The sequence below is a fragment of the Streptomyces sp. SN-593 genome, from assembly GCF_016756395.1.
GTDB lineage: Bacteria > Actinomycetota > Actinomycetes > Streptomycetales > Streptomycetaceae > Actinacidiphila > Actinacidiphila reveromycinica.
The window spans coordinates 1-55477 of sequence record NZ_AP018366.1 but is presented as its reverse complement, the minus strand read 5'-3'; the positions used below and the strand labels follow the sequence as shown (position 1 = coordinate 55477).

General features: G+C 71.1%; 57 protein-coding genes (1 of these 57 cut by a window edge). 19 read left to right on the top strand and 38 right to left on the bottom strand.

What is annotated here, in order from left to right; genetic code table 11:
- The 11 genes from RVR_RS36710 to RVR_RS36660 form a co-directional block, all read right to left on the bottom strand.
- Positions 1-91 carry the 5' portion of a hypothetical protein gene (locus RVR_RS36710; RefSeq protein ID WP_202239832.1) on the bottom strand. The gene continues 146 nt to the left of window position 1, outside the view, so the window shows 91 of its 237 coding nt (coding positions 1-91); it begins with the start codon at positions 89-91; the stop codon falls past the left edge of the window.
- A gap of 170 nt (positions 92-261) precedes the next feature.
- Positions 262-705, bottom strand: a complete 444-nt coding sequence (locus RVR_RS36705) for a hypothetical protein (RefSeq protein WP_202239829.1) — start codon at positions 703-705, stop codon at positions 262-264.
- Between the two features lie 95 nt (positions 706-800).
- Positions 801-1607, bottom strand: a complete 807-nt coding sequence (locus RVR_RS36700) for a DUF4097 family beta strand repeat-containing protein (protein ID WP_202239827.1) — start codon at positions 1605-1607, stop codon at positions 801-803.
- A gap of 89 nt (positions 1608-1696) precedes the next feature.
- Positions 1697-2242 (bottom strand): hypothetical protein, encoded by a 546-nt coding sequence (locus RVR_RS36695; RefSeq protein WP_202239824.1) that lies wholly within the window; start codon positions 2240-2242, stop codon positions 1697-1699.
- A 50-nt stretch (positions 2243-2292) separates the two neighbouring features.
- Positions 2293-2655 carry a hypothetical protein gene (locus tag RVR_RS36690; RefSeq protein WP_202239822.1) on the bottom strand — a complete coding sequence of 121 codons (363 nt, stop codon included), beginning with the start codon at positions 2653-2655 and terminating at the stop codon, positions 2293-2295.
- A gap of 243 nt (positions 2656-2898) precedes the next feature.
- Positions 2899-4089, bottom strand: coding sequence for a hypothetical protein (locus tag RVR_RS36685; RefSeq protein ID WP_202239820.1), 1191 nt, complete (start codon positions 4087-4089; stop codon positions 2899-2901).
- Between the two features lie 195 nt (positions 4090-4284).
- Positions 4285-6894: a DNA translocase FtsK gene (locus tag RVR_RS36680; protein ID WP_202239818.1), complete on the bottom strand. Its 2610-nt coding sequence runs from the start codon at positions 6892-6894 to the stop codon at positions 4285-4287.
- A 92-nt stretch (positions 6895-6986) separates the two neighbouring features.
- The gene (locus RVR_RS36675; RefSeq protein ID WP_202239816.1) at positions 6987-7364 is read right to left on the bottom strand and encodes an RRQRL motif-containing zinc-binding protein; all 378 of its coding nucleotides are present in this window, start codon (positions 7362-7364) and stop codon (positions 6987-6989) included.
- Positions 7364-8971: a DUF2637 domain-containing protein gene (locus tag RVR_RS36670; RefSeq protein ID WP_202239814.1), complete on the bottom strand. Its 1608-nt coding sequence runs from the start codon at positions 8969-8971 to the stop codon at positions 7364-7366. Before RVR_RS36670 ends, RVR_RS36675 begins: the two co-directional genes overlap by 1 nt.
- Complete coding sequence (locus RVR_RS36665; protein WP_202239812.1) at positions 8968-9372, bottom strand: hypothetical protein; 405 nt, start codon at positions 9370-9372, stop codon at positions 8968-8970. The genes RVR_RS36670 and RVR_RS36665 overlap by 4 nt, the downstream gene beginning before the upstream one ends.
- Positions 9369-9821: an RNA polymerase sigma factor gene (locus RVR_RS36660; RefSeq protein WP_202239810.1), complete on the bottom strand. Its 453-nt coding sequence runs from the start codon at positions 9819-9821 to the stop codon at positions 9369-9371. Before RVR_RS36660 ends, RVR_RS36665 begins: the two co-directional genes overlap by 4 nt.
- A 233-nt stretch (positions 9822-10054) precedes the next feature.
- Between RVR_RS36660 and RVR_RS39025 the strand changes: the two genes are divergently transcribed.
- The 9 genes from RVR_RS39025 (at position 10055) to RVR_RS36620 (ending at position 19984) form a co-directional block, all read left to right on the top strand.
- Positions 10055-11377 (top strand): GNAT family N-acetyltransferase, encoded by a 1323-nt coding sequence (locus tag RVR_RS39025; protein WP_202239808.1) that lies wholly within the window; start codon positions 10055-10057, stop codon positions 11375-11377.
- A 490-nt stretch (positions 11378-11867) separates the two neighbouring features.
- Entirely contained in the window at positions 11868-13085 is a 1218-nt protein-coding gene (locus tag RVR_RS38455) for a hypothetical protein (RefSeq protein WP_237405493.1), read from the top strand.
- Complete coding sequence (dnaB, locus tag RVR_RS36650) at positions 13082-14437, top strand: replicative DNA helicase (RefSeq protein WP_237405492.1); 1356 nt, start codon at positions 13082-13084, stop codon at positions 14435-14437. Before RVR_RS38455 ends, dnaB begins: the two co-directional genes overlap by 4 nt.
- A gap of 76 nt (positions 14438-14513) precedes the next feature.
- Complete coding sequence (locus RVR_RS36645; RefSeq protein WP_202239804.1) at positions 14514-15047, top strand: hypothetical protein; 534 nt, start codon at positions 14514-14516, stop codon at positions 15045-15047.
- Positions 15047-17128: a hypothetical protein gene (locus tag RVR_RS36640; RefSeq protein ID WP_202239802.1), complete on the top strand. Its 2082-nt coding sequence runs from the start codon at positions 15047-15049 to the stop codon at positions 17126-17128. Before RVR_RS36645 ends, RVR_RS36640 begins: the two co-directional genes overlap by 1 nt.
- Positions 17125-17373, top strand: coding sequence for a hypothetical protein (locus RVR_RS36635; protein ID WP_202239800.1), 249 nt, complete (start codon positions 17125-17127; stop codon positions 17371-17373). The genes RVR_RS36640 and RVR_RS36635 overlap by 4 nt, the downstream gene beginning before the upstream one ends.
- Positions 17370-17693 carry a hypothetical protein gene (locus tag RVR_RS36630; protein WP_202239798.1) on the top strand — a complete coding sequence of 108 codons (324 nt, stop codon included), beginning with the start codon at positions 17370-17372 and terminating at the stop codon, positions 17691-17693. The genes RVR_RS36635 and RVR_RS36630 overlap by 4 nt, the downstream gene beginning before the upstream one ends.
- Positions 17690-18403, top strand: coding sequence for a hypothetical protein (locus tag RVR_RS36625; protein ID WP_237405491.1), 714 nt, complete (start codon positions 17690-17692; stop codon positions 18401-18403). The genes RVR_RS36630 and RVR_RS36625 overlap by 4 nt, the downstream gene beginning before the upstream one ends.
- A gap of 162 nt (positions 18404-18565) precedes the next feature.
- On the top strand, positions 18566-19984 hold the full coding sequence (locus RVR_RS36620; RefSeq protein ID WP_202239796.1) for a DUF2637 domain-containing protein: 1419 nt from the start codon (positions 18566-18568) through the stop codon (positions 19982-19984).
- Positions 19985-20277: 293 nt separating this feature from the next.
- On the opposite strand, the gene RVR_RS38450 is transcribed toward RVR_RS36620, so the two are convergent.
- From RVR_RS38450 to RVR_RS36545, 15 genes are all read right to left on the bottom strand, one after another.
- Entirely contained in the window at positions 20278-20613 is a 336-nt protein-coding gene (locus tag RVR_RS38450) for a hypothetical protein (protein WP_237405490.1), read from the bottom strand.
- Positions 20614-20698: 85 nt separating this feature from the next.
- Entirely contained in the window at positions 20699-20977 is a 279-nt protein-coding gene (locus tag RVR_RS36610; RefSeq protein ID WP_202239794.1) for a hypothetical protein, read from the bottom strand.
- A gap of 156 nt (positions 20978-21133) precedes the next feature.
- Complete coding sequence (locus tag RVR_RS36605) at positions 21134-24439, bottom strand: LysM peptidoglycan-binding domain-containing protein (RefSeq protein ID WP_202239792.1); 3306 nt, start codon at positions 24437-24439, stop codon at positions 21134-21136.
- 31 nt (positions 24440-24470) lie between these two features.
- Positions 24471-24920: a TadE/TadG family type IV pilus assembly protein gene (locus tag RVR_RS36600; protein WP_237405489.1), complete on the bottom strand. Its 450-nt coding sequence runs from the start codon at positions 24918-24920 to the stop codon at positions 24471-24473.
- Positions 24917-25369 (bottom strand): TadE/TadG family type IV pilus assembly protein, encoded by a 453-nt coding sequence (locus tag RVR_RS36595; RefSeq protein WP_202239790.1) that lies wholly within the window; start codon positions 25367-25369, stop codon positions 24917-24919. Before RVR_RS36595 ends, RVR_RS36600 begins: the two co-directional genes overlap by 4 nt.
- On the bottom strand, positions 25366-25785 hold the full coding sequence (locus RVR_RS36590; RefSeq protein ID WP_237405488.1) for a TadE family protein: 420 nt from the start codon (positions 25783-25785) through the stop codon (positions 25366-25368). The genes RVR_RS36595 and RVR_RS36590 overlap by 4 nt, the downstream gene beginning before the upstream one ends.
- A 2-nt stretch (positions 25786-25787) precedes the next feature.
- Complete coding sequence (locus tag RVR_RS36585; protein ID WP_202239788.1) at positions 25788-25994, bottom strand: hypothetical protein; 207 nt, start codon at positions 25992-25994, stop codon at positions 25788-25790.
- Positions 25995-26016: 22 nt separating this feature from the next.
- The gene (locus tag RVR_RS36580; RefSeq protein WP_430393260.1) at positions 26017-26898 is read right to left on the bottom strand and encodes a type II secretion system F family protein; all 882 of its coding nucleotides are present in this window, start codon (positions 26896-26898) and stop codon (positions 26017-26019) included.
- Entirely contained in the window at positions 26895-27842 is a 948-nt protein-coding gene (locus RVR_RS36575) for a type II secretion system F family protein (RefSeq protein ID WP_202239786.1), read from the bottom strand. Before RVR_RS36575 ends, RVR_RS36580 begins: the two co-directional genes overlap by 4 nt.
- Entirely contained in the window at positions 27842-29314 is a 1473-nt protein-coding gene (locus tag RVR_RS36570) for a TadA family conjugal transfer-associated ATPase (RefSeq protein ID WP_202239928.1), read from the bottom strand. The genes RVR_RS36575 and RVR_RS36570 overlap by 1 nt, the downstream gene beginning before the upstream one ends.
- 31 nt (positions 29315-29345) lie before the next feature.
- Positions 29346-30119, bottom strand: coding sequence for a CpaE/TadZ family protein (locus tag RVR_RS36565; RefSeq protein ID WP_346731514.1), 774 nt, complete (start codon positions 30117-30119; stop codon positions 29346-29348).
- Positions 30120-30160: 41 nt separating this feature from the next.
- Entirely contained in the window at positions 30161-30889 is a 729-nt protein-coding gene (locus RVR_RS36560; protein ID WP_237405486.1) for an SAF domain-containing protein, read from the bottom strand.
- 30 nt (positions 30890-30919) lie between these two features.
- Positions 30920-31582, bottom strand: coding sequence for an ATP/GTP-binding protein (locus tag RVR_RS36555; protein ID WP_202239782.1), 663 nt, complete (start codon positions 31580-31582; stop codon positions 30920-30922).
- Between the two features lie 299 nt (positions 31583-31881).
- The gene (locus tag RVR_RS36550) at positions 31882-32277 is read right to left on the bottom strand and encodes a hypothetical protein (protein WP_202239780.1); all 396 of its coding nucleotides are present in this window, start codon (positions 32275-32277) and stop codon (positions 31882-31884) included.
- An 803-nt stretch (positions 32278-33080) separates the two neighbouring features.
- On the bottom strand, positions 33081-33497 hold the full coding sequence (locus RVR_RS36545) for a DUF6415 family natural product biosynthesis protein (protein ID WP_202239778.1): 417 nt from the start codon (positions 33495-33497) through the stop codon (positions 33081-33083).
- A gap of 195 nt (positions 33498-33692) precedes the next feature.
- On the opposite strand from RVR_RS36545, the gene RVR_RS36540 reads away from it, so the two are divergent.
- The 4 genes from RVR_RS36540 to RVR_RS36525 all read left to right on the top strand — a co-directional run bounded on the left by RVR_RS36540 (position 33693) and on the right by RVR_RS36525 (position 36845).
- Positions 33693-34988 (top strand): NsdA family TPR-like regulatory protein, encoded by a 1296-nt coding sequence (locus tag RVR_RS36540; protein ID WP_202239776.1) that lies wholly within the window; start codon positions 33693-33695, stop codon positions 34986-34988.
- A 10-nt stretch (positions 34989-34998) separates the two neighbouring features.
- Positions 34999-35559 (top strand): GNAT family N-acetyltransferase, encoded by a 561-nt coding sequence (locus tag RVR_RS36535; RefSeq protein WP_202239774.1) that lies wholly within the window; start codon positions 34999-35001, stop codon positions 35557-35559.
- 207 nt (positions 35560-35766) lie between these two features.
- Complete coding sequence (locus RVR_RS36530; RefSeq protein ID WP_202239772.1) at positions 35767-36159, top strand: hypothetical protein; 393 nt, start codon at positions 35767-35769, stop codon at positions 36157-36159.
- Between the two features lie 47 nt (positions 36160-36206).
- Positions 36207-36845 (top strand): hypothetical protein, encoded by a 639-nt coding sequence (locus tag RVR_RS36525; protein WP_202239770.1) that lies wholly within the window; start codon positions 36207-36209, stop codon positions 36843-36845.
- Positions 36846-37107: 262 nt separating this feature from the next.
- On the opposite strand, the gene RVR_RS36520 is transcribed toward RVR_RS36525, so the two are convergent.
- The 12 genes from RVR_RS36520 to RVR_RS36465 all read right to left on the bottom strand — a co-directional run bounded on the left by RVR_RS36520 (position 37108) and on the right by RVR_RS36465 (position 50409).
- Complete coding sequence (locus RVR_RS36520; RefSeq protein WP_202239768.1) at positions 37108-38052, bottom strand: replication-relaxation family protein; 945 nt, start codon at positions 38050-38052, stop codon at positions 37108-37110.
- Position 38053: 1 nt separating this feature from the next.
- A complete protein-coding gene (locus tag RVR_RS36515) occupies positions 38054-40312 on the bottom strand; it encodes a type IV secretory system conjugative DNA transfer family protein (protein WP_202239766.1) in 2259 nt (752 codons plus the stop codon).
- Positions 40312-40803, bottom strand: a complete 492-nt coding sequence (locus RVR_RS36510; RefSeq protein ID WP_202239764.1) for a hypothetical protein — start codon at positions 40801-40803, stop codon at positions 40312-40314. The genes RVR_RS36515 and RVR_RS36510 overlap by 1 nt, the downstream gene beginning before the upstream one ends.
- Positions 40804-40995: 192 nt before the next feature.
- Complete coding sequence (locus RVR_RS36505) at positions 40996-42096, bottom strand: C40 family peptidase (RefSeq protein ID WP_202239762.1); 1101 nt, start codon at positions 42094-42096, stop codon at positions 40996-40998.
- Positions 42093-44297 carry a hypothetical protein gene (locus RVR_RS36500; protein ID WP_202239760.1) on the bottom strand — a complete coding sequence of 735 codons (2205 nt, stop codon included), beginning with the start codon at positions 44295-44297 and terminating at the stop codon, positions 42093-42095. The genes RVR_RS36505 and RVR_RS36500 overlap by 4 nt, the downstream gene beginning before the upstream one ends.
- Positions 44298-44344: 47 nt before the next feature.
- A complete protein-coding gene (locus RVR_RS36495) occupies positions 44345-46906 on the bottom strand; it encodes an ATP-binding protein (protein ID WP_202239758.1) in 2562 nt (853 codons plus the stop codon).
- Complete coding sequence (locus tag RVR_RS36490; protein ID WP_202239756.1) at positions 46903-47490, bottom strand: hypothetical protein; 588 nt, start codon at positions 47488-47490, stop codon at positions 46903-46905. Before RVR_RS36490 ends, RVR_RS36495 begins: the two co-directional genes overlap by 4 nt.
- The gene (locus RVR_RS36485) at positions 47487-47726 is read right to left on the bottom strand and encodes a hypothetical protein (protein WP_202239754.1); all 240 of its coding nucleotides are present in this window, start codon (positions 47724-47726) and stop codon (positions 47487-47489) included. Before RVR_RS36485 ends, RVR_RS36490 begins: the two co-directional genes overlap by 4 nt.
- Positions 47723-48031, bottom strand: coding sequence for a hypothetical protein (locus tag RVR_RS36480; protein ID WP_202239752.1), 309 nt, complete (start codon positions 48029-48031; stop codon positions 47723-47725). The genes RVR_RS36485 and RVR_RS36480 overlap by 4 nt, the downstream gene beginning before the upstream one ends.
- Before the next feature lie 19 nt (positions 48032-48050).
- Positions 48051-49187 carry a conjugal transfer protein gene (locus RVR_RS36475; protein ID WP_202239750.1) on the bottom strand — a complete coding sequence of 379 codons (1137 nt, stop codon included), beginning with the start codon at positions 49185-49187 and terminating at the stop codon, positions 48051-48053.
- Positions 49184-49546, bottom strand: a complete 363-nt coding sequence (locus RVR_RS36470) for a hypothetical protein (protein ID WP_202239748.1) — start codon at positions 49544-49546, stop codon at positions 49184-49186. Before RVR_RS36470 ends, RVR_RS36475 begins: the two co-directional genes overlap by 4 nt.
- Positions 49543-50409, bottom strand: coding sequence for a hypothetical protein (locus tag RVR_RS36465; RefSeq protein ID WP_202239746.1), 867 nt, complete (start codon positions 50407-50409; stop codon positions 49543-49545). The genes RVR_RS36470 and RVR_RS36465 overlap by 4 nt, the downstream gene beginning before the upstream one ends.
- 777 nt (positions 50410-51186) lie before the next feature.
- On the opposite strand from RVR_RS36465, the gene RVR_RS36460 reads away from it, so the two are divergent.
- The 6 genes from RVR_RS36460 (at position 51187) to RVR_RS36435 (ending at position 55359) form a co-directional block, all read left to right on the top strand.
- Positions 51187-51696, top strand: coding sequence for a hypothetical protein (locus RVR_RS36460; RefSeq protein WP_202239744.1), 510 nt, complete (start codon positions 51187-51189; stop codon positions 51694-51696).
- Positions 51697-51782: 86 nt separating this feature from the next.
- The gene (locus tag RVR_RS36455; RefSeq protein ID WP_202239742.1) at positions 51783-53033 is read left to right on the top strand and encodes a DNA polymerase III subunit beta; all 1251 of its coding nucleotides are present in this window, start codon (positions 51783-51785) and stop codon (positions 53031-53033) included.
- A 150-nt stretch (positions 53034-53183) separates the two neighbouring features.
- Positions 53184-53492, top strand: a complete 309-nt coding sequence (locus RVR_RS36450) for a hypothetical protein (RefSeq protein WP_202239740.1) — start codon at positions 53184-53186, stop codon at positions 53490-53492.
- Between the two features lie 334 nt (positions 53493-53826).
- Positions 53827-54306, top strand: a complete 480-nt coding sequence (locus tag RVR_RS36445; protein ID WP_202239738.1) for a hypothetical protein — start codon at positions 53827-53829, stop codon at positions 54304-54306.
- 207 nt (positions 54307-54513) lie between these two features.
- The gene (locus tag RVR_RS36440; protein WP_202239736.1) at positions 54514-54882 is read left to right on the top strand and encodes a DUF3846 domain-containing protein; all 369 of its coding nucleotides are present in this window, start codon (positions 54514-54516) and stop codon (positions 54880-54882) included.
- Between the two features lie 93 nt (positions 54883-54975).
- On the top strand, positions 54976-55359 hold the full coding sequence (locus RVR_RS36435; RefSeq protein ID WP_202239735.1) for a hypothetical protein: 384 nt from the start codon (positions 54976-54978) through the stop codon (positions 55357-55359).
- Positions 55360-55477: the final 118 nt, after the last annotated feature.

Below are 55477 nucleotides of genomic sequence, written 5' to 3'. Positions count from 1 at the left end.
GCGAAGTCGGCGCTCCCAGCGGGAACGGGTTGGTGTCGCCCTGGGTGAAGGTCGTGCCGTCGATGGTCGCGAGCTGGAAGTTCGGGTTCATGTTGATCCTCTTGGGGGTTGGTGGTGCATTCCGGGCGGTCCGGAGTGCCCCGGGCCCGATTCGCTCGGGCGCCCTCACGGCTGGATGCCGGGGCCAGTAGTGCGAGGTGAAGCGGTTGACGGGTGGCAGTCGGTTCCCTGGCCGGGATGGCGACCGGCTCCGGGGTGGTCTCAGTTGCGGCTCGGGGCGGCGCCGTACGCCGCGCGGCACAGGGCGGCGTGCGCGTTGGTCAGGGAGTAGGCCAGCTTGTCGCTGTGGCCCCTGGCGTTCATGAGGGACTCGGCGGCCTTGTCGGGCCGGTCGATGGCCCTTACCGCGTTGAACAGCCGGGGCAGGGTCTGGACGATGTCCAGCACGGCCGCGAGCACCTCGCACGCCTCGGCCTCGTCGGCGGGGGTGGCGGCGGTCCGCAGCAGGGTGGCCGCCTCCCGCGCGGCCTCGGCGGCGGGGACGCGGGCCGGCTGCCCGGCCTGCGCGGCGAGCTGGGCGTAGAGCCCGCCCAGCTCGACCTTGGCGCGGGCCTGGGAGTAGTCGGTGTCGCTCCGGTTGAGCAGCGTGCGGGCCTGCTGGGCGAGGTCGGCCGCCCGCTCGAGGTAGTCGGTGTTCTCGGTCATGGTGTGAGCCCTTCTCGGTCGTGCGGCGCTGGCGGGTCGGGAGGCCTGGGGCGGCCGGTTTTCCTTGGCCGGGATGGCGGCCGCCCCGGGGGAGATCACTTGCTGATGTGGCCGTTGTGGGTGTGGGTGACGACGTCCAGGTGCGCGCGGCCGGAGACGCCGCGCAGCCGGATGCTGCCGTTGTGGGAGCGGGCCTCGATGCGGCCGCTGGCGATGGGCGTGGCGGACAGTTCAACGTTGCCGTTGTGGCCGGTGAACTTGGCCGCGCCGCCGCTGTAGGCGCCGATGTAGGTGTTGCCGTTGTGGGTTTCGACGTCCACCCACTCGGTCACCGCGTCGACCTCGTTGGTGCCGTTGTGTCCGTGGACCTTGAGGCGGCCGACGATGCCGGCGCGCAGGGTGCCGTTGTGGGTGTCCAGGTCGAGCGCGGCCAGCGGGCCGGTGACGGTGAGGTCGGCGTTGTAGCCGCGCATCTGCACGCCGGACCCGGCGGGCAGGGTGACCAGGACCTCGATCGGGCTGACGGCCGTCATGCCGCCGCCGGAGATCCCGCCGTTGATGACCCGCCCGTTGACGATGCTCACTCCGGTCACGGTCTGGCCGAAGCTGATGGAGCGGCTGCTCTGGAAGACCGTGGTGCGGCCGCTGACGTTGGTGACGACCTGGTTGAAGCCTCCGCCCGGCATCTCGGGCACGGTGACCGTCAGCCGGTTGCCGTCCTGGCTGACCCGGGAGTCGCGGACGGCGTCCGCCGCGGGGCCGGTGGCGTCGGCGGTCCTGACGACGGCACGGGCGATGGTGGCGGCGGGGTCGACGGTGACGTTCACCTTGCCCATCGGCAAGGTGATGGTGGCGAGCACGGGGCCGACGGCGGCGGGGGCGGGGAAGTTCTTCTCGGACACGGTTTCTCCTGGTCGGGGTTGTCTGTGCGGGTCCGGGCCCGGGGCGGCCGGTTTTCCTTGGCCGGGATGGCGGCCGCCCCGGGGCGGGGTCAGGCGTGGTGGTCGCCGAGGGTGCGGGACGCGCTGCGGATACTCGCGGCGGCTTCGCGCATGGCGTCGGCGTCGTCGTCTTCGTCGTCGTCGGCGAAGGCGGCGGCCAGGTCGTCCAGCAGGGCGTACAGCCGGGGCAGGGTGTGGCTCGTCTGCAGGTTGCTCATGACCTCGTAGGGGAGGGCGCCGCCGCGGACGTCGATGCCCAGCTCCTTGAGGAGGTGGCTGACCGCCCAGAACGCGTCGCCGTCCTCGATGTCGGGGTCGATCTGGTTGGCGGCCAAGAAGGCCGTGCGGCGGGTGAGGTCGGCGACGCCCGCGAGGGCGAGGACGACCAGCACGCCCTGGGTGCCGGTGTGCTCCAGCCACGACGGGCCGACGTGGAACTCCACCTTCATCACGATCGCGAGGCCGGCCAGCAGGGCGAGGTGCTCGGCGTGGTTGGCGAACGAGCGCAGGGCGCGGGTGGTGGCCCGGAGCGGCTTGACGCCGCGGCGGCGGCGCAGGTTCATCGTGGTGACGGTGGTGGTGGCGGTCTCGGTCACGTGGGGCTCGTTTCTGTGTCGGTGGCAGGGGCGGGGGCAGGGCGGTGTGCTCACCAGTCGCCGAAGGTGCAGACGGGGCCGCAGGTGGCGGTCGAGTGCGGGCCGTTGGGAGCGAAGTGCTCGCGGATCGCGGCGGCACGGAGGGCGTCGTCCTGCTGCTCGCGTTCGCGGCGGGAGGGCGCCCAGCGGACCGGCTCGGCGCCGGCGGTGAGTTCGGCGCAGCGCGGGCAGCCGTCGATTCGGCGGCCGAAGACGACCTGGTGGTTGTGCTTGGTGGTCGTGGCCGTCGGGGTCTCCGGTGCGGGCCGGGAGCCCCAGGCGATGGGCTCGGCGCCGGCCACCAACTCGGTGCAGCGCGGGCAGTCGGCCACCTGGCGGCCGAAGTTCGGCCGGTGTGTGTGCTGAGTGGCCATCAGGAGTCCCTTCTCTGCGGTCCGTTGCGGTGGGCGGTGCCGCCCGCGCATCCCATGATGCCTACTTTTTGTAGGCATGTCTATGGTGTGCCTACAAAAAGTGGGCACTAGTTTTCTTGTGGTGTCGCCCAGCGGAAACTGGTCGGGTTGAGCCGTGCGGTCAGGGCTCGGACCTGGTCACCGGTGAGGCTGCCGTGGCTGGCCAGGAGGCGCGCGACGGTGGTGACGGCGGGGATTCCCTTCTCAGGTCGTGGGCTCGGGGGAGGTGGTGCTGGTGACGTCGCCGCTGATGCGGCCGGTGTTGGCCACGCCGGTGTTGACGTAGATCGAGTTGCCGTTCGCGTCGGTGCTGTGGCCTTCGGGGGCCTGCCGGCCGTTGACGGTCACGGTGGAGCGGCTGCCGCCGGCGCCGGCCGCCTTGGCCCGCCGGGTCGCGCCGCCGACAGCCTTCGCCGCATCGGCCTTGGCCTTCTTCACGCGGGGGTCGTTGATGCTGACCGGCTGGCCGTCGATGACGGCCTGGTTGCCGCTGATCTGCACCGAGTGGGCGCTGACGCCGGCGACTTGGACGCTGCCGTTGACGGTTCCGGTGTTGACCAGGCCCGGGCCGGTGGTGGTCGCGGGGGAGGGCCGGGTGCGGCGGCGGTCCTTGCCCTGGCGGGCGCGTTCGGCGCGCCTCTCCGCGGCGGCCATCGCGGCAGCGGCCGGGCCGGCGCACTCGGTGCAGGGGATCGAGATGCCCGGGGCGGTGATGCGGCCGGTGTCTTGGCAGACCAGGCACTTCGGGCCGCGCTTGGGGGCGTCGACACCGAGCGCCTTGCGGTACGCCGACACCGGCGGCGTCTTCGGCGGTTTCGGTGCCGGCCGCGGGCGAGGGGGCGGGGTGGGGGTCGGTCCGGCCTGCCAGCCCCACGCGGTGCGCAGGACCGCCGCGACCGGCGCATATGCCGCATTGCGGGCGGCCTTGGCTGCTGTGCGGCGGCGGGACCGGATCGCGCCCTTCACCTCCGCCTTGACCGCCCTGCCGCCCTTCTTCGCGGCGTAGCCCCACCCGGCGATCAGGTCGTGCGCGATGTCGGGCGGCGGCGGGGGTTCCTCGCCGAACCCGGCGTCGATGATCCACAGCAGGTCCGGGTTGGGGTCGGCGTAGCCGCGCAGCCGGGAGTAGGTGATGAAGTGCTGCCGGTCGATGCGCAGGTCCGCGAGCGGGTCGCAGCCGAGCGGGCACAGGACCAGCACGTGGGAGTGGAGGGTCTCATCGAGGATGAGCACCAGGCCGGTGTCGGTGCCGCAGAACTGGCAGCAGGCGTCGACCGTGGCCCACTTGGTGGTGAACGCGCCCTGCTCCAGCTCCAGGTAGCGGAAGTGGCGCTCGGTGGCGATCCGGTGGTACCCGTGGGCCGGTTCGGAAGGCCGACCAGGCTCTAAGGTCATAACGGACTCCTGTGGATCTTTCGGGCGGGGAACGGGCGGGGAACTGGACGGAACCGCAGGTCAGGGGCGTGATCACGGGCGGAACCCGGGTCGGGCGACCGGAACCAGTTCCGGTGCCGGCGGGGGGTTCCCGGCCGGTTCCGGGCCGGTTCCGCCACGCTGACCTGCGGTTCCGTCCCGGTTCCGGCGTCGGGGTCAGGACTTGGGGGAGTCCTCACCGGTGATCGTTTTGAGGTCGCGGAGGCGGTACCCGCGGGGCAGGGCCTTGCTGTACTTCTCCAGCGCCCACGTCTGGCCGGTGGGGGCCAGGACCGCGTCGATCGCTGCCCGGACCGCGGCGACCCGCGCCTCGGTCTGCTCCGCCTCGTCGTCGCCGTCGAACTCCTCCAGCGACCACCGGGCGGGCTCGGCCTGGCCGAGCGCGTCGGCCAGCTCCTCCCGGGACAGGCCGGCCGGGTCGCCCGCGTCGGCGAAAATCTGCCGGATGGTGGTGATCAGCGCGGACTGCGCGCCGGCGGCGACCTGGACGTCGGAGTCGGCCATCAGGCTCGACAGGCTGATCGAGCTGAGCTTCGCCGACTCCGCGTCGATGTCGACCAGGCCCGCCCGGCCGCGCTCGATGCCGCGGCGCAGCAGCTCCTCATCCGACTCGATGCACGCCCGGTACGGGATGGGCTCGCAATACTGCGCGCCTGCCATCACGTACGCCACGGAGGCGTCGTTGACCTGCTCTGCCATGGCCGGCAGCAGCCGGTCCGGGCGCCAACCCTGCGCCATGGCGCCGCCGCCGAGGATCTGCACGACGTCGTCCACGTCGCACGCGGCCAGGACCTGCACCTGCAGCTCGGTCAGCCACGTGTTGTCCTTGATCTTCTCCTTGGTGACACCCTGGCCTGCGATGACCATCGTGACGTCGGACTTGAGGCTGGTGATGGCGAGTTCGGCGAGCATGGTGTCCAGCTCCCACGGCACGTTCCGCTTGGCCTCCTCGTCGTAGTAGCCCTTGCGGCTCACGCGGACCAGCGCCGGGAACTCATCCACGATGATCTTGATGCCGGGGCGCTTGTGGGAGGTCTGCCAGTTCTGGCCCATGTTGAGCTGGTCGAACAGGGCGGGGCGGCCCTTGCCGATGTCCAGCGCCCACTGCAGGGCGCGCTGCGCGTCCTCGGGGTTGGTGATCACCGCGTGCATGGCGGGCCGCAGCCCGCCGAATCCGCTGCCAGCACTGCCGAGGTCGATGCCGATGATGATCTGGTCGTCGGTTGCGGTGACCGCGTCCAGGATCGCCCGCAGGATCGTGGACTTGCCCGAGCGGGACTTGCCGACGATGTCGATGTTCGTGCGGGACATCGGCAGCGCGAGCGGCTTGGTGGCCATGTCCGCGCCGATCTGCGCCGTGTGCAGATCGGCCGTGGTCAGCGAATGCGGCGCCCGGTACGGGAGCGGGGGCACGAATCGCCACGGATCGTTTCCGGGAAAGCGGATTACGCATTCGTTGCGGGCCTGCGCCGACTGCTGAAGGAGAATCGAGCCGGTCCGGGCGCTGAGGCATCCCTCCAGCAGGTCGAGCTGGGAGGAGATTTTCTCCGGCGTCATCCGGTCCAGCCAGACGTACACCATGAATCCCCACTCGTGGGGCTCCACACGGATCTGCGCGACGGACACCTTCAGGGACTCGGTCAGCGCTTCCTTGACCATGCGCTCGAACATCTTCGGCGTCATGCCGACCTCCATGCGCTGCGGGACACCGGCCTCGGCCGCCTCGAGCGCGGCGAGCTGGTCCTCGGTCAGTTCCACGTCGCGGCCCAGGAAGGACGCCCCGATGATGTTCGCGGCCGCCGCGGCGAGCAGCCCCCAGAAACCGCCGGCCTCCACGACCATGAGCCCGTCGACCAGCGCGACCGGCCCGTACGCCGCCGCGGCGCGGGTGAGCACGATGTTCCGGGCCCGGCTCCGCGCGGACTGCGCCACGATCACCGCCTGCGATGCCTCCATCTGGGCCGTCCTAGCCGTGGCCAGCTTGGCCCGGCGGTCGCGGATCGCGATCGAAGCGCTGCGGGCCTCCCGGCGCGCGGCGTCCACGGAACCGTGGGCGAGCGCCAGGTCGGCGCGCGCCTTCGCGCCCTCCATGCCGATCACCCAGCGGCGTACTCGTCGCTGTCCGCGGACCGCGCGGGGAAGCACGCCGTGTGCGGTCCGCTGGCGGGACACCCAGCGGCGGGCCCGGCGGCGGCTCTGCCGCGCCAGGTAGTCCGCCCGGGCACGCCGGCCTTCCTTGGTCCGCAGCGAGGGGTTGATCCAGGGCGCGTCCCCCTCCGGGTCGTCCGGCAGGCGCTGGCCCGTGTTGACGACCGTGCCCTCCACCGGCGCGGACGCCGCGGGCGCGGCCGGCTTGGTCACGTCGACCTTGGCCATGCCGACCGGCGCCGGCGCCGGGGTGTCCTGGCGGGGCGCCGGCGGGAGGACAGTGGCCTCCGGGGCGGCGGGGTGCAGCACGCTGGGCAGGGTGCGGACGTTGCCGGCCGACTCGGCCAGTTCCTCCACGCCGATCCGGACGAAGATCGGAGCCAGGCCGTCGGTGTGCCGGATACGGACCTCCCTGGCCCGGCCGCCGTTGTCCGGGCCGACCACCTCCAGGTCCTCCAGGTCGTTCATCACCGCGGTGGCCTCGGAGAAGTTGAGCCGCATCTTGCGCTGCAGCATCGAGGTGGAGCCGAACTGGGAGGAGACAACAAGCTCGGCCGCGACCCGCAGGTCATCCCAACGGGTGGGGGCGGCTGTTCCTTCCTGGTAGGTCTCGGTCATTCTGTTCACGCCTCCTGTGAGGTGGCGGGGCCGGGCTTTGCTGGCAGGCGGGCCGGCCCCGTGCAGATTCGGGGGACTTGCGGGCGGTGCGGTCAGGCTGCTGCGGCGTACTCCGGGGGCATGCACTCGTTGCAGGCCTTGTACTTCGTGCTGATCGTGTAGTGCTTCTCCACACCGCACTCCGGGCAGATCCGCCGGGCGCGCAGCGCCTTGCCCACGGCCTCCCACTTCGCCGGCGTCATCGGCTGCTTGGGCAGGGCCAGGTCGGTCTCGTACAGCCAGGCGTGCCGGTAGTTCCCGTGGCGCTTCTTCGACCGCCACTTGATCTGGGCGACGATGGGACCGCCGGGCCTCAGTCCGCGGCTCTTGAGCTGGTCCTTGGTCGACAGTCCGTCCGGGGCGGTCTTCCACGTGTACGTCGGGAAGCCGTCGGCGTGCTTGCGGTCAACGAGTCGGGGGCGACGGGTCATCACGCGCTCGCCTTCTGGTCAGAGGTGACGTCGATGCGGATGCCGGTGGACTTCTGAGCGGCGGCGATCCGGGCGTAGCACCAGGAGCGGCTCGGGTCCTGGGTGCCCTTGATCCCGGCCTCCTCACGGAGTGCCAGCGTCTTGTCCCGGACGTCCTGCCAGGTGTGTCCGCGACCGTCCCTGAACTCGTCCGCGAGCCAGGCGTCCAGGGTTACCCGCTCCTCCGGCGAGGACGTCCGCGCGGTGTGCGCCGCCGCCTTCCGCGCGCCGGACGACAGCGTCCGCGCGGGCTTCTTCGCGCGCGCCTTACGCGCGGGGGCGGGCGTGGTACCGCGCGTCCGCGCGGGCGCGGTTTCAGACGTGTGTGCGGACGGGGGGATAGACGGGTTGATCTGCGGAGATACCGTCTGATACAGGGGCCTCCCGAGGCTGTCCAGGAGGCCCGTCTGGACCCTTCGCGCGACCGGCGTAGGGGGGGTTGCGGACCCCTTCGCGGCCCCGTTCACGGACCCCTCGGAGTCCTTCTTGAACAGTCCGGCGGACGCCTCAAGACGCCGTCCACGCGCCGCGCTCAGGTCGGCCAGAACCAGCGCCAGACGGTCCTCCGCATCGGCCCGAAGACCGATCAGTTCGGTGGACAGCAGCACCAGCAGCTTGGGGTCGAGCACGTCGTCGCCGGCACCCTCGTGCACCGCGTAGGCGGCGTGCCAGGCATCCTCGTCCGTCAGATTGTGATGCCCGGCGATCGCGCGCAGTTGGACCGCCGTCGCCCACACCTCGGGCAGTTCCTTCTGGCGGGCCTCACGCGTCGCCTTGACATCCCGGTCGTGCTGCCGGGCCCGACGCATCTCGTCCTTGAACTCCCGGTGCCGGCCGACCTGGACGAGCTGCCAGACCGCGATCGGCACGACGGACGACGCGGCCAGCACACTGCCGAGCAGCGTCCCGTACTGGTCGCCACCGACGTTCTGACCGTGCTGCCAGTTGATCCACGCCGCGAGCGACGCGAACACGTAGACGGCAATCCGGTACGGCCACGGCGAACGGCGGGACTTCATCGCCTTGGCCTCGCCGGCCGTCGCCGCCCAAGCGCTGCACTCAAGCATCACTGGCAGCAGGGCGACCAGGAGACCGCCGGCCCAGCCCATGGACGACGTGATCCCGGTGTCCGACAGGGACGCGGCCTGGGAGATCAGGGCGGGGATGATGCTGCACCCCATGACCACCAGCGCGGCCGCCAGGTCCAGGTGCTCCGCCAGCCAGGCCGGCACCGCCTTGACCGCCGCCGCCCGGCGCTCGCGGCGCTCGGCGCGGGCCTTCGCCTTCGCTTTGGCCCTCTCCTTGTCGGCCGCCAGTTTCGCCAGACGCTGCTGCTCGCGGCGCTCGGTGTCCTGGCGGGCCTTCAGCTCCTCCGCCGCCCGTGCGGCCTCGGCCCGAGCGGCCGCGTCCAGACGGTCGGCCTCGCGCCGCTTCGCCTCGGCCTCAATGTCCAGACGCCGCAGGTCCGCCTCGGCCTCGGCCCGCACTCTCGCGTCCTCGCGGGCCTGCTCACGCTCGGCCGCACGGTCCGCGCGCTGCTGCTCGCGGTACGACATGGTCGTGCTCATCGCTTTCCCTCCGTCCGGGCCGGGGCCGACGGCGAGAGCCGGTACACGGCCACCACCCCGGCGATCACAACGGCCAGCAGGATTCGGCTCAGCACCGGGGTGTTGAGCCCCAGGAGCCAGGCACCGCCGGCCACCGACATCGGGATCTGCAGCCAGCCCAGACTCGACAGGCACCGCGCCAGTTCGATGCGCACATCGAGCACCGGCGCCACGTCGATCTCGTCCAGCACGGCGAGACCCGCGACCAGGAGCGCCAGGAGCAGGCGCTTCCACCATTCCGTCTCAAGGCCCAGGGCCCACGCGGTGCCGGACACCGCCAGCCCCGAGCACGTCCACGTCGTCACCAGAGCCCGGCGACGCATCTGCGTCACCCCCGGCGACGTCGCACCCACCGCGCTCATGCGACCTGCACCTCGTCCAGCTCGGGACGCAGAGCCGAGGCGAGGTTCGTGCCCATGCCCGTCCGCGTCGCGCCGGTGAAGAGCCGGTCGGTGTACAGGTACTCGGTCTGGGCCAGGGCCTGACCCGTGTGGGCGGCCTCCAGCTCCGGCTCGTCACCGGTGAAGCCGACCAGCATCTCCAGGCCGTCCGCCGCGCTGTTCGTCACGACCGAACGGGCGATCATCTGGAGCCAGGACAGCTCCAGCACCCGCTCGTCCACGCGGTCCAGGTTCTCCGTCACCCGCAGCCAGACGTCCGCGGCCAGGTCCTCGCCCTGGTCCCCCGCGCCGGCCAGCAGGTCGTTGCTGATGTAGCTGATCAGGGCGTTCGCGTGACGCTCGTACGCCGCAGCCAGCAGCGCCGACCGCTGCTGCGCGGTGCGCCGGGGGGCTGCAAAGATGGTGTTCACGGGTCGTTCTCCCATCAGATTGGACGGCCTGTGCGCGGCTCCCCGGGGCATCCGCCAAGACTTCCCGGGGGGCCGTTTGCCATGGATTCAGGCATAGTTCGACTACTTGGACTTCATTGACTACTCAATGCGGTTCCGAGACCGATGCTGCACCCGCAGCCACCCCAAGGTCAAGCCCCGCCGAATAGATCGGCTATATTGACTACTCATTGCGAGGAAGGTACACAGATCACATGTCAGTTAGCAGCAGGCCGCGGGCGCTCTACCTTCGGATCGCCGACCAGATTCGTGCGCAGATCAGTGATGGCTCGTTGCGCGAGGGCGACCGACTTCCGACGGAAGCGGAGATCGCGGCTAGCTGGGACACGACTCGCACGACGGCGGTCAAGGGTCTGGGCGTGCTGATCAACGAGGGGCTGATCGTCTCGCAGCGACCGCGCGGGCACTTCGTGCGCGCCAGGAGGCCGATGGTCTATCGCCCGCAAGCGGAGTTCAGGCGGCGACCCCTAACATCCGAGATGGACGCTTTTGTCGCACAGTTGAGCGACGAAGGGCGCGTGGCGACCCAGAAGATCGAAGTGTCGATCATCAAGCCCACCACCGAGGTCCGGGATCGGCTCCGCCTGGCGGAGGGGGAGTTGACAGCAGTTCGTCGGCGCGTCAGGTACATCGACGGAGTGCCTTACAACACCAACGACAGCTACTTCCCGCTCGACCTGGTCCAGGGCAGCGAGATCATGGATCCGGCAGACATCACACGCGGAGCCAACACTGTGCTGGCCGAGCTGGGATACCCGCAGGTGAGGGCCATCGATGAGATCCACGTGCGTATGCCGACTCCGGAGGAAGTCGAGAGACTCCACCTTGGCCCCGGCACGGCCGTGGCCTCGCATGTGACGACCGGTTACACGGCAAGCGGCAGACCTGTGCGGACGGTCATCAACTGCCTCCCTGGCGACCGCCATGTGATCACGTACGAGCGGGCCAAACCTCCTATAAGCGGACAGCTCGTCATCCGACCTGCCAGCGAGGCAGACCTCGACACGGTGACCTCGCTTTGGACTGGCGCCGCCTCTTGGCTCGGCAAGCGCGGGATCGATCAGTGGCAGTACGCGCCGCGGTTGGAACGCATCGTGCAGAACATCGAGGCGGGCGAGTGCTTCCTGGTCGAGGACCAGGGTGTGCCGGTCGCCACCATCACGGTGGATGACCATCCGGACCCGGACTTCTGGACGAGCGAAGAGGCAGAGGAGCCGGCCGTGTACGTACACCGGATGGTCGTCCGCCGGGACAGCAGCGGGCACGAGCTGGGTGGCGCCATGTTGGACTGGGCGAGTCAGATGGCGGCCGACCAAGGGGCCCGCTGGGTGCGCTTGGACGCATGGCGCGAGAACCAGCAGCTCCAAGAGTTCTACGCGAGCAGGGGCTTTGAGCACCTCAGAACCGTCACGGTCGAAGGGCGCGGAAGCGGCGCTCTCTTCCAACGACGCGCTGGTGACGTGCGGGGAGCCGGACCGCAACTGATCACACTGTCCCCCGACCAAGGCACCGACTGATGCGCGTCACCCGCCATCCGCCACCGTCTCCTGGAGGAGAATGCCCGCCATGAACTTCGACCTAGCCCCCTGAAACGAGTGATGGCCGCCCCTGCGTCAACAGGAACGGCCATCGAAGCGACTCCCCGCCGGCAAGCTGTCGGAGTCGTAGATCAGCGCGGTGACCGCGCCGGGTGCCTCGGACACAGGGCCCGTGTGGTCACCTACCCAAAATATAGACGTGATCCGCAGTCGATGCCCAGCCGCAACGGGCTCGGGTGGTTGGCGTCACGTTGATTAGCTGATCGACGGCTCCCCTCATCGAGGGACCGTACGTGCCAAATCTGTACAACCCACCTGGTCAGGCTCCGGCCCGGCCGCGCCAACTTTTTTTGATCTTTTTGAGTCTCCTCGTCACATCGAGGCCTCGAACCGCGCTTGCAGCGGTTATGAAGCACATCGCCATCATCCGAACGGGAGCTGCCCACGCGCGCGCGGCGGGGGTGGGCCGGTGATGGAGGAAACGGCCACCTTCGGCCGCGGCGCAGAGCCTGCACCGGCGACGACGGTGATGCGGCACATGGTCTACGGCTCCGGCCTCACCCACGCCCTGGACTACGTCGTCCTGTTGCACCTGCTGTTCATGCTGGAGGAGGACCGGCCGGTCACAGTGAAGGACCTGTGGGAGGCCTTGCAGGTCGAGGGCATCCGGTCGGCGAAGAACGCGAAGGAGCTGGTGGGCCGGGATGCGGTCTACCAGTCGGTGACCCGCCTCATCGAGGCGCGGTTCGTCCACCGGGTGGAGGAAGGCAGCGCGCCGGGCCGCTTCGGCTCGGTGCGCTACCTGGTCTACCGCCAGCCGGCTTATCACCCCGAGTTCACGCAGCCGAGCGACCCGTGGACCCCCCAGGACCACCCCGATTTCCCGCACGCAAAGCCGCAGGTCACACCGCTTCCCGGAACGCCGGAAGCGGGAACGCCCGAACCTCCAAGGCAAGGTAAAACCGCAGGTCGGACCGCTTCCCGGAACGCCGTATCCGGGAACGCCGGACACGGCGTTCCGGGAAGCGGTAACCCCCGCATTCCCGCAGGTCGGACCGCTTCCGGCGTTCCGGGAAGCGGGACCGTCTCCCCCCCACACCCCCCCTCCGGAGGAGGAGGAACCTCCTCCCCCCTACCCCCCGTCGACGGCGCAGGGTCGACGGGCGGCCCGGCTGCGCCGGGGGAGGAGGAGGCGGTGTGCTTCGCACCGGAAGACCTCGCGGAGGCGAAGCGATTCCTGATGCTGCTGCCCGCCCCGTGGGCGTGCGGCCGGAAGGACGCCGAGCGGATCGCCCCGCGGCTTCTCGAGGAAGTGGCTGCCCAGGGCTGGCAGCTCGATGACGACCTGGCCCGCCAGCTCACGCTGAACCCGGGCGGAGTGAAGAACTACCCGGTGACCCTGGAGCGCAAGCGGGTGCCGAACCTGCCGCTGCGTGAAGCCGTTCAGCGGCGGCTGCCAGCCCCGGCCGCGCCGGACCAGACCGGCAAGTGCGTCAAGCCAGGCCACGGCGGAGGCACGTTCACGCTGGACGAATGCCCCGAGTGCAGGCTGCAGCGCCGGGCCGACCAGACCAGGCAGGGGCGGCCCGACCCGGCGACAGAGTTCCGGCGGTTGGGTCGGGACGGGTTCCTCGCCTCGCTGCGTGCGGACGTCGACCGTGTGACCAGCCGAGGGGGGGACGCGTGACGGCAACCGAGGAACGACCGGCCGTCGGCGGCTTCGAGCGTGTTCCGCCGCAGGACCTGGATGCGGAGCAGTGCGTGCTGGGCGGCATGCTGCTGTCCCAGGACGCGATCGGGGACGCGAGCGAGATCGTGAAGGGCGCGGACTTCTACCGGCCCGCGCACGAGACGATCTTCGCGGCGATCCTGGCCCTGTACGGGAAGGGCGAGCCGGCCGACCCAATCACGGTGGCCGCGGAGCTGACCAAGCGCGGCGAGATCGCCCGCATCGGCGGCTCCCCGTACCTGCACACCCTGGTCAACGCGGTACCGACCGCTGCCAACGCCGGGCACTACGCGGAAATTGTTCACGAGCGCGCGGTGCTGCGGCGGCTGGTTGAGGCCGGCACCCGCATTACGCAGATGGGCTACGCGGCCGAGGGCGACCTGGACGAGATCGTCAACACCGCGCAAGCCGAGGTGTATGCCGTCACCGAGCAGCGCAGCGCCGGTGAGCCGGGGTCGAAGCTGTCGGTCATCACCGCCCGGGTGATCGACCAGGCCGGTACCCGCCGCGAGGACGAGATGACCGGCGTGCCGACCGGATTCACCGACCTGGACTCCCTGACCCGGGGACTGCAGCCGGGCCAGTTCATCGTGGTGGCCGGCCGGCCTGCTATGGGCAAATCCACGCTAGCCATCGATTTTGCCCGCGCCGCCGCTATCGACCACGGCCGCTCGGTGGCGGTGTTCAGCCTGGAGATGAGCGAGGACGAGATCGGCATGCGGGTGATCTCCGCGCAGGCCCGCGTCGGCCTGCACCACCTGCGGTCCGGGGCGCTCACCGATGACGACTGGCGACGCATCGCCCGTACGGTGCCCGACATCGAAGAGGCCCGGATGCACATTGACGACTCGCCTGGCCTGTCCCTGCCCGACATCCGTACCCGGTGCCGGCGTCTGGCCGCCCGCGACAGCCTGGACCTGGTGATCGTGGACTACCTCCAGCTCGTCACCCCGGCCAGCACCCGGCGCAACTCCTCCCGCCAGGAGGACGTCTCCGACATCTCCCGCAGCCTGAAACTGCTGGCCAAGGAACTCAAAGCACCGGTCATCGGCCTCTCCCAGCTCAACCGCGGCCCCGAGCAACGCCAGGACAGGAAGCCGCAGGTCTCCGACCTGCGCGAGTCCGGCGCGATCGAGAACGACGCCGACATGGTGATCCTGCTGCACCGAGAGGACGCCTACGAGAAGGACTCCCCCCGCGCTGGGGAGGCCGACCTGATCGTCGGTAAGCACCGCAACGGCCCGACAGCCACGATCACGGTCGCCTTCCAAGGTCACTACAGCCGCTTCGTTGACATGGCTGCTACGTGATGTATAGCAACTATACATATCTCGGCTTTTATGAGAAGCTACTACACAACATCATCGACACGGGACGGGAGCTGCCATGGCTGAGTCAGAAGCCGAGCCGTACGCCGCGGACCTGGCGTTGCTGACCTCCGCCTCCCGCACCAGCCGACTGCTGCGTGAGGCCGGCGAGCGGGCCGCAGACGCGGAAGCCGCCCGCCGCGCCGCGATCGCCGCGATGGGCCACGCGCTTCTCGGGCACCGCAGCGTCCAGCAGCACCACGCCGGAACCCGGGCCGGCGTCATCGAACTCACGACCGCTGCCACCTGGGCAGGGGTCACCCGGCGGACCCTGTACACCGCCATGGAGCAGGCCCCGGCCGAGCCCACCGACCAGGACCTGGCGCGCGCCTACCGGCACCACCGCTACGACCTCGCCCAGGGCGGCAGCGAACTGCACCGCCGCTACCCGCGCCTGGCGGGAGTGCACGACGCCTACCAGTACCTCCGCCGCCAGTTGCAGCACGACGACCCGGCCGACGCGGCCGCGCTGCTGTGGCGCGAGTACGAGCGGCAGGTCACCGCGATCGCCGAACGCCAGCCCCTGACCGGCCCTGCCGGGGAGGAATCCTGATGGACAACCAGCAGTACACCGCGGGCATGAGGGAGCTGCGCGCCGTCCGCGACAACATCGCCGCCGTCCGCAAGAAGCTCGCCGGCCTCGAGTCCGCCCGCAACAAGCAGATCGTCGCGCTGGCCCGCCACGCGACCGCGTCCGCCGACAAGATCGCACCGGCGGCTGGGCTGAGCATCCTGGACGTCGTGGCGATCGCTCCGGCCCTCGGACCGGACCAGGCTGCTGACACGCAGCCCGAGCAACCGCCGACAACCGCCCCGACCGCCGCGACCCCGGCCCGGACCGAACCCCAGCCGACTCCGCCCGCCGAGCCCGAACCGGCGCCGACCGCCCCGCCCGCGCAAGCCGCACCCGCAGTTGCCCCCGATTCCCGGCAGCCGGAGCAACCGCCCGGCGACACCTTCCGTACCCTGCCCTCGATCCCCGACGGGCCCGCCGGGGACAGGTGGTTCGCCTCGACAAAGGGGCTGGCCTCGGTCCGACCGAACTTCACCCAGCAGCCCCGCGCGATGGCATTCCTGGACACCGACACCGGCGTGCTCGTCTACCGCGACCACACCGTCCGGCTCGACCTCGGCACCGCCACTGCCGGAGAGATCCTGACCGCCGTCTACGCCACCGTCCCGGACACCGTGGAGCGGATCTTCATCACCGCCGGGGCGCCCTGGCACCGCGATTCCGACCGGTACCCGTACCTGCGCGACGCGGTCGCGGCCTGGCTGAACGCCCCGATCATCGGCTGGAGCGTGGAGTCTTCCCGCGGCAAGGACCGGATGGCCGGCCACCTCGTCCACGAGCGGAACCCCGTCGGCCGGTGGCAGCGCGGCGACCAGCACACCGAGATCCGCAGCGTCCACGAGTGGTTCGACCCGGACGGCGCCAGCCCCTCGGTCGTACGCGACGCGTTCGTACTGCTGTGGCAGGCACTCAAACCGCACTGGAACGACGTGGTGCTCATGGGCTCACCGAGCCAGACCGGCCGGGACCTGTGGACGCGGACCATCCCGGCGAAGGCCGGCGCCCGCTGGGCCGACGGCTATCCGGTGATGAGCGAGGAAATCCGCGGCCTGCTGCACGCCACGGCCGGGCAGGGCCGCACCCAGCTCATCACCCCCCCGCAGGTACCGGACGAGCTGCCGCAACTGGTCGAGTACGACAGGACCTTCGCCTACGCCCGCCACTGCTGGCGCGGGGGCGTCGGTGTACCGCGCCGCCTGACCGGCCAGGCGTTCGCCGGCCTCACCGAAAAGGAGCAGACGAGCGCCCTGTTCAAGCCCTCGCACTGGAACATCAAAGTCACCGTGCCGCACGACTGGCAGCACGTGGGCATGCTGCCGGCACCGATCCCCGGCGAGCGGGCCTGGGACTATCCCGACCAGCCCGGCCAGTCCTGGACCACCTGGGCGGGAGGCCCCGAGGTCAAGCTGGCGCGGGATCACGGCTGGCAGGTGGAGATCCTCGACGGCCTGGTCTGGGAGGAGGGCAAGCCGCTGCACGAGTGGTCGACCCGGCTGAAGTCTGCCTGGGAGTCGCTGACCGCCCAGTCCGAGCTGCACGCCGACCCCCAGCAGCGCACCGCCGCCTACCTGGCCTCCCGCGCAGTCCGCTCGGTCCTGCTCTACGGGATCGGGGGATTCGCCCAACGCCCCCGCATGATCACCGGGACCGTCCCGGCGGGCCGCGACCAGGACCTCCCGCCGGGCGCCCGCATCATCAGCGAAGACGACAACAACATCACCTTCCAGCGCGTCAGCGGCTTCTCCCGCGACCCCAACGCCCACCCCGAGTGGGCCGCCGGCGTGTGGTCGGGCGCCCGGGCCGCACTGCTCGACATGCTCATGCGCGACGACGGCGTGCACGTCGGCGCCCTCCACCTCCCGCCGCGCAGCGTCGTGGCATTCCGCACCGACGCCATCTACACGACGCAGCAGGTGGACTGGCCGTACCACCGGCAGCCCGGAGACTACCTGCTCAAGGGCCGCCTCGGCGGCCCCATCCCCGCACCGACCACCGAGCAGGAACTGCTGGACCTGCGAGCACTGGGGCGCGAGCAGCTCCGGCAGGGGGCAACACAGTGACGACCGACACGAGCACCGTGCGCTGGTTCGGCCGGTGGGAGCACGCCTGCGGCGATTCCGGCGACGACGACTGGGCGGACGAGGACACCCCCGAGGCCGACCAGGACGACCTCGCCGGGCAGGAGGACCCCACCTGGTACGCCGAATGGAGCTGCGACAACTGCGGGGCCAGCGGTGACGCGTACGTGACCGACGGCATGCCGGCCTACTCCGACCACGTCTGCGGACCGGAGGAAGCCGAATGACGACCGTCCTCGCCGTCGTTGCGGCCGCGGTGGTCCTGGCCGCCGGGTACTGGTCCGGCCGTATCCGGCCCGGGCAGCGCCTGGACCAGTGGGCCGACCGCCAAGTCGGCGGCCCGCACGGCCCGGCCTGGTGGGCCGCACAGATCATCATGGCCGTCGAAATCGCCTACCTGTCCGCGGCCCACCCCCGCCGGACACGGGCCAACGTCCGTGCCTCACGACAGGCCGAACCCCGCGTACCCGCCCCCGCCCTGGACCCCGACTGGGCCGCCAGGCGCACGGCCGGCACCGGAACCACCAGCGGAAAGGATGTCCTGTGACCCAGAGCGGCGACCCGCTGAACGAGGCGGCCCGGTTGGCGAACGTGCTGATCACCGAAGGCGAGTTCACACGAAAGGACATCGCCGCGATCATCGGCCGCGACCCCAGCCTGGTCTCGCAGTTCTTCACCAAGGGCAAGGGCGCGTCGTTCGTGGAGGCACTGACCTACGCCGTCCAGGAGTTCCAGACCGGCAACGCCACCACCGTCGACCAGCTCAAGGCGGTGGCGCAGCCCCACATTCAGCGGCGCACCACCCGCGCCGGCGGTCGCGCCCGGGTCCGCGCCCGCGACGTCATCGGCACCCCGGGCCGCTCCTCCGCCGCCCGCGCCGGCAAGCAGCACATCGGCTCGGGTGCTTCCAGGCTGCGGCCGGTCGTCGCCAAGACCGCGGCGGCTGGGGGGAAGCTGGCGTTCACCGTCCGGGCGCGCAAGGGCGCGTTCCTGATCGACTCCGGCCGCCGGGGCGACTCCCCGGGCGTCCGCCGCGGCGTCGTCCAGCGCAAGGACGGCACCGAGGAACGCGCCTACGGCAACTCGGCCGGGCCCGGGCTCGGTGAGGCCGGCTTCGACGCTCAGGAGTGGGCGGACCGCGTCCAGGCCGCCAGCGGCGACGTCGCGGCCGCTTTCCAGCGGTGGATGGTCGAGACCGGCCGACTTGACCCTGGCGCCCAGATCACCCACCTCGAAGTCCGCGGGTGGGTCGAATGACCAGCCCCGAAGGGCCGCCGAGGACAGCACCGGCTACGGCACCGGTCGAAACGCCGGGGACTCGATGAAGCACGGCGCCCGAAGTGACACAGTGAGCAACGATTTCCAGAGAGAACGGGAAGCGAGACAGTGAGCCATCCCCGCCAGGCCCGGACCGTCCAGATGACCCGCGCTCACCGCGTGCTCGCTGGCGTGGTCGTGGCCGGTGCCGTGATCATCGCCGGGATCGGCTTCGCCGGCTCCTACGCGGCGGTGCGCTCGCTCGCCCTGGACAAGGGCTTCGGCTGGTTCGCGAACGTGTTCCCGATCGGCGTGGACGCGGGCATCGTCGTGCTGCTCGCCCTGGATCTGCTGCTGACCTGGCTGCGGATCCCGTTCCCGCTGCTGCGGCAGACGGCCTGGCTGCTGACCGCCGCGACGATCGCCTTCAACGGCGCCGCGGCCTGGCCGGACAAGCTCGGCGTGGGCATGCACGCGATCATCCCGGTGCTGTTCGTGGTGTCGGTGGAGGCCGCTCGGCACGCGCTCGGGCGGATTGCGGACATCACCGCCGACAAGCACATGGAGGGCGTCCGCGTCACCCGCTGGCTGCTTGCGCCGGCACCGACCTTCCGGCTGTGGCGGCGGATGAAGCTGTGGGAACTGCGGTCGTACGAAGAGGTCATCCGCCGCGAGCAGGACCGCCTGGTCTACCGGGCCCGGCTGCGCGCCCGGTACGGGGCCGCCTGGCGCAGGCGGGCACCAGTTGAGGCAATCATGCCGCTGCGCCTCGCCAAGTACGGCGTGCCGCTCGCGGAGACCGCCGACGCAGGCCTTCGAGCCGCCGGCATCATGATTCCGGCCCCGGCGACGCAACTGGCCCCGGCGACACCCGCGCCCGAGCCGGCGCCGGAGAATTCCTCCGCCACGGTCGAACCTGGCGCCGCGGCGGCCCCCGGGACTGTCGGCGAAGTCGTCGCCGATGAGGCCCTCTTCCACGCCTTCCGCGCCTACGCCCGCGAGCACGGCACCTTGCCCAGCCCCCAGCAGCTCGACCTCCTGGCGGCTGGCCACGGTGGAACGCCCCCTGCGGAGACCGGTGCCGCGGAGCCCGCCGCGTTGGAACTGGAACAGCAGCAGCCCGCGCCCGGCCCCGCGGTGGAACAGGCCCCGGGGTGGAACAACGAACGCGGCGACACTGCACCGGTGGAATTCCAACCCGAGTTCCACCCCGAGTTCCAGCCCGGGGCCGCGGCGCCGTACGCCGGCACCCCGGCCTCCCGGTCGAGCCGCGGCCCAGGCCTGACCGTGCACGCCCGCGTCCCCGCGCAGCCGCCGGCGAAGGACGCGGAGGACGAGCTGGAACTGTTCCACCCCGAGCCAGCCGCCGACGTGGAACCGGGCGCAGAGGTGGAACCGGCCGCCGACGGCAAGGCCCGGCTGCGGGCCCTCTTCGACAACCTCGCCCCGGCCGAACGCAGCCAGTCCGCCAACCGGCTCGCCCAGCAGATGCACGCGGAAGCGGGCCTGTCCGAGGGGAGCGCCCGCAAGTACCTCGGCGAGTTCCGCCGCCAGGAAGGCCGGACATCCGCCCGCTCGTAGCGCGGACCCGGCGGCGCGAATCCTCGACCGGGCGGAAAGCCGCAGAGCAGCTATGGAATAGCCCGTACAGGGAGCAACACCCCCAGACCATCACTGGGACCACATGGAATAGGCGAATTCCGGCACGGCTTCCCGCCGTGCCGCCGCCGTTCCCCGGTTGCACCCCGGCTCGGACCGGTTGCTCACATGCTTGCACCGCCCGGTTGCACCGCAGGTCAGGCCCCTCTCAAGCCGGGCCCCAGGCCGGGTGCGGAATGCGACTCCCCAATTGGGGAGTCGATTCACGGCGTACATCACCAATGCCCGGCAAGCCCGTTCCGGGCGGCGGCAGCGCCCCGGTTCCAGCGGCGCAGCGCATCCGGCTGCGCGCCTGCGCCCACCTCGGCATCGACGTGCGGATCGGCGCCGGCCCGAACCCGACACCACTGAGGCCGTCCGCAGTTTCCTTGATCCGCTTCCGACGGCACGTCATCGAGTTCGAACGGGACGAGCGCCGCCTCCCGGCGCCGATCCCAGTCGTGCACGTCGGTCGGTGTGGGCGCGGCCTCTGCCCAGTCGGGCACGTGGTGGGTCAGCGCCGACGGCTGCAGTTCAGGGGGTGTGATGTCCACGGGCGTGTACTTGCTCATGATGGATCTCCTGGTCTCGTGACGGGTTCAGAAGCAGGCGCCCATGACCCCGGCGCTCCCCGAACCCCTCGTTCCCGGCGGTGAGTCAGCCGGCGTCGGCGACGGCCTGGCGGCCGGCGTCAGTGATGCGGAAGAAGTGCGGGTGCGAGCGGTGTTCGCGCTCGGGATCGGCGGCGCCCTGGATGTGGCCGCAGTCATCGATCGAGTCGGCGAAGCCGGACTCCTCGAGCGCGATCTCGTCTGAGGCCTTGAGCCAGGACTTCTCCCCCGTGACCGTCATGATCAGCGAGCTGATGTTCCCCTTCGGGTGGGCTGCGGCCAACCGGAGTGCGGCGAGACGCTTGGGGGTCAGTCGGGGTGCCATGGGAAGTCTCCTGAGCCGCAGCCAGTGGGATTCGGCGTGGCGAACGCCAACGAGACAACTGTACCGCACTTTCATCACGTCGCCATGGGTGCGACCGGATTCCCCGACATCCGGCGGCTGCCTGCGTGCTGGCCGGTGGGTAGAACCAGCGGCCGGCTACCGCAGGGGAGCTGCGGAGGCGAGCAGCGATCGCAGCAGCTCCACGGTGGCGTCCTCCATGTCGCTGCCGAGGGCGTCACACAGGCGCTCAAGCTGCCCGGCGGCCCGTTCCAGCCCTTCATGGTCGCCCAGGGCGTGGTGGGCGCGGAAGTTGATCCGGTACAGGTGCTCCGCCTCCGGTGCGACGTCCAAGCCCTTGGTGGTCGCCCACAGGGCTCCCCGCGGATCGGCGAGTGCAAGGCGCCGCTCGCCAAGCGTCGCCGCGACGTCGACAATCGCGGCGATCATGTCCTGCGCCAGGTGTTCGGCCCACACGTACTTCCGCGGGGGGACACCGCTGAACGGGCGGCCGCGGACCATGTCCAGTGCGGCCCGCAGCAGGTCGTCGGCATGGTCGCCGGAACTGGCGGCCCCCTTGGCCGCGAGGTCCTGGAAAAGCTGCCAGTCGCTGGTGACCCGGTCGGCGAACCGGTAGCGGGCGTCGTCGGTGGTCGCGATCGCGGGCAGGTACTTGGTGCCGTCTGCCGCGGTCCCGAGTAGCGTCCGCAACCGTGAGATCCAGGGGTTGCGGGTCTTGCGGGAGACCTCGCGGCCAGGCCAGATCGCCTCGTCGAGGGCATGGTGGTCCAGGCCAGGATGCAGCACCATCCACGCGGCGATCTCGGTGAGGGTCCGCACGTACTTGGTGTCCGCGGTTCCGCCGGCACCGATGATGTCGACCGGGCCCAGGACCCGGATCAGAGGGTCAGACGGCGCCGCCGGCTCAGGTGAACGGGGCGCCGGCGGCAGTACCGCCGCAGGCGCCACAGCGGCGGTCACCTCCGGGTCGGGTTCGTCCGCTGCTCCTTCGACGGAGTCTTCGAGATCGGCGAAGCTGGCCATCAGGCTGTCCAGCGATGCTCCGGCGTTGCTGTCGCTGTCGCCGTCATGGGACTCGGGGAGCTGGACACGGCCGGAGCGGGAGGCGGCGTGCAGTTTCGGAACAGCCGCCGCAGCGGCCGTCACCGGCGGGGCCGCCGCCGCGGCGGCGGGATCCGGCAGGGCGTCCGGCGCGGTCGTCGGCGGCCGGGCCGGGACATCGGGCCGGGATTCGTCCGACTCGGCGAGAAGCGCGATCACGTCGCTGTAGGCGTCATCGGGCAGCACCTGCAAGTGGACCGTCAGATCGACGTCGGGAAGGCGGACCTGCCCGGCCGTCGTGTCGAGCAGCCACCCGCCGGGCGGCAGCGGTGTGGTGGCAACCGTGCCGGCGGCGGTGACGACCGCACCGGCCGTACGGGGGCGGCGGTCGGCCAGCTCGGCGAGCGCGCCGGTCGTGTCGTCGTCAGCATCGTCGGCGAGCAGCAGGTACGGCGTCCAGACCGATGCCTGGTCATCGCGGAGCCGGGCGCCGCGCAGCCCGTCGACGCCGAGGTCGGCCAGCGCACGGGCTTGCATGGCGTGATGATCCTGCGCGGCCCGCATTGCGGCGTCCACGGTGTCGTAAGCGGTGAACCACTCCGGTACCAGCGGCGCCAGGCCCGGGCAGGTGCCGGCGCCGGTGACCGCGACATCGAGGTGTTCGGCATATCGGGAGGTAGCCAGCTCGATCGCCAGGGCCCGCAGCACGGCGCGACGGTGCGGGCCGGTCAGCGCGACCAGCCCGTAGTGCTCCAGGTCGACCAGGACGGTGCTGGTCGCGGTAGAGCCGAGGGTGACCAGCGCCGGGTAGGGGGCCTCGACCGTGTCGATGCGCTCCGCCGGGAGGAGTTCGTTGCTGTCGACGGAGCACCGCCAGCGCGCGAGATCGCCGTCGACCGCAGCGAACGGGGCGACCGGAGCGGCCGGTGCGGTCAGCCGCAGCTCCAGGCCGTGCCCGTCGTAGACGACCGCGGACAGGTCAGGCAGAACACGGCTGGCGGCGGCCAGGCCGATCGCGGCGGTGCGCAGCGCGCTGTCGATGAACTGCGGCACGTCGGGGTGTTCGGTGGCGCGCAGGGCCTGTTCGGTGGCGGCCGCGCTGCCGGTGGGCAGGGGAATACGGCGGCTGATGCCGCGGCGCCGCTGCTGGTGGCGCCGGCGCAGCCCGAGCATGGTCAGCACGGCCGCGGCCAGCAGGCCGCCGCCGAGTGCGTACAGCGGCATGCGGCTTCCGGTCGCCGTGGTGTGCGCGGCAGTAGTCGATCCCGTCGTCGCGGCTGTGGCGGGGGTGCGGTCGGGGGCCGGCGCGATGCCGGGCTGCTGCGTGGGCGTGACGGCGGGAGCGGTACTGGCCCGTGGCGCGGTGCTCGGGGCGGTGTCCGCCGGTGGGGGCGTGGCGGGCGGCGGGGTCGTGGTCGATGGCGCCTTGTGCTGCGGTGTCTCGTGAGCAGCGGGCGGCCCCTGCTTGCTGGGCGCGGTGCCGGGCAGTTGCAGGTGCTCGCGGGGGTAGATGAGATCGGGGTCGGTGACGTGGCCCTTGTTCAGGGCGTAGATGTCGGGCCACTTCGTTTCGTCCCCGAGTTGCTGCTGCGCGATCGAGGAGAGGGAGTCGCCAGGGGCGACGGTGTAAGTGGCGTGTGTGCCGGCGGGTTCGCTGTTTGTCGAGTTGCTGCTCGCGTCCTGGGCGTGTGCATCGCTGGGCAGGTGCAGGACCCACCCGGGCTGGATCGGCGCGTCGGCGCGGAATGTGGTGCCGTCGGCCATGGTGCGGCCGGTGTTGAGGTCAGCGATCTCCTGCCAGCGGTTGCCGTCGCCGAGTTGCTGCTGCGCGATCGACCACAGGCTCTCCGCCGGTCGCACTTCTTGCACGGTGTACGAGACCGAAGCCGGACGGTGCTCGGAGGGCGTGTGGGGCGTGGAAGCGGCCGCGGCCTGCTGGGCCAGGCCGCGGGGATGGACGGCGGCTGTGGAGCTGGGGGTTGCGGCGTGCGCGGCGGGGGCGGCGGCCGCGGCGAGCGCGGTGCCGGCCGGCAGCACGAGGAAGATCGCACCGACCAGGGTCGCGGCGGTGCGCTGTCCGAGAAGGCCCCGTAGTTGCGGTGCGCTGCGGCCGCGCAGTTGGGCGGGGATTTCCAGCAGGACCGAGACGGCGAAGGCTGCCCAGCCGATCCATCCGATCGCGGCGAGTGCGAGCAGGAACACCTGCCCGGAGTCCCGGGTGGAGGCGAGGTTGCCCAGGGCGCGCACGCCGTCCGGGCCGACAACAGCAGTGGCCCACCACAGCAGCAGCGGCAGGCCGATCAGCAGGGCCAGCAGCACGACGAAGCTGCCCAGGGCCCGCAGTGCTGCGGCCGAGCTGGAACCGGCGCGGCGGGCGGGTTTGGTGGGGGAGGGCTGAGGCATCGTCGGGGGCCCTTCTGAGGGTGTGCTGGTGCTAGTCGGGGATGTTCACGCCGTGCAGGAGCTTCGCGCTTCCGTGCCCGGTCACGGGCAGGGAGTCAATGCCGGCCGCGGGCAGGAACTTCGTGGCGTAGGTGGCGTGGATGGTGACGGTGATGGTGGTGCCGTCGGGGGAGATGCTGATGCGTCCGCTTTCGCCGGCCTGGCGGAGGAAGGCCTGCGCGGCGGCGGTCGCGGCCTGCGGGTCGACGCGGTAGGCGGTGCCGGTGACGGCCGCGCCGGGGTCGAGAGCCTGCCCCGCGGCGCGGGCGGCTTCCATCGCGATGGTGTCGGCGCGTTCGGTGGCGTTCATTTTGCCGCCGCCGTCGATGACCAGGCCGATGATCCCGAGCAGCGCGATCGTCACGATCGCGGTGAACACCGCGATCCCCCCGCGGTCTTCGCGCGCGGCCAGGCGGCGCATGCCTCGCGCTGTGGCGTTCATCCCTGCCTCGATCGGTACGCATCAACGCTCGAGGTGAACGAGCTGGTGAGGGTCTTGGATCCGGGCACGCCGGGCAGCAGCAGGTCCGACAGGTTCACGGTGCACCGGACGGTGACGTGCACGTAGCCGACCTGCCCGACCGGCACGTTCAGGCCGCCGACATCGACCGCGACGTGCTCGCTGGCGCACTTGATGCCCTGGTCATTGAGGGACTTGGCGGCCGCGGTGTCGGCTGCGGCCTGGGCGGCACCCGCGCTTCGCTCGATCGAGGCGGCGCGTGCGGCGTCTTCCGCGGCGGAGTCGATTTTCCCGTCGGAGATGACCAGCCGGCCGGCGGCGATCGCCGTGCACAGGAACCCGATCAGCAAGGGGGTGACGATCGCCGCCTGGATGGCCTCGCTGCCGCGATCCCCGCGGGCCCGTAGCCTGGCCACGGCCCGGCGGTTCACGGCGTGGTCCAGTGCTCGCGGGCCGCGGACGCGGACTGGGAGACGTGCAGGCCCGGCACGAACGGCAGCATGGAGAGCGCGGTGCCGGACACGGTGATCGTCACGGTGTCCGCGGTGCTGCCGTCGGTGGACACCCCGGCGCCGTGCAGGCTGTCGCCGCCGATCCGGTCCAGCGTCTCGCGGGCCCGGGCCGCGCCCTGGCTGGGGGAGGACTGGTAGCCGCGGCCGACGTTGATGCCCTCCCGGGCGGCAGTCAGCGCGATGTTCCGGGCGTAGTACCACATGCTGGCCTGCACCACGGCGACCGTCATCAGGATGACGACGGGGAAGACGATCGCCATTTGCAGGGACGTGTCGCCCTGGTCGCCGTGGGCGCGCGCCCGTATCGCCGCCGTCCACCCCCGTACCCGCCGCATCGTCAGATCCCGGACAGCTGGCCGTTGTACTTGGACATCACCACGGCGATCGTGCCGGCGATGACGAGCGCTCCGGCGACGGCGGCCACCCAGATGATGATGGTGGTGATCGAGATGTCGCCCCGGTCGTCCCCGCAGGCCCGGCCGGCCTCCAGCCGGCCCTGTGCCCACCCGGTCGCCCGGGCCAGACGGACAGCGATCTTGTTCATGTGCCTTCTCCTTCAGGTTCGTTCAGGTGGTGAGGATGCGGATGACCGCGGGGAACGCGATGAGGAGCATCACCAGGACGGCGAGGAACGCGCCGGGCGCGGTCATTTTTTCCGAGTCGGCGTTGGCCTCGGTGGCCTGGTCCGACAGCAGCTCGCCGCGCAGGTTCCGCGCGCGGGAGCGCAGCGTCGCGTAGACGGACGCGCCGTCGTCGCTGGACTGCCGCATGATCGCCGCCAGGTCGTCCAGCACCGGCAGATCCAGCTCCGCGGTCAGCCGCCCCAGACTCTCCCAGTGCGGGACCTTGTCGACCCGGGAGCGGGCCAGGGCCTGCTGGATACGGACGAACGCCCAGCCCTCCCCGACTTCGGCGGCCTGCTCCATGGCCTGCTCCGCGGAGATGTTCGCGGCCCGCTTGAGCGCGACCAGGTCCAGGTAGGCGGCCATCCCGTGCGCGAACTCCTCCCGGGCCCGGCGTGCTTGATCCCGCAATGCCAGGTCCGGGGCGATCCACAGCACCCCGGCTGCCAGCACCCCGAAGATCGCCGGCAGGTAGAAGGGGAAGCCGAGCAGCAGGAACGGGATCGTGGCCAGCGGCGGCAGCAGCAGCCCGGCAGCCGCCAGCGCCACCTTCGTCAGCATGAACCGCCCCGCGGACTGCCCGACCAGCGCCAGATTCTGATGCGGGATGCGCACGCCGGGAAGGTGCCCGACGTGGTCGACCAGCCACGCCCCCCACCGCTCGTCACGGTCCTCACTGACCGTCTCCGGCCGCGGCGCGGCGGGCTGGTTGAGGCGCTGCAGCGCGGGCCCGAGTGCCGGCGCCGGCCTGCCCAACTCCTTGACGAGCAAGGCCACACCGGCGCCGACCGTGCACCCGGCCAGGATCGGACCGATCGGGATCACAGCGCCTCCCCAGCCGCAACAGCGCCCGGCACCGCACCGGTGGCCGCTGCTGCCGGAACCGGCCGGGCGACGCGGCTGCGGGGATCGGCGATCAGGAACCGGGGGATCGGCCGGTGGTCGGCGAGCTGCCGCATCCACACCATGACCGCGACGAACCCGGCCGCGAGCAGCGCGAGGACCAGTTGCCCCAGCAGTGTCCCGTACGGGTGGGTGTAGCCCGGCACCAGGAACCCGGCGCCGGCCACACCGAGAGTGATGATGGTCATCCATCGCACCGTCGTACGGGGCTTGGCCCGGTCTGCCTCGATCGCCCGGCGCTTGGCGACCTCTTCGTGGACGGACTCCGCCAGGTCCTCCAGCGCCTGCGCGAGGCCCGGCCCGCGGTCGGACGCGGACAGGATCAGCGCCGCCACGATCTTGTCGGCGGTCACGTCATCGAGGGCGTCCCCGAACGCGCGCAGCGCCTCAGTGGAGCGCCATCCGACCTGCAGACGGTCGACCAGGTCGCCGACGTCGCCGGCGATCGCGTCGGGCACGCCCTTGCGGGAGATCTGTAGCGCCTCGTCCAGGCCGCGGCCCAGCCGCAGCACGTTCGACAGGCGCATCGTCCAGTCCCCGAGCGCCTCCAGTTTCGCGATCCGCACTGCGGCGCCCTTGGTGGGGGCCAGCAGCCACGGCACCCCGATGAAGGCCAGCAGTACCAGGACACCCGCGACGAACACGCCGGTGCCCAGCCACACCCCCAGACCGGCCACGGACCCGATTGCGAGGCGGGTGCGGCGCCGCATCCGCGCGTCCAGGTCGGCGTGGCCGGTACGGGCCCGCAGACGCAGCAGCAGGGAAGGACCTTGCGGGGCGTCGGTGCCGACCGTGCCGGCGACGACGCCGACCGCTCCACCAGCCACGGCCAGGCCGGACAGCACCCACAGCAGCAGCCCGGTCATCAGGACGCCTCCCGGATCATCAGCGGCAGCGGCCCGGGCCAGGTGCCGCGGGCTTCGTTGAGCAGGTCGGCGTCGAAGCCGGCGCGACGCAGGTCGTTGATGCACCGCGGGTGCATGAGCGGCACCGCGCGGTCCTCGCCCCACTCCGGTCGCGGCCCGAAGATCAGATTCGTGTCGGGGCGGCCGCCCTCCCCGATACCGGTCACCTCCAGGACGTGGGAGATGAACCGGTGCCGGTGCCCGCCGATGCGGGTCTCGTCCACGGAGTTCACGAACACGATGAAGTGCAGGCCGTTCGCGGCCTGCCGGTATGCCAGCGATTCGCTCATGTTGGCCTGCGCCAGCAGGTACAACTCCGCGATCCGATCGAACACGACGCTGGGGTGGATGGCGTGGAGGGTGCACAGGTTGCCGCCCTGGCCGTTCGTCATGGCCTGCAGCATCGCGACGATCTCCGGGCCGCGGACTTCGCCGACGACGATCCGCGCCAGCGACATGCGCAGCGCCCGGTACATCAGGTCCATCAGGGAGATCTCGCCGGCGCCGTGCCCGTCGATCCGCTCGCCGTTGGACTCGCGGGCTTCCATCGGCACGACCTGGCGGTGCCAGTTGTTCTCGTGCGCGAACAGCTCGAACTCGGTCTCCAGCGTGGCGAACCGCTCGTCCTGCGGGATCTCCTTGAGCAGGGCTCGCAGCAGCGTCGTCTTCCCGGCCGCCTGGCCTCCGACGATCATGATGTTCTTCTCGGCGTGGATCGCGGCCCGCAGGAAGTACCCGAGCGTCGTGTCCAGCATCCCCAGCTTGACCAGGTGGGACAGGTCCGCGTGGCGCATGCTGTGCCGGCGGATCGTCACATACGTGCCGGGGGTGACGTCGATGACCGCCTGCAGGCGGGACCCGTCGGCGAGCCGCAGCGCCAGGAACGGGTCCGCCGTGCTCAGCGAGCGCTCGTTCTGGCCGGTCGTGCGCCGGGCGAGATCCCGCAGCAACTCCCGCAGTTCTTCGTCGGAGTCGGCCACCGGCGGCACCTGCACCCGCCGGCCGTCGGTGAAGTCCAGCCAGACGTCTTGGTAGCCGTTGATGAAGATGTTCTCCACGGCGGTGTTGTCGAGATGCTGCTGCAGCCGCCCGGCACGGAACTGCAGGTCGAACACCGCCTGCGCGAGCGCGGCATCCTCTGCCGCGGTCGTCGACACCTCCCGCTTGATCGCCGCCGCATCCGCCCAGATCGCGACCTGCTCGTTGATCAGGGCACGGCCCTGCTGCTCCTGCGCCGCCGGGCTCATCCCCGGCTGGGCGCGCAGCAGTTCCGTCAGCCGCTCCCCGACCTCCTTCTTGATCAGCCGCACCGCCTCGTAATCCACGATGGCCTGCGGCACCGGAGCCCCGACCGTCCCGGGCGCCGCCGCCCGGCCCGCAGCAACCGGGGGGACCGCCGGCGGCCCGGGATGGCCCTGCCACTGCGGCGGCATCGGCGCCACAACCGGATTGACGTGCAGAGGGTTAGCGCGCACCGCTCACCTCCCGCCCGCCGGCCCCGGTAGGCCAACCGAGGCGGGAGCGGCGGGTGGCGACCATCTGCCGGATCCTGGTGGTCGCGGTGCGGGCCGCACGTATCAACTCCCCGCTCTCGAACCGCCGCGGCTGCGCCGCACCGTCCGACAAGACCGCGGCGTGCTCCGGTTGCCAGGGCAGCACCGCCACTACCTCGGCGCCCAGGTGCCGCTGAATCTCTTCCCGTCCGAACGGGCCGGCCTCCACCAGGACCAAGCCGATCTCGGCGGCGCCGCCCAACTGCTCCCGCAACGCGCCCAGTCGCACCTGTGCGCTCTGCAGCCCGCGCAGCGTGTTGCGGGCCACCATCAGCACCACATCTGCTCGCTTCGCCAGCACCGCCGACGGGCCAAAAGCGCCGCGCCGCCCCAGGTCGACTAGCACATCGTGATGGTGCTGTTCGATCCCCGCGAACAGCGTGGCGAGCTGGTCCCATACCGGCGCGAGCGATGACGCGTGCGCCGGGTCGTAGATGCCCGGCAGGACCAGGCGGTCGTGGCTGGCCGCGTCGGTGACGTCAACCAGTTGCCGCCAGAACGCGTCGGCGAGCTGGCCCTGCCGGCCCGCCAGGGCGAGGTTGCGCAGCCCGTAGGTGTTGGCCACCGTGCCCTGCAGCGCGCCGGGCAGGATAGCGCCGCCGTCCGGATCGCACTCGGCCAGCACCACACGGCGCCCCGGTTCGAGCGGCCAGGTCATCAGCAGCGCCATGGCGGTGGTGGTCACGCCCGGAGCACCGAGCCCCCCGGCCAGAGCGATAACAGCCATCAGTTGCCGTCCCGGGACGCGACGATCAGCGCGACGTCACCGGTCGCAACCCGCGAGGCCAACGCCGGCCCGTCACCCGACGGCACCGCCACATCGACCGTCACGGTGCCGGTGCCGGTCTGCGGGGTGCCCACCTTGACCACCGTCGCAGTCAGTGTCTGCGGCGGCGCATCGTCCGACGCGCTCTTGCCACCGGAGTCCGAGGCGGCGTTCGGGTCGGGCGTGGAGACGACCAGCACCTTCTGTCCCGGCACCAGTGGTGTCGCCGGCAACTGGTTCGGTTTCACGCTCACGCCCACCAACTGCTCGCCCGGACCGACCAGCGTCTTGCGGGTCACCTGCGACGGTGCCAGCAGCGACCCCGCCTTCAAGTCCACCGCGGCGCGCTGCCCGATCAGCTTCTTCTCTCCGGCCCCCTTGACGGCCTTCACCGCCGGATCGAGCGCGATCTGCGCCTCCGTGAGGTCGGCGGCGGTGATCTGCGCGCCGATCGGCACGTCGCGGGCGACCACCACCACCGAGGTGCGGTGCCCGGACGAGGCATACAGCACCGCCCCGGACAGGCCGCCCGCGGCGATCAGCGCGGCGGACAGCGCGATCAGCCCCGGGCGGCGGCGACGCTGCCGCAGCAACCGCGGCGCGGCCGCCGGCTGCTGGGACGGTGGCCCGGCCGGACCGGGAAGGTGCCCGGCAGCGGGCCCGGGCAGGGGATTGGTGGTCTGGCTCACGATCTGGTCCTCCTGGAGCACGCAGGCCGGCTATTCGCCGACGACCTGCACTTCGCCGATGCGGATCTGGACCTGCGAGGTCCTGGTGGTCGTCAAGTCGCCCTGCTGCCCGCCGCCGGCCCAATGCACGGCCCACGTCGAGGTGGCGGTCACCGTGTACGTGCCGGTCCGGGAATAGCCGGCGAACCCGCACTGCCCCGCGCTGTGATCGGGCGCGCGGGTGCCGTACGCCGCGGTGTACCGGACGCCGGGGAACGCGCAGGTGACCGCGGTGCCGTTACCGAACGCCCACGCCACGTCCCGCACGGTCGCGGTGGCGGTCACGGTGACACCCAGAGCGGTGGCGCTCGCCGACGTCGGGCCGGTCGTGCGCGGCCCCTTGCCGTTCCACACCCACACCGGCAGCCCCACCGAGCCGCCCTTGCTGCCGGGTTTCGGTGCGATCCCGACGTCCGCGCCCTCCAGCCGCATTTTCGTCACGGCCTGCTGGGCCAGCGCGGCCAGGTCGGGGCCGCCGCCGAAGCCGGGCGGCGGGGTGGCCCGCCAGTAGTCGCCGCCGTCCAGCGCCCGGTTCTGCCCCGCCACGTCCGGGCAGGTGACGGAGTAGAACTTGCCCTTGGACGTGTCGCCGTCGGCGGGATAGCCGTTGTCGTCCTTGTTCAGCGGGTCGTCCGCGGCCGGCTGGGGGGCCATCAGCTGCCAGTAGCAGTCATTCAGCGAGCTGAACCAGCCCAGGCCATCGCGGTAACAGGGGATGGTTTGGCCGGCCAGAGTGCACGTGGCTTTCTTCCCGGTCCCGCCCCCGGAGCCTCCGGTGCTGCTTGGGGGTCGCTGACTTGGTGGCGCGGTCCCACCGGCATTGACGTTGCAGTCCGGCTGCAGCGGAGGGCAATCCACCCCAGGCGGTGAAGTCGGAGTGGCCCACGCCGCCGTCGCAGGAGCTGAGAGAGCAAGGAGCATTGTCGTCACGATCCCTGCCGCCCGGACGGCCGTCAGCATGTCCGGTCCCGGGAGATGGTGACACTGCTGATCACCCACGACTTGCCGTTGTACCGGGCTACCGCCGTGGCCACATGACGGTACGGGCCGGCGCCTCGATCTACGGCCTTGCCCGTCTTCTTGTCGACCTCGATGTAGTGGGTGGAATCGAGGCAGTCCGTGACGTCGGCGGTATAGGGAGTCGAGGCGAAGGACACCGAGCTGACCGTGGGCGAGTAGGTTGGTCGACCGCTCATGATCTCCCCGTGATCCTGGTAGTACAGGCCGGTGGCCCTGATGTCAGCCAGGGCCTTGTCAACCGCGTACTTCTCCAAGTCGGGGCTAGTCACCTTGCCGTTGTGGTATGCCGCCGCAGCGGCATTCCACATACCCTCGTACGCCGCGATCACCTGGCTCTTTGCTGCTGCCGTTGGGTCAGGGCTTGGAGTATGCGCCGTCGTGGACGTCGGCGGAGGAGATGTAGGGGTTCCATCCGACTTGTCGCCGCCGCCGCATCCGGCCGTGACCGGGAGCACAGCCACGGCCACTGCACAGACCGGGAGCATGTGCGACCTGAAAATGCGATCACGGAGCGTACGTACAAACGTCACGGGAGCCTCCCCCAACACGGGCCTTGCGCGAAGCGGGAACGTCGGAGCCGCTTCGTGATCGGTTCGTCGCCATCTGTGTCTACCGGAACCATACGAGGAAATTCCGCCATGTCGCATGGGGTTGTTGGTGCCGTCGGGGTGGTTTGGGTGTTGATGGTCGGTAAGTCCAGGTCGGAAATCGCCAGTTCGGCCGCCATGGAGCACTCTCGGTGACCCTGCCGAGTAGGTATTCAGCCGATGCGTGACCTTCGCGGTTGGATGCGACGACACCGCCCGAGTCGGATTCCGCACAACCATCCAGCTTCACCTCCTTCAACCCGCAGCAACTGAACTCCATCACCTGCTGCAAGCGATCCTGCGGGGCCGGATGTGACACGACACCGCAAGAATCTTTGATCGGCTCGCGCGTCTGATGAGCCTTGGCGCACCAGCCAGTGGCTACCGGAGCGTGCGGAACCACCCACCATCTGATCACGCAGAAGCGGTTCCTGGCGAAGGGACCAGCCTCCGCCAGGAACCCGGACACCTCTGCCGCCCACGGGGGAAAGAGCAGCAGGGTGCGTCCTTTTCGGCCGACCCGGCCCGTCGGGCGGCCGCGCGGCTCAGCGAGCGATGTCACCCAGGGATGAGGCCGCGTAGAGGGGCTGTGGCTCCGCACCAAGCCGGTCAAGCCGCTCGTACAGCGCGCGCACGAGGCGAGCACGGTGCTGGACACAGTGCAGTGTGCCGCGAGGAGGCGCGGACAACCGCCGTTCGGCCTCAGCGACCACGACAGAGGTCAGATGCTGGGCCGGGCCGCCGACCGGCAGACCCGCTCGCCTGGCGTTGACGCTGGCGAGCACTGCACGGGCGTGCCCGTTCAGAAGCAGCGCGATCTGCTCGTAATCCCTCACCGGCAGGGGAGCATCGTCAGGCACCCGGGCCAACAGGAGTGTGACGAGGGCGAGTAGCGGCCCCCGCTCAAGCGGCAGGGCAGCGTCGACCAGCAGGGTCTGGGGATCGAGGATGCGATCACTCATGCTGTGCCGCCCTCCGTGTCTGATCGGCTCACCGTCCAGGCAAGCAGGACCAGACCGGCGGCTGCGACGGCAGCATGATGCAAGAGCGATGAAACAGCGCGCGGTGGGGTGATGTGCGGCCAAGGGACGGGCAGGACACGGGCAGGGGCGGTACGGTCGCCGCGCCCGTCACTGCGATTCGCTCCCGGAGCCGGTATGGCTGACCATGCGATCCCCAACACCGCCCTGCGCGCCGTGCGCGAGGGCGAGTTGCAGATGTCCCGGCAGGAGTTCGCCAAGGCAGTCGTGGATGCGGGCATGGACCAAGGCGAGGCGGTGGCGTGCAGTGCCCGGCTCGTGGCCGCATGGGAGGACGGGACCGTTCGGGCGCCGCGGCCGGTCTACCGGCGCATCCTCACCGCGATGACTGGACGCTCGATGGCCGACCTCGGCTTCCGGCTGACCAGCATGCCGTCGGCGGCTCGGACGCAGGTGCTGGCAGAAAGCGGTGTGCACCGGCGGCGCGAGGCGTTGACCGACGGCGTGGCCGCGGCCGTGTCGCTCATGCCCGTCATGGGCGAGCGGACCGCGACGCTGGGACGGATCGGCGTAGGGGAGGTGAAGGCGGTCAACAGAGCCGTTGCCGCCGTCTACGCACACGATCACGACCACGGCTCGGCCGCCCTGCGCAGCGGCGCCGCCCAGGCGCTACACACCGCCTACTGGTGGCTTCAGGACGGCTCCTACACCGAGCGCACCGGGCGGAGGCTACGGTTGGCGACCGGCCACCTCTCGATCGCGTCAGGCTGGTTGAGCTATGACTCCGGCCGGCCCGGCGACGCCCGCTCCCTGTATGGGGAGGCGCTGGCTGCGGCCCGCATTGCCGAAGATCGAGCCCTAGAAGCGCACGCGTTCGGCTGCATGGCCCTCCTGGCGAAGGCATCCGGACGCCCCCGGGAAGCGATCGCCGCAGCGCAGGGAGCACAGAGCGTCGCCCGCACCTACGGCTCGCCGCGGATGCTGTCCCTGATGTCCATGCGCGAGGCGGGCGGCTGGGCCCTGATGGGCGATCGCTCCGCCACCGACCAGGCCATCGCGCGCGCCCACCACCTGTACGCCAAGGGTCCCGGCGACGCTGACCCCGGCTGGCTGGAGTTCTTCAGCCCCGGCGAGCTGGCCGGCTTGGAGGCCCTGGCCCGCGCCGACTTGGGCCAGCACGAGAGGGCCGCCGCCGGCGCCGAACAAGCTGTCCTGCTACACGGTGCGCACTTCGCCCGCAACCGCGCCCTGTACATCGGCGACATCGCGATCCAGCATGCGGTGAGGGAGCGGCCAGAACCCGAGACCGCGGCAGAAGCCGCCGACCGCGCCCTCGCATACCTGCCGGCCGTCCGCTCCGACCGGCTGCTCCAGCAACTGCACAACATGGCCAGCGCGCTGCAGCGACACGCGGCCGTCCCGGCCGTCGCGGACTGGCTGGAGAAGTACCGGACCACCACCGACGTGAGCTGAGGAGGATCTGGTGACCACCCCGAGCACCCGCACCGACGTGGTGATCCGCACCTATGGCCCGGGACAGACCCCGCCCCTGCTGGAAACCCTGGCCGACATCTGGGCGGATGCCCACCCCGAGCTGGTCGACAACCCCGGTGCAGAGGCGATGGGCCTGTCCGTGCCCGCGCTCCACGACCAGATCACCGGCCACCTCACCCACCCCGGCTTCACCGCGGTCGTCGCCTACACCGACGGCCAGGCCGTCGGGTTCGGCTATGCCTTCCTCTGCGGCGCGGACTACTGGTTCGGCCCCGACCTGGTCGACCAGGTGCCCGCCGGGGCACGCACCGAGCGGCTGATGGGCTTGTGCGAACTGGCCGTGCGCCCGCCCTGGCAGTCTCGCGGGATCGGCACCCGGCTCCACCAGGCCCTGATCACCGCGCTTGCGCCCGCCTGGTCCTCGCTGCTTGCGCTCCCCTCCAACGCGCGCGGGCAGGACCTGTACGGGCGCCTCGGTTACGAGTACGCCGGCCCCTATCGGTCCGGTGCGACCGAGTTCGACCTGCTGCTCCTACGCGTAGTCGAGTGACCACGACTTCCTCGACCGGCAGCACATCCCGCGGCCCCGGTCCTGGCGCGCCGCCACCCACCCCGCAGGCTGAGATGTAGGCGGTGGTCGCCAGCTTCACGTGACCCGGCCCTGGCCCACGGTGCAAAGTAGCTGTACCTGGCGTCCGTCCTCCCGTTGCTTCGTGCCCCGCCTGTTCGTTAGGCCGAACAAGTTGTCGGCGGAGGGGTGGGTATTCACGCGCCGGGAGTGGTCGCCCGAGGACGCGGTGGCGTCCTGGACGCCGGTGGGGAGGCCGATGAGGTCTGCCCCGTCGAGCTGGTCGAGGACCAGCTACGCGAGGCCCTGCTCGCGCAGTGCCGCAGCGACCGCATCGAGCCCCCGGGTCGTATCGGGCGGATCGTGGCCGCCGCGCGGGCGCGGGCGGACCTGGCCTTCTGCGCGCGGACCGTCGCACGCCTGGGTGACGTGTGCGCCCGGCGACTTCTGGAGCTGATGGAAGAGGGGCACGAGGACGGCACCGCGCTGCTGGCCGCGCTGAAGCGGGACCCGGCGCGGGGTTCACGGCGCCAGGATCTTTCGCCGCCCCGACCACCCTGGCCGCCGGGCTGGTGGTGGTGAACTGCTGGACCCGGAGGCGGACTCCGGGCCGAGAGGAGAAGGAAGACATGGCACGCACGAAGGTCCGCCCCCTGGGGCACTGCTCTCGCTGTACCCGGGCCTGGTGGCCGGGCGCCTCTGACGAGGACCAGTGGAACACCGTGCACAAGGGTGGGCGCCTCACGGGCTACCTGTGCCCGCAGTGCCAGACCCCGGAGGAGAACGCGGAAGCCGAGGTGAAGGCGGCACTGGTCGACTACGACCACCCGATCACCGACGCCGACGGCCGGGTCCGGTTGGCGCCTCGCGGAGGCTGGCACAGCGTGGCGGTGGGCACCCACAGCGTCGTGCAATCCGACCCGGCAGTACACCTCGCCCTCGGGATAGAGAACTCCCAGCTGCACATCGGCGTCGCCGCGCACACCGACGCCCGCCTGCACGACCTCTTCTCCGAGACCTGCGCCGTCCACGTCCGCACGGAGCTAGACCGGGTCGGTGCCCGGCCCGGCCACCGCACTCTCACGTTCACCGCCACTGACGGCCTCCCCCCGACCAACGTCCTGGTGGTGGAGGATCGCGCGGCCTGCACCGACGGAGACCGTGGCGAGATGGTGGTCCTAGTCTCCCGGCAGATGACTCCGCACCTCCTGGCCGCCTTCGCCCCGCCGGTCGCGGACAGCATCCGTGCCGCCCTTCGGGACACCTGACCGCCCGCCCGGCGATCTTCAAAAAACGTACAGGTGCGGGGCCGACAGGCGTAGGCCGCGACGCGTTTGGACGGGTCGGCCTGTCCCTTGCCCGACGCCGTGGTCCCCCGGGACAGGCGCGTTCAGCCACGCGGTGCGGGCCCCCGGCGCTGCCGGGGGCCCGCCGCCGCGGTGGGACGCGATGCCTCTCGGTTACCGTGCGGTTGAAGGCGCGCCGCCACGGCCGCCTCGTCCTCTGGTTTTCCTGTTGAGTGCCAGGTACTCAGCTCTGGGCGTACGAGAGGGCGTTCGTCGGCGTCGCGTTGTTGCCGAACACCGGAGTGACCACCGGCTCCCAGGGCCCGAACTTCTGCAGTTGCCGGAGGGTGGTGATCCCGGCGGGAAGCCGGTGCGCGGCACGTCGCAGCCGCGCGTCCGCTGCGGCCAGCGCGCGCACGTCCGCAGCGCGCCGCATCATCGCCGCCTCGGTGGCGCCGGTGAGGACGAACAGCACCAGCGGGAAGGTGGCGTAGCGGCCGCGCCAGGCCTCGCCGCCGGTGTCGGGGCGGCCGCGGCTGGCGACCGGGGCCGTGGGGACGTAGGTCTGGTAGCGGGCGTACGCGCGGAGCTTGTCGGCGAGCTGTGCGGGGCCTTCAGTGGCGCGGTCGATCTCCAGGAAGTACGTGATCGCGGTGGCGCGCGGCCCGTTGCGCTGGACGTAGGAGAGTACGGCGTCGGGAGTGAGGAAGGCGTCGTCGTCGGCGCGGGCCTCGCCGTCGCGGAAGCGGTGGGCGACTTCGGGCTCCCAGTCCAGTGGGCCGCAGTCGTGGCCGGCGGCGCGGGCGGCCTCCACGAAGGCGATGCCCGTGTCGTTGACGGCGAGGGTGTGTTCCTGGAGCTGGGAGGAGGCGTTGTGCTCGGTCATCCGGTAGGGGCGGGCGGTCAGTTCGCGGGCGGCCTCCACGACGTCGGCGCCGGCCGGGGTGCAGTACCAGGCCTGCTGGCCCTGTCCGCCGCCGCGGTTGCGGACCACGGCGTCGACCAGGCCGCGCTCGCGTAGCCGGGTGAGCTGCCTGCGCAGGTACGTCGGGTGGACGACGTGCGGCTGCAGCAGCCGGTGGAGCTGGCCGGTGGTCATCAGCCGGTGCCGGTACAGCACGGGCAGGAGCTGCTCGGCCAAGGCCGTCAGCCCGTACTGCGGTGGTTCGACCGTGGGGGCGTAGGGCATGTCAGGCGTCCTTGTCCTTGAGGACCGGCAGGATCAGGGTGTCGGTGAGCGGGTCGGTGCCGGCGTCGTACGACACCGGCGAGCTGCCCGCGCTGGCCGCGGCGGCGGGCTGGGGCGCCCGCGTGGCGAGGTAGTCGCTGATCTGCTCGTCCAGAAATTCGACGTGGGCGAGGATCTTGTGGACGGGCTGGCGGCGCAGGCTGAGGTCGATCGCGCTCTCCAGGTCGGGCAGACCGGCCGGGTCGTAGTAGTCGGCCATCACCTGGTCGATCGGGACGCCGGAGACCCGGAACGGCGTGCTGCGCCGGCCGTGCAGTTGGGCGGTGACGATGTACTGGTACTTGTCGAGCCCCGCGATGGTCTCGGGGTCGACGCCGGGCATCCGGGCGGCGACGAAGCGGGCCTCATCGATGTCCGCCGCGGTCGCGGACAGCACGCTCTGGTTCTGCAGCGCGGCCTGCCGGGTGGTGTCGGACAGCCGCATCGCCATCTGCGTGGCCACCATCAGCCGCACCTTGTACTTGCGGAGCTGCTCGAAAATCTTCGCGATGAAGCCGCGGCCCGCGGAGTCGAGCGCGGCCAGCTCGTCCATCCACGCGAAGAAAGTTCGCCGCTGCTCAGTCGGGGTGTCCTGTCGCGACAGGCCGGCCATGAACAGATCGAAGATCAGCAGTGAACTGATGAGATTGTCGCCGGCGCCGGTTCCCGACGGGGCGACGGTGACCACCGCGCCGGTGTCCATGGCCCGGCGCACGTCGTAGCTGGAGACAGACCCGCCCAGGAACGCCGTCAGCGACAGCGACGTCTCCAACAGGTCCAGCGCATTGGTGATGGTGGGTACGGCCGCGGCTTCGTACTTCGGGAACGTCACCCGCCAGAACTTCCGCACCCGGTCCGGCATGTGCTCCAGCACCTCCGCCCGCCACACCTCGTCAGTGAGCAGCGTCTTGACCTGGAGAAGAGTGGGCTGGATCTGCGGCTGCCCGGCTGCCACCAACTGGTGCGCCAGATGGGCCAGGACCAGCACCGCGTTGGACAGGATCGTCCGGGCCCGCGGCGCCCCGTCCCCCCATCCCTGAGCTGTGGCGATCGCTCCGACGACCGCGCCGACCACCTCCTGGATGTCCTCGATCCTGCGACGGCTCATGTCGAGCGGGTTCCAGCACGGGAACATGTCCTCGAGCGCCGGCTTGGCCAGGTCGACCTCCCACACCCGGTTCCGGACCGCCGGGTGCGTCAGGTACGCCCGGGACCGCTCCAGGGCCGCCCCGTGCGGATCGAGGAACCAGCAGCCGTACCCGCAGTACGCCATCGCCAGGAACTGCAGCAGCGCCTGCTCGGTCTTGCCGAATCCGCTCTTCCCCAGCCCCACCCCGAACAGCACGTCGCGCTCGGGGACACCGGCCAGGTAGGTGCGGCCGGCGGACCCGGTCACCTGGCCCAGCGGCAGCAAACCGCGCTGCCCGGTCCACTCCGGCAGGCCCGCCGGCGCCGGCGGCACCACGCCCCCGGTGCGCGCCACGTTCATGGCGTCGCAGTGCCGGGTGGGCGGCTTGAGCAGTCCGGCGATCTCCGGCGGCGTCACCCACTGCCGGCGGGCCGGGGCGAACTCCCCGCTGTCGAAACGCCGGTCGAAGGCACGCCTACGCCACCACGTATTGCTGTAGGCCCGCCAGGCCCCCCACCGGGGGCCGACCGGCCGCCACCGGTTCTCCCCGGAGAAGACCTCCATCGCCCCCAGCAACTGGTGCAGCAGCGCCCGCGCCCGGGCCGGGTGCGTGGCCTCCACCCGAAGCAGCACCTGCGCGGCGAAGACGGGCTCCCCGGGCACGAACTTCCCCACCCCGTCGGCGAGGTCGACCTGGCGCGGCACCCGCGACTGCGCCCGGCCCTTCGACGCGCCGCCCATGCTTGAGCCCTCGATGACCGCGGTCCGCAGCGTGTCCCACCACGCCGAGCCCCCGCCGCCGATCCGCTCCCCGTACGCCGACGGCCCGCGCTGCTCGGCCCGTCTCATCAGCGCCCGGCGGCGACGGTCCACCTGGCGGTCCGGCACCGGCACCAGGTCCACCACGACGTCCGCCAGCTCGCCGTCCTCGCTTCGCACCGCCGCCATGGCCGCGGCAAGCTTCTGCAGCGGGTCCGGGTCGGGCCCCAGCCGGGCCAGCGGCCGGTGATCGGGCCGCGCCAGCACCAGCTCGGCCCGCGCCACGTACATCCGCTGGGCCTCTTCCTCCGAGGACTTCGTCAGGCTCACCATCACCGGACACCCCCAGCAGACGGCCGTGCGCCCTCGAACCAGATGCGGTGTACCTGCGCCGCGCGGCCGCGCACCGCGGCCGAGACGACCTCCACATCCTGGTAGCCGGGCATCCGCAGCAGACTCTGCGCCCGGCCCGGCCCTTCAAGCAGGAAGTGCAGCCGGTTGCCCTCGCACGTGATCCGCACCCGCGATGCCGATGCCCGCCTCGGTAGCGCGCCGCTCGCTGCCGGCACCGACGCGAGCTGGCCGGCGAACCAGCGAACCTCGACCGGGCCGGCCTCGAAGGTGGACGCCGGCAGCAGCTCGTAGCCCACCCGGTCCGTGAGCGCGGCTGCAGCCGTACGGCGCCACCACCCGGCCCCGGCCGCCCCAGCGGCACCGGTGAACGCGATCGCCGCCGCGATCTCCCACGCGTGCCCGGCGAGGTAGGCGCCCACCTCTTGCCGGATCGCCAGCACCGAGTTCAGCACCGCCATCGGATCAGCCATCACCACTCCGTCCACAGGGGTCGGGCGGACCGGGTGCCGCCCTCAACTGCTGCAAGCGCGATGGCGAAGCGATTTGTGACGAGCAGGGAGCCTCAATTTGGCGAGCCCCGCTGGCACGGCCAACTTCGGTGCGGCGGCGCCAGGCTCAGGCGGGGGCGGATCGCCTGGTGGTAGGGGAAAACCAAGCTCAGCTCACCAGGCCACGACCCTGCGGACTGCGACGACTCGCATGATGGGGCTGGTCGACGTCCGCCACGACGCGTACGTGACCACCCGCGTCTGAGTGCCCGTGTGCGGCGCCTCCAGGAGCTGTCCGCCGCCGAGGTAGAGCCCGACGTGGCCGGGACTGCTGGCGGTGCCGTCCGTTCCGGGAGAGAAGACGAGGTCACCGGGGAGCGGTGAGTCCGGGCTGACGGCCGTGCCGACTTTCACCTGCTCGAAGGTGGTGCGCGGGAGGCTGATACCCGCGGCACGGTAGGCCTGTTGGATCAGGGAGGAGCAGTCGCAGCGGGTGGAGGGGGCGTGGCCGAGCGGGTTGGTGCAGTCGCCACCGAGGGAGTACCAGCCGCCGAGTTGTTTCAGGCCCCAGGCGATCGCGACCCGGATCGCGGCAGGGGTGGTGGCAGGCAGGTCGTACGGGCCCGGAGCGGCCGCGGGCGCGGCGTAGTCCTGGGCGGCGGCCATTATCGCCGTGACGTAGTGGGCGGTCTGCCCGCCGGCGAAGGAGACGGGCGGGACGCCGTGGAAGCGCTGGATGGCGCCCCAGCCCGCGTTATAGCCGGCCAGGGCCAGTTCGATGGGTGGCCCGGCGTACCCGGAGTCGGTGGCCTGCTGGAGGAGCTTGCACATGAAGTGCCCCTGCGCGGTGATCGCGTCCGGCGCCTCCCACACCGAGGCGGTCCCGTTGCCGTTGGCGTCGGTCTTCCAGGTGTTCCAGGTGCCGGGCATGAACTGGGCGATGCCCTGCGCGCCGGCGGGGGAGATTGCCTTGGGGTTGAAGCCGGACTCCTGGTGGAGTTGGGCGGCCAGCACCGGCGCGGGCAGGCCCGGGCAGGCGTCGGCGGCCGCGACGATCCACTGTTCGTCCTCGGCTGGCACGCTGCCCGGTTTCAGGTCTCCGCCGACGGACTGTGCCGAGGCGGGGGTTGCGGCGGCGTACTGGGCTGACACCGATGCCGCGGCGTCGCCCGCCCCGGCGCCGACCGTGACGAACAGTGCGACGAGACCGACCAGGAGCACCAGGGCCGCGGCGGCAGCACCTCCCACCCTCGACCAGGTCTGCTTGGCGGTCACGACGCGCCCCCAGGTCCTGGCCCGGGCGCAGAGGGCGGCCGGGTAGCGCCGGGCGGCGGGCGCAGGCCGCGCTGGCGGTCCAGCCTGCGGCGAAGTGCGGCCTGCCGGGTGGAGTTCGCCGCACCCATGCTGGGATGGCGTGGTGGCGGGGTGCGCCGGGCCCGTGGGGCGACGGTCGGCCGCGTCAACGTCGCCGAGCCAGCCGGCGGTGCTGGCGGTGCTGGCGGTGCTGGCGGCACGGGGGCAGTAGGTGGAGTTGCGGGAGCGGGCGGGGGAGGCGGCGTGCCGGGACGGCCCGGCCGTTGGCGCGGCATGCGCACGGGGGTCGGGCGGGGTCGGGAGGTGGTGCGGCCGGCGGCGTTGATGCGGCGGGCGAGGGTGCGGCCGCCGCCGAGCAGGGTGGTACTGGTGCCGCCAGACAGGGCCATCGCGCCGAGCATGACCGCCGCGCGAGCGGCGCCGCTGCGCCGGGAGGATTCCTCCTTGCCGGGAGCAGCACGGAAGACGGCGCGGCCTGTCCCGCCGACGCGGCTGCCTTCCAGCCGGGAGCGCAGGTTCGCGCCCGAGCGGCGCGCGCTGGCGGCGATCTTCTTGCGGTACACGAACATTCCGCCGCACACGATGTCCAGCACCAGGAACCGCAGCGCGAGCCCGCCCTGTTCCTGGAACTGCTGGTCCAGGTCGGGCCCGAGCAGAGTGGTGATGATGACCAGGAACACCCCCAGCATCACGACCGACATGATCAGGTTCTGGAAGACCTGCAGGAGGGTGGCGCACCATCTCCACAGCACGCTCCGGCCGCCGCCGGGCATGACGCCCACGACCAGGACGCCCTCGCCGCGGATGGATTCCATCGCGATCCTGCACTGCGCGATCAGGAACGATGCGGCCAGGCGGCAGACGAACACGGCCACGAACATTCCGGCGAGCAGCACGAAGAACGCGCCGGCGACCTTGTCGACGGAGGCCTTCTTGGCGGCCCCGACGTCGCCGCGCACGCAGTCGTTCTCGAAGGAGTCCATCGGCGGGTGCCCGTAGTGGTCCTGCATCCAGCCGCCGGCGATCCCGACAACCTTGTCGACGACCCAGTCGTCCGGGCCGGTGACTGTGCTTGCAGCGCTGAGCCCGGGGATGTCGGAGATGGAGTCGGTGTCCTGGATGAAGTGGATGATGTCGTCGGAGCGTTGGTCGTAGGCGAGCTGGGCGAGCTTGGAGTGGGCGTACTCCTGCGCGCAGTCGCCGTCGAAGGACTGGCCGTACTCCAGGAGTTCGGCCGGCTTGGTGATCAGCGCGTCAACCAGCGCGTTCTTGATCGGGTCGGTGAGCGCGGTCGGGGTGGAGCCGGTGACGTGGTTGTCGGTGCCGCTGGTGGCGCCGGTCGGGTCCTGCCCGGCATCGATGATCACCGAGGTGACCTCCAGGCTGAACCCCTTGGCAGCGGCGAGCAGACCGCCGTCGCCGCCCGTGCCGCCCATGAGCTGGGTCGTGGGGGAGACCAGGATCGTGGTGTAGACGCCGGCGATCAGCACGCTCAAGGCGAGTTCTCCCACGCCGCGGCTGCGGTCGCCGATCAGGATGTGAAAGGCGCAGACGGTGCCGGCGATCGTCAGGCACAGCATCGGCAGGCCCAGCGCGACGATGACCTGGGCGTGCAGCGCATACGCGACGTACAGCACGGGCGTGACGAGGATCTGCGCCAGCCCGAACCCCAGTGCCCAGGTGATCAGCCACACCGAGAAGGCGATGGCCCACTTGGTGGCCATGAAGCACAGCTCGATGAGGAACCCGTAGATCTTCAGCTGCCAGTCCGACCAGCCGCCTTCGTCGGGGTTGATCGTGTAGACGTTGATGGGGACGCCGTACTGGTCGGTGGTGTTGAACATCCCTAGCACGCCGCTCTGCTGCTGGAGCTGGTGCTGCAGCGCTTCGGTGTCCGCCTTCTGCTGCGCCGAGGCTCCGGCCGCGATGGTGTCGGGGACGGCCTTGGCCAGTTTCTGCATCAGGGCCAGCGTCGCCTTGTCGCGGTCGGTCAGTTGGGCAGTGCCGCCCGGGTCCGGCGCAGGGCTTGAGGAAGCGCTCGGGGTCGGGGTGGGCGTGGGAGATGGGTCGGCGTGCGCGCTGGTCGTCCACAACGCGGTGGTGAGCGCGGCGAGAACCGCGAGGGTGAACAGTCGCCGCCGGGTCAGGGCCCCGCGGAACATGCACCGCCAGCGCCGCCCCCGTGCTCGTTGGCGGGTGCCGGGCCGGTTCATGCCGACCTCCGGCCGGGTGTGGAGTGGATCTGGCGCTGGGCGGCCGGGTCGTCGGGGATCAGGACCCGCATGGTGCCGATCCGCTGGTGCTGGTCCCGGTACAGGCACTCACCCAGCCGCGCGGCGTAGTCGGCGTCCGGGAGTTCTCCGCGGCCGGGCGACAGGCCGGCGGTGACCAGCTCCAGCAGGTCGGGATCGCCTGCGGGCAGGCCGAGGAAGTCCAGGCCCCGCGCGGCCAGGGTCCGGTCGGACTGCCGGAAGAGGAACCGGTGGGTGATCAGGCCGCGCAGTACCGGCCCCAGCGGGCTGTCCTCCGGGCCGATGTCGTTGGGGTCGTGACTGCCGGCGAACGCGGCGGCGTTGTTCTTCCGGCCGTCGCGCAGCATCTCCAGCAGCAGTTCCTGGCCCTCCGGGCTGGAGGTCAGCCACCAGCATTCGTCCCAGATGGTGGCGGCGAACTCGTTCTTCGACGCGAACGTGATCTGCCGGCACACCGCGGCCACCAGATACATCAGCGCCCGGCCGAGCACCTTCTCGAACTCCATGCGCTCCAGCCGGAAGTCGCTGTTCAGCTCGGACTTCTTCGGCATTTGCAGCGCGGATACCGAGAAGACGACGCTGTCGGCGGCGCTCATCTGGATCGGGGGAAGGTCCGGGTCGAAGATCACTCGGGACAGGTCTTTTCGGGCGGCGGCGGCCAGCTTGCGGGCCAGGCCGTGGGCGGCCGGGTCGGTGTTGCCTCGGTCGGCGAGTTCGGCGCGTAGCGCCTGCATCGACGCGCCCTCGCGTGCGACGACCGCGGCGACCGCTTCGGACAGCACCACGCCTTCGTCGCTCATCGGGATGACGTTGAGCAGCAGCGTCAGGAACGACTCAGTGCGCCGGGCCCGTTCCTGCCCGGGGAAGATCCGCAGTGGGTCGAGGCTGATCTGCGCGTCGGCGTTGACCTCGATGACCTCCGTGGTGCCCGGGCAGGCCCGCGCGAAGCGCTCCCACTCGCGGTCCTCGGTGCGGTCGACCGCGACCGCCCGGCCCCGCGACCCGGGCCAGTCCGCTTTCCGGCCAGCCGCCAGCACCAGGTACATCGCCGCCTTCAGCGCGGTGGACTTGCCGGCCCCCAGTTCACCGATGAACGCCGCGGACGCCGAGGTGTTGGTGGCCGGGCCGCGGGAGAAGTCCACCAGCACCGGCCGGGTGCCGCCGCCAGTCAACTGCAGGCCGAACAGCGGGCCTCTGTCGTCGCCGAGTTGGCTGCCGGACCAGGGCATCGCCATCGCGAAGTCCCGGGCCAGGAACGTCTGCGCGTACCCGGCCATCACCCGCGGGGTGCGGGAGCCGGGCAGCATCCCGTACCACAGCCGTTCCTGCTCGCCGACCGGCCGAGTGAGGGTGTAGTCGGATGCCGCAAAGTGCGAGCGCAACGCCAGGGCCCGTGCGTGCGCTTCGTCCGGGGTGGGGCCCCACACGCAGAACGAGGTCATGGCCTGGACGTCGACCTCGGTGTGGGAGGCGCCCATCCGCTCCCGGTTCTCCTGCAGGTCCGCGACGGCTTCGACCTGTGCCGGCGGCACTCCGGTCGGTTCCCCCTCGAATTCCTTCTCCTGGTGGATGAGGTTCCGTGCGCGTTGTCGGGTCCGGCGCAGCATCTTCTGACCGGAAGTGATTTTCAGCCGGCACACCCAGTCGATGGGGAAGTCGAATTCGTCCAGGACGGCGAGGAATTCCGCGCCCGGGAATGCGAACCGCTTGGGTACTTCGGCCAGTGCCAGCAGCGACTGGAAGCTTGTGCCCCACTCGGTGTCGACCTGCAGGTGCAGCGCGGCGAAGGGGTTGCGTGACTGCTTCTCACTCGACCGTCGGCCACCCGGGCCGGAGCCTGCCTGGCTCCAGCCGCGGCCGCCTTCGGTCAGCATGACCTCCGACAGCGCCGCTACCGACCGGCCTGTCGGCTCGTTGTCACTCCCGGGTCCGGGAAGCGGCGGCTCTTGGACCCCGCGGCGCGCGGCGTGCCCGTACATCCACAAGATCTCCGCCTCGGTGGCGGGCCGGACACCGATGCCGGACGGCCACGTCGACGCCAGCGCGGCCGCCTGCGCGAAGCGGCGGCGCTCTTCGCCCCCGCCGATCGCGGCGGGCACCAGGCCGAGGGCTGCACTGACCTCGGCACAGGCCGCGGTGACGAGGTCCGCGCTCGCCGTGGCGAAGCCCCCAGCTGGTAGCGGCACCGCCAGCCACTCGGTGCGCCCGGTCAGTTCCAGGGACTCCAGTTGCGTCAGGACACGGTCGGCGAGGTCGAGGTACTCCTGGCTGGCGTCCCAGTCCAGGTCGTCGGTCATGGCCCGCACCACGCTGAGCGGGTCGGTCTGCGGGCACAGGCTGACCAGGACCGGCTCGCCGGTGAGGGCCTTCACCATAGACGTGACCTGTTCCAGGCGCTGCCGCTTGGTCTCGGCGGACGTATGGGTGTAGTTGGCGGGGCTGATCCGCCACACGCCCCACGCGGTGCCGTAGGTGGTCCACACGATGTTGCGGGCTACGTGCCGGATGGGCATCCTCATTGCGTCTTTCCTCCCGATACCGCGGCCCGCCGTGCGAGCAGCGTCTGGACCCCGGAGACCACGGGCGCCGCGGCAGGCGCGGGCGCTTTCGCAAACCCGGCCCGCACCGCCATAGGGGCTGCAGGGCGAGCCGGAGTGGTGGCAACCGACGGCACCACTGCCGGCGCCGTGGCGCCGACGTGGACGGTGATCCGCGGGGCAACCAGTCGGGCCGAACCGGCTCGGCAGGGTCGGCCGTGAATCCGCCCCGCGGACCTGCCTGCCACCAACCCGGACAGGCTCGCCAGAGCCGCGACCGGGTTGCGGTGGTCGATCTGCACGCGGTGCACCGCCCAGCCGGCCGTGAACGGCACGATCACCGCTACCGCGAAGTCGAACGGCCCGTGGCCGCCCCATACCGGCCGGGTCACGATGAGCAGCACGAACCCGCCGATCATCACGGCCAGTTGCGTCAGTGTGTAGGGGCCGCCCGGGATGCGGCCGCCGCCTGAGAACCGGCCGATCTGCAGCGGATAGCGCCGCGCCGCGGTGTAGCAGCGTCCCTCGAGTACCTCCGGCGGCGCAGGCGCCGCCGACACCGTCATCGCGATCCGCCCGCAGCGGAGCCATGCGCGTCGGCATGGGAGACGCTGAGGTGGGTGCTCGGGCGGATGTCATGCCGGGGCGGCGTGCCCATGGTGGCCACGCCCCAGCACGCGATGCCCCCCAGCACGAGAGAAGCACCCAGCACAGCCAGCCGCTTGAGCCATCCGATGATGACGCCGCCGGCTGCGATGAGGACGAGGACGACGATCAACAGGTTCTCGATGGCGGCCGTCATCGAGAACCGCCGGAGTTGTAGCCATTCCCGGAGGAGTAGCTGATGTTGCCGTTGTTGCTCTGGTTGATGTCGTCGCCGGTCTTCGTGGCCAGCACGCCCATGTTCGCCACGCCCCACCACACGATCGCGCCCAGGACGATCGCGGCCAATGCGGCCGGTCCGGAGCGGGTCTTGGCCCACACGACCAGGACGCCGATCGTCGCGATGATGGGGACGACGATGTCGATGAGCAGGGTCTCGAAGCTGGTGCCGAGGTTCGTGCCGGACTGGATCCACCCCACCGCCAGGGTGTTCGTCACATTCATGATCGGTTCCTTTCTCGGGTCAGGGCGCAGTCGTCGCGCCGGACAGCTCATCGGGGGTGGTTGTGGTGATCGCCGGTGCACCGGTCTGCTGTGCGGGAAGCGGACCGGGATCCAGCGAGGTGATCTCCCAGCGCCCGGCGCGAGCGGTGAGGGTGAAGGCGTACGCCAACGGCACGTGAGTGCCGTCCCGGTCGGTCGCGCGGACCGTGACCAGCACCTGCTGCCGCGCCCCGCTCGGAGGCACCGTCGCCGGGTCGGAGCCGGAGCCGGTGTCGTCACCGGCTGCCGCGATGTCCTCGACGTCGACCAACGTGTACGGCGCTGGCGAGACCGGCACCATCCGCACCCCGGGGGACAGGAACCGGTCCAGAGCACCCTCACCGGAACCGGTGAGGTAGGCGGTCAGGAACTGCTGCACGGTCTGCGCCCGGGCATCCTGCGGTGCGGCCGGCTGCGACGGCCCATACACCAACCGCGGTGCCGCCGCGGCCGCCGGAGCGGCGACCTCGGCAGGGGCCGACAACGCGCTGTACGCCCACGGCCCCGTCTCATCCGCGCCGGCCGCCGCAACCGCCACCTGGAAGTACCGCAGCCCCGGCCCCTGCCCGCTATCACCCCCGCCACCGGAACTGCCCGGCGGCGGCGTGGACGTGGCCGGCGCGTCCGGCTCGATCACCTGAGCGGCCACCGTCACCGACCACAACCCGCTCCCGGCCGGGACCGTCCGCACCGCGGCGACCTGGGTGACCTGCCGTGCCCCCGGCTCCCCGTCGAACTGCGCCTGAGCGGCGCCGGGCCAAAATGCCGCGAGCGACGCCTGATCGCCCTGCCCGGCGCTGAGGTACGCCGACACGTACAGCTCGGCGAAGCCCGCCGGCCCCGTGCCCGAAGGATCAGCCGACGGCGCCGCCTGCACCGTGTTCGACCTCCCGGGCGAGCCGGCGGCCGACGCCGCCGAAAACAGTGCAGCCACCCCCAGCAGGGGGCCCGCCACGATCACCCCCCACACCGCCCACCGCACCAAGGCCGCCCGGTTGGCGGCCGCCCCGCTGGTCATCGACCAGCCGCCGACGTCGCCTGTTGGCGTCATCTCGCCGACGCCGACGACCCCCTCGTCAACCCACTTCGCGTTCCCCTGCCTGCGCCGCCACTTCATGAGCACGCCTCCTCGCCCCGGCGGGACGTCAGTTCGGTAATCCGGGCGCGCACGTCGTGCTCGGGAAGCGCCTGAAGTTCCGCGAAGGCCTCGCCGGCGGCCTCGGCCCCGGACAAGAACTCCCGGGCCGCAGCGGCGGTCTCCGGCGCGAACGGGTCCTTCACCAGCGCCACCGCCAAGCGCGTCGCCTCATTACGGGTCCGCACCATCCGCAGCTCGCCCTCAGTCGGGCCGCCCGGGCCACGCTCCGCTCCTGTGCTCACTCCGGTCACCTCTCCGCTCCGCCCCGCAGCGACGGCCGATCCGCCACTCAACTGCTGCAAGCCCCCGCTGGTCGGCGTTTGTGACAGCGGATTCATGCGACTTCCTCCGCCCACTGGCCGGCCGCCGCGGCCAACTCCCGCACCGCCCGGGACCGCCGTTGCCGCAAGCTCGCCGGGCGCACTCCGGCCCGCCGGGCCGCGATCTCGTCCTTGGGCGCCCCGACTTGGTAGTGGGCGCTGATGGCAGCCGCCGCGGCCCGGTCCAGGACGCGCCGCGACAACGCCCACAGCAGAAGCTCGATCACCTGGCCGCGGGCGCTGCCCACGTCCTCGGGGTCCACATCGGCGAGCCCGGGCAGCCCGCTAGCCGCCGCGGCTGCCGCAAGCTCCCGACGCAGGGCCACCTCGTCCGGACCGGCCTGCGGATCGGGCACGGTCACGCGCTCGTGATCCAGCGGCTGATCGGAGGAGTCGCAGGCATCGCGCGCGAGTTCGCCGTGGGCGGCCTTCACGGTGTCCAGCAGCAGGTTCGCTGCGATCTTCCGCGGCCGCCGCTCCAGCGGGTACCGCCGAACCACCTCGTACAGCGCCGCCACCACCACGTGCACCACGTCGTCCAGGCCGTGCCCGAACCGCCGCATGCGGTACGCGGTCGACGCCGCGCCCGGCAGCATCGCCTGCACCACCAACCGCGCCGCCAGCCGGCCGTCGGGCCCCGCGTCGGTGACGTGCCGCAGCACGGCGCCCAGCCACCGGTCGCTGTGCTCCCGGCCCAGTTCCCGGTCCCGACACTCCAGCTCCGGCAGTACCGCGCCCAGATCGCGGGGAGCCTCGCCGGGGGTGAAGATCCCGGCACCGGTGAGCCACCCGGTCACGATGGCGGCCGCCGACGGGTCGGCGCACAGCAGCGGCCACTCAGCGTCAAGCTGGTCGATGGCGTTGTTGTAAGTGCGGTTCACGGCACAGTCCTTTCGGTTCGTGCCGCTGAATCTCCTCAGCGCCCCTTGCGCTTTTGCTTGCTCAATTCGGCGGAAGGGCGGGTCAACCGCTTGCACTTGGCGCAACCACCCATCCGGACCAGCCGGTGCAACCGCCACCGGACTGCCCGCCGCCTCCGTCGGTCGCCGCTCGCCGATTCGCTGCGGGCCGGCCGGGCGCATCCGTTCCGACGCCGACATGGCCAAAGCCGCCCGGGAACGGGTGTCGCCGGGGATCTCGCCGGAGGTGTCGCCGGGAGTTTCACCGGCGGTGTTCCCCGCAGTGCCGCCGGAGGTGTCGCCGGGAGTCTTACCGGCGGTGTCGCGGCGGGTTTAACCCCCTCGCGGCAATCCCGCACGTTTGCCCAGGTCAGCCCTGGAGTACAACCGGGTCACGCACATCGACACCTCTTCCTGGAACCCAGGAAGAGGCCTCCTTCTAATTTCCCTGCGCCGGCGGGGAAGGCCGGCCTCCTGATCGTCAGCACTTCGTCCCCCCGCACTCGCTGTCGCTGCATCCCGCACCGGCCGTCGCTCCTGCCCTCGCGCGGCCGCTCAACGGCCCGACCGTGCGCGGCTGGTAACGCTTCCTTGCCGCTCCCGGACATGGTGGAGAACACGCGTTGAGCTGCATTTTTTCTTTCTCGGATCGGCGCGTTCCCCTCCTATCGATGATGAAAGTGCGGTACAGTTTTCTTGTTGGACGGTGTGGCACCGGCCAGCAAACCGAATTCACCCCCACCCCACCCAGGGAGCGAAATGCCCGCGTCCACCACCCTCGTTGAGCGTGACCTGACCGCCCTCCTGCCGTGCCCGCTGTACGGGAATTCATGGGAAGGCCACCTGCTCCGCGAGTTCCTCGCGGACTGGCTGCACAACGCCATCGACTCCGCGACCTTCCGTGAGGTCACCGAGCTGGAAACCGTCGCGCGCCGCGCCGTCCAGGCCGGGCACTTCCTCCGGCAGGCCGCGGGAAGCCGCCGCCCGCTGGACGCGGTCTGGCTCACCAGCGTGGCGGCCGCCCACCAGTACCGCGCACAGAGGGCCGCCGACGAAATCGAGTACGTCGTGGACCTGGCGGAGATCGGCCCGGTGTCCACGAACATCGGCGCCTGGGCCGTAGCGGCGTCCGCAAACGCGTGGACTGCGGCTCACCTCACCGACGCTGCCGCCATCGTCCGTGACCCCGACGGAGACGAGGCAGACGCTCGCGCCCTGCTGCGCGCTGCCGCCGACCGGCTGGACAGCCTGCGACCCATCGCCCGCTGAAACCCTGCGGGGCCCGGCCCGGGCCCCGCCGCCGGGGGGAGTGGCACCCCCCGGCCACCGATCACGCACCCAAGGAGAGACCCGAGATGACCCAGACCACTGCCGAGAAGACCACGGCCCCCGCCGCCCCGCTCGCACACTTCAGCGCCCCGCACCGCGTCCTCTCCGACGCGCTCAACCTGACCGCGCTGTCGGTCGCCCCCCGCCCCCTGGTGCCGATCCTGGGCGGCATCGTGGCCGAGTCCACCCCCGACAGCGTCACGCTGCACGCGTACGACTACGAGACGACGGTGTCCGTCACCCTGCCCGCGGTCCCGGCCAGCACTGGCCGTTCCGTCCTGGACCACGGGGAACTCAAGAAGATCCTCGCCGGTGTCGCTGCTGGCGAGACGAAGTCCGCCGCCGACCGGATCCCGGTCACCGTCTCCGCGGAGATCCTCTCCACCCCCGACATCGCGGTGCCGCTCACCACCTACCCGACGGAGGATTTCCCCGCGCTCCCGACCCCCGCTGCACCGGTGGCGTCCGTCGACTCCGGGGCGTTCCTGAGCCAGCTCACCCGCGTGCTGACCGCGGCCGGCGCCGACGCGACACTGCCGGTGCTGATGTGCGTGCAGTTCACGCTGCACAGCGGCTCACTGACCATGCACGCCACCGACCAGTACCGGATGGCGTCCGCCGACGTCCCGGTGACCCGTTCCCAGATCGGCAAGCCGCACAAGACCGTCAGCGCCCTGATCCCGGCCGACATCCTTGACAAGGTGGCCAAGCAGATGCGCCGCTACGACGGACCGGTCGGGATCGGCGTTGTGGAAGAGCCGAAGATCGGCGCCACCCTGGTCACGCTCACCTTTGACAACGTGCAGGTCAGCTTCCGCCCGTACGAGGGGAGCCTGCCCAAGACCAAGAGCCTGCTGCCGGAAGCCTCCCACCTGTCCATCACCCTGGACCGCGCGGCCACCATCAGGGCAGCCAAGAAGGCGGCCGCCCTGGCGAAGGCCAAGAAGGACGGCATGTCCTGCATGCTCGACAGCGCAGAGGAAGGGACGGTCTCACTGGCCCCGTTCTACGGCGAGAAGGACCGCACCCTGGTGCGCGGCGTCAGCCTCCCGGTGACGCTCGCCAACGGCACGCCCGACGCTCTCGCCGCGACCGCCGTCCGCGTCAACTCCAAGTTCCTCCTGGAGGCGCTGAGCACGTTCACCGGCGACGGCATCACCATCCACCTGCAAGCCCCTGGAGACGACGGACGCGTCGCCAAGCCCCTCCTGCTCACCGACGGGCCGGCGCTCCGCGGAGAGGGCTACTGGCACCTTCTGATGCCCCTGCGCGACTAGCGACGGCTGGGGTTCGGGTGGGCGGGGAAGAGGAGATGCCCCCGCCCGCCCGGCGTGGTTCTCCCTACCCGACATGATGAAAGTGCTGTACAGTTTTCTTGTTGGGTATCGGGTCCAACCTCCTCCCTCCCCAACCCGAAGGAGCCCCTCATGTCGGTCGTCTTCTCCGCCGAGTGCCAGGGCGACTTCATCGACATGAACAACTCCAACGCGTCCGCGGTCCTCGACGCGCTCGGGTACTCCGAGCCGTACGGGGAGGAGGACGCCGAACTCTTCCTCGGCCGCGTGCTGCTTGCGCTCGCCGTCGCACCGGCCGACGCGGGCCTGCCCGCCACGGGCACGGACACCCGCTTCATCGACTGCGGCCGCCCGGCCGGCTACGTGCAGATGAGGCTTGAGGAGCTGCACGCGCTCGCCCAGTACGCGGCGACCGCCGGCCTCCTCATCACCTGGGGTTGACCCCCCATGGGGCGCGGCAGGGCCGCGCCCCACCTGGTTGCCCCGACCACACAGAGAGGCAGGCCGTGCGCACACTCCACACCAGCGAGAAGGTCAGCACCCTGACACTGGCGGCCCGCATCTCCGAGTCGGGCACCGTCACCCAACTCCCCGAACGCATCACCCCGGTCGGCTGGGCCATCCACTACGAGAACTGGCAGCGGGCGGCGGAGGACGAAACCCGACGCCGCGCGGACGCGGGTACGCCGACGCGATCGCGCGCGGGGACCTGGCGGAAGCCGAGAAGCACCGCGCGGGCAACCGGGACAGTTGGAACCGGATCCAGGACCAAGTGGTGGAGGAGATGCGCCGTACGGCGCTCGAAGCCATCGACGTCACAGGCCCGGCCACCCTTCCCACCCGCTGGGAGGAATCCGCCCGCATCTTCCTGATCCAAGGGGGGTGGACCGTCACGGTGTCCGTGTCGGGAACCGACCACGTCGCCGTACGAGAGGCGTACACAACCCAACTGGGCACCAGGAAGGCCGCCATCCTCGCCGACGCCCAGAACCGCATCCCGCGCATCCCCGGCCCCCTTCCGCGAGCCAACCCCAACAGCCCGGACAAGGTGCGCGCCGCCTGGCGACGGAATCGACGCCAGGGCACAGCGCCCAAACCGGCAAGCGGGGCATTCGCGCCCGGCAGTTGGGTGACGTGGGCCCACCCGGAGACCGGCGCGGTGCTCACCGGCGTCGTGACAGGGTGGCTGCACGCCCGAATCACCTGGGCCAAGCCCGAGGCGTCCTCCCCGCAGACGGAAGCGAACCGGTCGTGATGTCGCTCCGCTTCAAGGCGAAGCCGTCCGCCGGCCCGTGGCACGTGATCTACGAAACTGGCTCCCGCGCCCCAGCCGCTCCGTTCACCCCAGGCGCCTGAAAAGCGGCGCCCCCTTCCCTGCGTGATCAAAATGCGGTACAGTTTTCTTGTTGGGCCCGGTGGCAGGGCCCAACAACCGAAAGCACCCCCAACCGCAGGGAGAGACATGACCACGTCGGCCATCACCACCAACACCGCCGTACTCCTGACCACCGAGGCGGACATCGTCCCCATCGCCCTGCCGGTCGACGGCAAGGACCGGCTGACGGTGATGTACTCCGTCATCCGCTGCCGCAACGTGGACGTCGTCGCGCTCACCTCCCGGCTGGACATGTGGCTGGACGACGAGGGCATGTACAACCACCCCGTCAACCCCGTGGCCACCTTCCTCGCCGCGCGGCACGGCTTCACCTGGCAGAAGTACCACGGCCCCGTGCTCCTCACCGGCGGCGCCGACGACGAAGGCGAGACCCTGCCGCTCACCGTCGACCAGGTGCGCGCACTGCTGACCAGCCTCGGCGACATCGCAGGCTGAACACCACGGGGGGCGGGCCGCACCGGCCCGCCCCCGACCGAGCGTCCCCAACAACCCGCGGCCAAGAGGCAGCAGACAACAACGGAGATCACCGTGAAGTTCCTTACCGACTGGATGCGCGACCCGGACGCCTTCGACCCCGCCGCCCGCATCCGGCACGTGAGCTTCGCCGGCACCACGTACCAGCTCCACAACCTCATGGGGCCTGGCTGGTACATGAGCGTGTACCTCGAAGGCCAGCACATCGGCATGGTCGACTGGGAGGACTGGGCGGCCGTAGAGGCGACCGCGCTCAGGCACCGCCAGCGGGAGAGGGACTCTCGCCTCCGGTGCGACGTCCTGGACGCGCGGCGCGCGGCCGAGAACGGCAAGCCCCTCCCGGAGCACGTGAAGGAAAACGCGCGCCGCTACATGCGAGAAATCGCACACGATCAAGCGTGGAAGATGATTTCCCGCGATCCGGAAAACGACGACTGACAGGAAGAGCGCGCGACCAAACGGCCCCCAAAAGGGGCCGTTCTTGTTTTCCGGTTCCGTTTATAAATTCCTCCTGACGTGCCGTCAGGTTTGGGGTGTTGATGGGTGGTGGTTGGGG

What these genes read in the sequence shown, in the direction of transcription:
- RVR_RS36570 (WP_202239928.1), bottom strand. Translation starts at nt 29,314, where the DNA reads ATGCCGCCGCAGTGGCAGGGCCATCCCGGGCCGCCGGCGGTCCCCCCG.
- RVR_RS38450 (WP_237405490.1), bottom strand. Translation starts at nt 20,613, where the DNA reads ATGAGCAAGTACACGCCCGTGGACATCACACCCCCTGAACTGCAGCCG.
- RVR_RS36520 (WP_202239768.1), bottom strand. Translation starts at nt 38,052, where the DNA reads ATGCCCTACGCCCCCACGGTCGAACCACCGCAGTACGGGCTGACGGCC.
- RVR_RS36620 (WP_202239796.1), top strand. Translation starts at nt 18,566, where the DNA reads ATGACCCGCGCTCACCGCGTGCTCGCTGGCGTGGTCGTGGCCGGTGCC.
- RVR_RS36480 (WP_202239752.1), bottom strand. Translation starts at nt 48,031, where the DNA reads ATGAATGTGACGAACACCCTGGCGGTGGGGTGGATCCAGTCCGGCACG.
- RVR_RS36485 (WP_202239754.1), bottom strand. Translation starts at nt 47,726, where the DNA reads ATGACGGCCGCCATCGAGAACCTGTTGATCGTCGTCCTCGTCCTCATC.
- RVR_RS36630 (WP_202239798.1), top strand. Translation starts at nt 17,370, where the DNA reads ATGACGACCGTCCTCGCCGTCGTTGCGGCCGCGGTGGTCCTGGCCGCC.
- RVR_RS36605 (WP_202239792.1), bottom strand. Translation starts at nt 24,439, where the DNA reads ATGCCTCAGCCCTCCCCCACCAAACCCGCCCGCCGCGCCGGTTCCAGC.
- RVR_RS36500 (WP_202239760.1), bottom strand. Translation starts at nt 44,297, where the DNA reads ATGTTCCGCGGGGCCCTGACCCGGCGGCGACTGTTCACCCTCGCGGTT.
- RVR_RS36545 (WP_202239778.1), bottom strand. Translation starts at nt 33,497, where the DNA reads ATGAGTGATCGCATCCTCGATCCCCAGACCCTGCTGGTCGACGCTGCC.
- RVR_RS36670 (WP_202239814.1), bottom strand. Translation starts at nt 8,971, where the DNA reads ATGAGCACGACCATGTCGTACCGCGAGCAGCAGCGCGCGGACCGTGCG.
- RVR_RS36645 (WP_202239804.1), top strand. Translation starts at nt 14,514, where the DNA reads ATGGCTGAGTCAGAAGCCGAGCCGTACGCCGCGGACCTGGCGTTGCTG.
- RVR_RS36470 (WP_202239748.1), bottom strand. Translation starts at nt 49,546, where the DNA reads ATGAATCCGCTGTCACAAACGCCGACCAGCGGGGGCTTGCAGCAGTTG.
- RVR_RS36515 (WP_202239766.1), bottom strand. Translation starts at nt 40,312, where the DNA reads ATGGTGAGCCTGACGAAGTCCTCGGAGGAAGAGGCCCAGCGGATGTAC.
- RVR_RS36585 (WP_202239788.1), bottom strand. Translation starts at nt 25,994, where the DNA reads ATGAACAAGATCGCTGTCCGTCTGGCCCGGGCGACCGGGTGGGCACAG.
- RVR_RS36575 (WP_202239786.1), bottom strand. Translation starts at nt 27,842, where the DNA reads ATGACCGGGCTGCTGCTGTGGGTGCTGTCCGGCCTGGCCGTGGCTGGT.
- RVR_RS36455 (WP_202239742.1), top strand. Translation starts at nt 51,783, where the DNA reads ATGACCCAGACCACTGCCGAGAAGACCACGGCCCCCGCCGCCCCGCTC.
- RVR_RS36690 (WP_202239822.1), bottom strand. Translation starts at nt 2,655, where the DNA reads ATGGCCACTCAGCACACACACCGGCCGAACTTCGGCCGCCAGGTGGCC.
- RVR_RS36440 (WP_202239736.1), top strand. Translation starts at nt 54,514, where the DNA reads ATGACCACGTCGGCCATCACCACCAACACCGCCGTACTCCTGACCACC.
- RVR_RS36610 (WP_202239794.1), bottom strand. Translation starts at nt 20,977, where the DNA reads ATGGCACCCCGACTGACCCCCAAGCGTCTCGCCGCACTCCGGTTGGCC.
- RVR_RS36680 (WP_202239818.1), bottom strand. Translation starts at nt 6,894, where the DNA reads ATGACCGAGACCTACCAGGAAGGAACAGCCGCCCCCACCCGTTGGGAT.
- RVR_RS39025 (WP_202239808.1), top strand. Translation starts at nt 10,055, where the DNA reads ATGTCAGTTAGCAGCAGGCCGCGGGCGCTCTACCTTCGGATCGCCGAC.
- RVR_RS36475 (WP_202239750.1), bottom strand. Translation starts at nt 49,187, where the DNA reads ATGAAGTGGCGGCGCAGGCAGGGGAACGCGAAGTGGGTTGACGAGGGG.
- RVR_RS36510 (WP_202239764.1), bottom strand. Translation starts at nt 40,803, where the DNA reads ATGGCTGATCCGATGGCGGTGCTGAACTCGGTGCTGGCGATCCGGCAA.
- RVR_RS36450 (WP_202239740.1), top strand. Translation starts at nt 53,184, where the DNA reads ATGTCGGTCGTCTTCTCCGCCGAGTGCCAGGGCGACTTCATCGACATG.
- RVR_RS36685 (WP_202239820.1), bottom strand. Translation starts at nt 4,089, where the DNA reads ATGACCTTAGAGCCTGGTCGGCCTTCCGAACCGGCCCACGGGTACCAC.
- RVR_RS36705 (WP_202239829.1), bottom strand. Translation starts at nt 705, where the DNA reads ATGACCGAGAACACCGACTACCTCGAGCGGGCGGCCGACCTCGCCCAG.
- RVR_RS36525 (WP_202239770.1), top strand. Translation starts at nt 36,207, where the DNA reads ATGGCACGCACGAAGGTCCGCCCCCTGGGGCACTGCTCTCGCTGTACC.
- RVR_RS36590 (WP_237405488.1), bottom strand. Translation starts at nt 25,785, where the DNA reads ATGCGGCGGGTACGGGGGTGGACGGCGGCGATACGGGCGCGCGCCCAC.
- RVR_RS36600 (WP_237405489.1), bottom strand. Translation starts at nt 24,920, where the DNA reads ATGAACGCCACAGCGCGAGGCATGCGCCGCCTGGCCGCGCGCGAAGAC.
- RVR_RS36490 (WP_202239756.1), bottom strand. Translation starts at nt 47,490, where the DNA reads ATGACGGTGTCGGCGGCGCCTGCGCCGCCGGAGGTACTCGAGGGACGC.
- RVR_RS36540 (WP_202239776.1), top strand. Translation starts at nt 33,693, where the DNA reads ATGGCTGACCATGCGATCCCCAACACCGCCCTGCGCGCCGTGCGCGAG.
- RVR_RS36495 (WP_202239758.1), bottom strand. Translation starts at nt 46,906, where the DNA reads ATGAGGATGCCCATCCGGCACGTAGCCCGCAACATCGTGTGGACCACC.
- RVR_RS36555 (WP_202239782.1), bottom strand. Translation starts at nt 31,582, where the DNA reads ATGGCCCCCCAGCCGGCCGCGGACGACCCGCTGAACAAGGACGACAAC.
- RVR_RS36460 (WP_202239744.1), top strand. Translation starts at nt 51,187, where the DNA reads ATGCCCGCGTCCACCACCCTCGTTGAGCGTGACCTGACCGCCCTCCTG.
- RVR_RS36640 (WP_202239802.1), top strand. Translation starts at nt 15,047, where the DNA reads ATGGACAACCAGCAGTACACCGCGGGCATGAGGGAGCTGCGCGCCGTC.
- RVR_RS36665 (WP_202239812.1), bottom strand. Translation starts at nt 9,372, where the DNA reads ATGAGCGCGGTGGGTGCGACGTCGCCGGGGGTGACGCAGATGCGTCGC.
- RVR_RS36675 (WP_202239816.1), bottom strand. Translation starts at nt 7,364, where the DNA reads ATGACCCGTCGCCCCCGACTCGTTGACCGCAAGCACGCCGACGGCTTC.